Below are 55,800 nucleotides of genomic sequence, written 5' to 3' on the forward strand. Positions count from 1 at the left end.
TAACAATGGACCCCGTCGTCATCAAACACAGATTCATGAACGCAGTCACAAAATAAAAAATAAAAAAAACCAGGGGGGTAGCTTAAGCCAACCTTCACAACTTTGAGCCTATGGTGCCTGAACCGACACTGGTATGGGCAGCCATAGGCAATGATTTGGAGCAGGCAAGCGCGCGGCGTATACAGCACGCGAAACGATTTTAAAGATTTGACTGATCCGCATTTCAATGTGGTTTATGTGGCATGTGTGTCCTTCGTTTTTGGCTCAAATATGCGTTGATGCAGGGTGATCACATCAGCAATCCCCAAAGATCGCCCCTTGCGGGCTGTGATTGTCGACGACTCGCTAACCATGCGGCGTTGGCTGGACAGTGTCCTGAACCGCGATGCCAGGCTTCAAGTTGTCGGCATGGCGGGAACCGCTGAAGAGGCGCGTGCGGTCATAAAGGCGACACAGCCGGATGTCCTGACGCTGGACATTGAAATGCCCGGTATGAATGGTTTGGAGTTTCTGTCGCATATTATGCGGTTGCGTCCCATGCCGGTGGTCATGCTGTCCTCCAGGTTTGACAAAAACCTGTCTTTTGTTGCCAAAGCCAAACAGATAGGTGCGGTTGCGTGCGTCAAGAAACCTGTCTTTCCAACGCCAACCGCGGTTCAGCATTTGTGCGATCAGATTGTCGCCGCAGTGCGAGGTACCACCGGCGCACAAAAAACGTCGTCGCTGGCACCGCGCACCGCAGCCAACAGCAAAGTCATCCTGATCGGCGCGTCAACAGGTGGCGTGGCTGCGATTGAGGCTTTGCTGTCCCAAACACCTCAGGATGCGCCGCCAATCGTCATCGCACAACATATGCCGCATGCCTTTCTGGTCAGCTTTGTTGAGCGATTGAACCGGCTTTCGGGCCGAAACGTGGACTTTGCGCAGGATGGTGATGTTCTGAACCCGGGCGAGGTTCGGATTGCTCCTTCGCAAGCGATGCAAACCTGTATTGCCTGGCACAGCAATGCATGGCGCATCCAACATGTAGAACAACAGCCCGAACATATGTTCTGCCCTTCGGTCGATGTTCTGTTTTCCTCGGCCGCCCCTTGGGCGAGATATGTCGCCGCTGCACTTTTGACCGGGTTGGGAACGGACGGAGCTCGGGGCATGCAAACACTGTTGCAAAACGGCGCCCAGACGGTTGTGCAATCACAAGAAAGCTGCGTCGTCTACGGAATGCCGGGGGCGGCGCAGCGGTTGGGCGCGGCCCAGCACGAGGTTGATATTGGTGAAATTGGACCGCTGTTGATGAAACTGGTGGCAACCCCTGTCCACATGGGGGGCGGGCTTTGACAGAGACCCGTTTGCATATCACCCAGGGCGAATTTGCGGTGGGTACTGATCATGAGCTCGTGATTTCGACGTTGCTTGGATCCTGCGTTTCTTGCTGTCTCTGGGATTGCGAGGCCGGTGTCGGTGGTATGAACCATATGTTGTTGGCCCGGCCAAGTGCAGGCGCATCTGCGCATACCCTGTCCGGCATCAATGCAATGGAATTGTTGATCAACGAGTTGATCAAACTGGGGGCACGGCGTGACAGACTGAGCGCAAAGGTCTTTGGTGGAGCCCGCATGATCTCTGGCTTGTCAGATATCGGCGCGGAAAATGCTGCGTTCACCAAAGCCTATCTTGAGGCCGAAGGAATTCCATTGGTGACTGAATCCCTGGGGGGGTGCCAGGCGCGCAACTTGCGTTTTTGGCCGACCACAGGTCGGGCGCAGCAAAAACTGACGGATGTACGGTTGCGGGACGCGGAAAGTCATGCGCCATTGTCCACAGGCAATGCGATTGAGTTGTTCTGAAGTTGAGGCGTATTTGGCGGTTTGGAATCTGTTTGCGAATTAGAAGAGATCAACCACACCCGAAGCTTGAGTTGCTTGTTTTGGCGCGTCGTTCAAGAGATCGCGCGTCGCAGAAAGCTTCAATGAGTTAAGGTGGTGTACACGATCCTGACCGTCAGCAGTCAATGCTTGGACCAGCCGCGACAGGTCTCGCAGAGACTGGGACAGGTGGTCGAGGCGCTGAAGGTCCTGGACGAAGGTGGATGTGACGGAATCCCGCTGATGCGCGATCAATTGCGCCACGATATGTTCGATATAAAGCGCGTCGTCGGAAAGCGAACCCAAATGTGTGGCAACGCGATCAAGCGTGAGTGGATCAACGTGATGTTCCGTCACAGCGGCCCCACGACGGTTTCAATGCATTTTCGCAGATCTGCGGGTTCGAATGGTTTTTTGAGATAGTTGTTCATACCCAGTTTACGGCCGTAATCGATGATCTGTTGTTCGGCGCGGCCAGTGATCAGAATAAATCCAATCCCTTTTGTTTTGGCAGCACTGCGCAAGTGGTGCAAAAGCTTCAACCCGTCCATGTTCGGCATGTTATAGTCCGAGATGACCAAGTGTACGGGGCTCTTGGCAAGAGTTTGCAGCGCGTCGTTCCCGTCTTCGGCCGTCGACACATGGCGCACACCCAAACCGTCCAGTGCCTGAGTGATCAAGCCGCGGCTTGTGGACATATCGTCCACGACCATGATCCGTATTTGATCGCGCAATGCCATGCGACGTCTCCCGTTAATTATGCCGAATTGCGGAAAGTTGTTTGTCTGCTTTGTAAGCAGTGGGCCCGATTGTCGAAAATCCAAAGCTGTCGGGTGAGCTGATCCGTTCTGAATGCCCGAGGAAAAACATGCCATCTTGTGCCAGTGCTTCTTTGAATCTTGGCCAGAGCTTTTCTTGGGTTTTTGTATCAAAATAGATGACCACATTTCTGCAAAAAATCGCGTCGAATGTCTGTCGCATCGGCCACGCGCCAAGCAGGTTCAATTCTCTGAAGGAAATGATTTTTTTGAGATAATCCTGCACAGTCAAGCATCCCGCGTTGTTTGGCGCCTGTTCAAAAAAGCCGGACTTGTTGGCCTCTGACACTGCCGTCAGTTGCTGTTCTGGATATGTGCCGCGTGTTGCAAACGCGACGACGTTCGGATCGATGTCGGTGGCCAGTATACGAAAGTCTGCGCGTGCCAGAGCAGGCTCGGTACGACACAAGTGCATTGCAATCGAATAGGGTTCTTGACCGTTTGAACAACCTGCCGACCAAATGCGGATGCGTTGGCCGGTGGCAATTTTCTTTCTGAAGATCGGCAAAAGATGCTCGGTCAGCAGATCGAAATGGTGTGGTTCGCGAAAAAAATGTGACACGTTTGTGGTGAGAGCGGAAATCATAAAGCGGAGTTCATCGCGCCCCGGATCAGAACATACCAGCGAGGCATATTGGTCAAAATCGTGTATCTGCAAAGCGCGAAGCCTGTGCCTGAGGCGGGATTGGACCATCAGCAGCTTCTCCGGCACCAACAGCAAACCGCTTTCACGATAGGCCAACGCGGCAATATCCTTGAATGTATCAAGGCCGAGCGTGGCTTGTGTCGCGCCCGCAGACATTAAGCCGCGTCGCTGCGCAAAGTGTTCACGATATGCGAGAGGTCGAGCACACGGATCATGCGATCATCGATCAACGTCAGTGACTTGATCACACTCGGACCTTGGCCCGAGGTGCTGTCCGGTGGTGGCTGCAAGTCTTCTTCGGTCAGCGCAATGATATCGGATACCGCATCGACCAACAGACCTGTCATGATGTCATCATGTTTGACAACGATGATCACGTTCCGCTCCGTTTTGTCTCGCACCGGCAGGCCAAGCCGTTCGGCCAGATCCATCACTGGCAAAACGGTGCCACGCAGGTTTATCACACCCTTCATGTAGCTTGGCGCGTGGGGCAGGGGGGTGGCGCGTGTCCACCCGCGAATTTCGCGAACACACATGATGTCGAGGGAATATTCCTGATCGCTCAACTCAAAAGTGAGCAGTTCAACGGGCGTGGCAGTCTTTTTGTCACTCATCTCAAGCTTCCTGTTTTTGCAAGGCAGGTGCGGGCATAATATCCGTGCTTGCCTGCGCGATGATGTCGGATGGATCCAGGATCAACGCGATCTGTCCGTCGCCAAGAATCGTTGCGGCGGCGATCCCCGGGGCCCGATAAAACCCGTCGTCGAGACCTTTGATGACGACCTGTCTCTGGTCTTGGATCTCGTCCACGATGAGGGCTGCACGCGTGCCGTCCTCTTGCGTAATCAAAAGTGCGGCACTGTCCACGTAACTGTCTCGGCGTTCACGGTAGCCCAGTTGCAGACCCAAATCGAACAGCGGAACAAAGCCCCCACGCACGCGCACCACATTGAAACCGGGCTGGATTTCATCAAGGTTTTCAGCGCTCAAGGTGAGGGTCTCCGCGACAACATTCAGGGGCAATACAAGCGTTTCGTCGGCGACTTTCACAACCATTCCGTCCAACACCGCAAGCGTCAATGGCAGCGAAATCGAAAAGGTGGTGCCCTCGCCCCTGTTCGAGGAAATCGAAATCCGCCCGCCGAGCGATTGAATAGAGGTGCGCACCACATCCATGCCCACACCGCGCCCGGACAGATCGGACACTGTACCAGCGGTCGAGAATCCGGGCAGAAACAGAAGGTTGTCGATTTCGGATTCCGAAAGTGCACTGTCGGCTGGAATCAGCCCTTTATCGATTGCGATTTGCATGACGCTTGGCCGGTCAATCCCCCCGCCATCATCGCTCACTTCGATGATAACACGACCTGAGCGATGTGCTGCCGTGAGGCGCACTTGCCCTTCAGCGGGTTTGCCGGCCGCAGCCCTGTCTTGGGTGTTTTCCAACCCGTGATCGACCGCATTGCGGATCATGTGTGTCAGTGGGTCGGCCAATCGCTCGATCACGGTCTTGTCGACTTCGGTCGTCTCGCCTTCGGTGATCAGGCGCACGTCTTTGCCAACCGCCGCAGACGCTTCGCGCACGATGCGTGACATGCGTTGAAACAGGGATTTCACCGGCTGTGCCCGGATCATCATTACGCTGTCCTGAATGTCACGCGTAAGCCGCTGAAACTCCTCCAGGCCGTTCATGGCATCGGAATGTGGGGATAAACCGGAGCTTTCGAGGCTTTGCGCCAACATGGCCTGATTGATCACGAGTTCGCCAACGAGGTTGACCAAACGCTCGATCCGGTCGAGATCAACGCGTACAACGGATTTCGCAGCAGTTGGCGGTGGGGTGCTGACCTTTCGCTCGACTATGGGAGGGGCAAGGGGTTCTTCGGTGATCGGGAGAAGTTCTGAATCAGGAGCAGGTGTTTCCAGCTCGAGAAGCGAAGGAAGCGTTTCGCCGGTGGTCATACCGTCATTGAGAGAGGAAATAGTAAGGCTGCACAGCCCTTCAACGAACTCAAAGACAGACGTGACCTCGTCTTTGTGCGCTTGGGTGTGAAGGTCGATGGTCCACCACAAATACGGAGTTTCCGGCGCCAGTTCGACGAGGGTCGGGATCTTTTCAGTATGGCAAGTGACCTTGCAATCGCCCATGTCACACAGCGCTCGCAGGATTGGGACGGCGTCATTGCCTGTCTCGAACATCTCAGGCTCAGGGGCGAAGGTGATGCGAAAGCCCGACTGTGGGCTTGAATTGTCTGGCGTCGCATCCAAGTCGGGGAGGTCCGGCAGATCAAAATCCAGCGCCAATCCCAACGGTTGAAAGTCGATTTCTTCGTCTGCCTCTGTTTCGTCCTCGGTGACGTGTTTGTTCAGCTCTGTCAGAATTGCCTGTCCTTCGGCATCAGGCATGTCCAATTCATCGCGACAGGCGCGCACGAGGTCCGACAGATGGTCAGCGGCACGGAAGAATAGTTTCAGCAGGTCAGGTTCGACTGTTAGATGCCCGCTGCGGACCTGATCAAGCACGGTCTCGTAACGGTGCGCGAAGCGCACGAGCGGTTCGAGGCCAAACGCCCCGGCACCCCCCTTGATCGAGTGGACCGCGCGAAAGACGATGTTGATGGTTTCAGTATCGTCCGCGCCATCATCCATCACCTGTAGCTCGTCTTGCATCGCTTCAAGCAGTTCCTCGCATTCAATGAAAAACGACGCGCGGATCTCGGCCATCGGATCGGGGGAGGTCATCAGATGCTCCTATCCTGCAACCATTTGCAAGGCTTTGACGAGCTTGGCCGGATCGAAGGGTTTTACGATCCAACCGGTGGCACCCGCGTTTCGGGCGCGCATTTTCAGTTCGGGCGCCGCCTCGGTGGTCAGGACCAGAATGGGTGTCGCACGGTGGCTGCTTTGATCGCGCACCGCGTCGATGAAGCCGAACCCGTCCATGCGGGGCATATTGATGTCAGTGATGATCACGTCCGGTGTAATACCGGACAGTACCTCGGTGCCGTGCACGCCATCGTCAGCGGTGTGGACGGTGAACCCAGCAGGCTCAAGCGCGAGCCGGATCATGTCGCGCATCGTGCGGCTGTCGTCTACGGCCAGAACTTCAAGGGTCATCGCGCACCCTCCGCCAGCATTTCAGGGGTCAGTCCCATGCAGGACAATTGCTGCACTGCGCGTTCGGTCAGCCCGGTGATCTCAAGGCTGCCGCCCGCATCCAGAACGGTCCGGGCAGCACTTATGATCGATTGGGCGCAAAGGGCCCCCAAATGGGTGATTTCGCTGCCGTCCAAGACAACTTTACCCCCTGGCACCTGAGACGCCATGCTTTGCGTTAGAGTTGCGACCGCTGCCAGATCCAGCCGCGGTGGCAATACAATCGGTTCAACCATTGATCACCTGACCCGTTTCAAAAATCTGACGTCGCATCACGGCCTCCGTATCACAAAAACAACGAGGCAACTTCTAGCGGACGGTCCGTTAAGACCGCGTTACCCTCAGACCGGGCAAATGACTTTTTTGATGAAATTCGGATACGGTTCTGTTCTGAAACAGAAATAGCCCGCAGCGCAACACGCCGCGGGCTATTCAAACGCGATTGGTCTGTTCAGGCGCGCCGACGTCGTCCGCCGCTGCGGCCCGCACGACCGCGCCCTTCTTCACCTGCTTTGGGGGGCTGGCGGTTGAAGGCAATCCACGCGCCGCCACCCTCGTCATTGTTGGTGAGGAAGTTGGCCGCGCGGATCGCTTCCATTTCCTTGCCCGCGCGGGGCTTGGTCGAGCCCATGCCGAACATCTGCACAAAAGCCTCGTCATCCATGCCCTCAGGCAGGATGATACCAGCGGCTTCGATTTCGGCCCGTTTTTCGGCAATCTTGAGCGGCCCGACGGGCAGGGCAACCGGGTTCATGATTGCCGAAGTCATCCCGGCACCCATCGCCATGGGCAGGAAAGCGTTGTTGATGCCGTGCCGGTTGGGCAGGCCGAAGGAGATGTTGGAAGCACCGCAGGTGGTGTTCACGCCCAGTTCTTCGCGCAAACGACGCACCAGGGTAAAGACCTGCAAACCGGCTGTGCCCATGGCCCCGATGGGCATCACAAGCGGGTCGACCACGATATCATGGGCGGGAATGCCGAAATCAGCGGCCCGTTCCACGATCTTTTTGGCAACGGCAAAACGCACATCGGGATCTTCGGAGATACCGGTGTCGTCGTTAGAAATGGCCACGACGGGCACGTTGTATTTCTTAACCAGCGGCAGGACCAGTTCCAGGCGTTCTTCTTCGCCTGTGACGGAGTTCAACAAAGGCCGCCCTTCGGCAGCAGCAAGGCCGTTTTCCAGAGCACCGGGCACCGAGCTGTCGATGCAAAGGGGCGTGTCGGTCACGGCCTGAACCCGCTCGACCAATTCGCGCATCAGTGTGGGTTCGACAAAGTTGTTGTCGGCGTAACGTGGGTCTTCGGCCATCTTGTTGGAGAACACCGCGCCGGAGTTGATGTCGAGAATGGTGGCACCAGCGGCCGCCTGGGCCACGGCATCCGCCTCAACCCGGGAGAAGTCGCCGCGCTCCAATTCTTCGTTCAGGATCTTGCGCCCGGTTGGATTGATCCGCTCTCCGATGACCGCAAAGGGCTGATCAAAGCCGATGATGGCGGTCTTGGTCTTGGATTCGACGATGGTGCGTACCATTCAAATAGTCCTTCAGGCGTTGGCTGGGCGGGCAGAGGCGCCGCCGTTTTCGATGGCCCAGTGGGCGTTGGTCTTGATCCCGCCCAGGGGAAAGAAATGGACGTTGGTGATGTTGAAATCAGGGTTGGCGGCCTTGTGGGCGGCCAGCTCAGAAATCACGTCCGTGGGTTCAAAGGGCATCAGCAGCTTGGTGACGTCCTTGGCGCGACGTTGCAGCACGCGCAGGGAAGGGCCCACGCCGCAGGCAATAGCGAACTTGATCATGGTCTGCAACTTGGCAGGACCCGCGATACCAATATGGATGGGCAAGTCGATACCTGCCGCCTTGATCGCGTCGGCCCATGTGATGATCGGGCCCGCCTCGAACGCAAATTGGGTGGCCAGTGCCATGTCGGCGTCCGTGCGTTCCGAAAACGCCTGTTTCCACGCCAGCGCCGCATCCACATTGGCCATGCCACCGTTTGGATCAATATCCTTGTTGCCCTCGGGGTGGCCCGCCACATGCAAACGCTTGAAGCCCGCCTTGTCGAACGCCCCGCTTTCCATCAGCTGCATGGAGCTGTCAAAGTCGCCATGGGGTTTGTCCACGCCGCCGGCCAAGAGCAAGGCCTGATCCACATTCGCCTCGCCCTGATAGCGGGCTATCCAGTCGGTCAGGGTTGCCGCATCCTTGATAATGCGGGCGGGAAAGTGGGGCATGACGGGAAAGCCATCGGCATTGAGGCGCTTGGCCGTGGCAACCATGTCCTCGATCGGCGTGCCCTCGATATGGGCGATATAGACGCGGGTGCCCTCGGGGAGGATGGCGCGGAAATCCGGAACCTTCTCGGCGGTGCGGGGCATCACCTCGATGGAATAGTTCTGCAACAGGGCCTCAACCTCGGCGCTGAGCGTGCCCGCGACGGGCCCATCGTCTTTCTTGAATTTCAACAACGCCATTGCGGTTACTCCCATGCGGTCCAAGTGGACCCGTAGTTTTGATGTCCAGGGCCGGTCAGGCCCAACCCTCATTGTCGATCAGCGCCTTGATGCGCGCCGTGTCATATTCGGTTTCAAGACGGACGGCCTCCGCCTCGGCCACCACGTCGGGATCGCCCTCGACTGGGTAGGGGTCGGCCTTGCGCCACTCTGCAAGGTAGGCATCAGCATCCTTGGCATTCACCTTCATCGCGGCGCGGTCGATGGCTTGCTCAAACCGCTCTTCGAGCTGGCGTTTGGAGCCACGGCGGCCTTTGCCTACGATGACTTGGGCCGGGATGTCGCGCCAATAAACGATGGTGACGTCGGGCATGTGATTCCTCCAGTGAGAGTTGGCCCTGAATACGGCACGATCAACGCACCACACGGCTCAATTTCGACAAAAGCAGTGACTGTTGCGACGCGGGGCGCGGGCGTGAGTCGGTTATGCAACAGCCTGCCAAAAACGTTTACCGGACTGTTGGCTTTGGACCAACGTTGTTAATCTAATATTAATATTCGTAAATCCTCAGGTTCAGGGCTGAAATCATGGTTGTTCGCGTAGACCCAAGCAAGATTGCCTATATGGCGGTGCCCAAGGCGGCATGCTCTTCTGTAAAGGCGTCGCTTGCCGCACTTGATCCGACCCACTCGGTTGATGACCCCACCCAGATGGGTCAAAAAGAGGTGCACGCCTTTTATGCGACGCAACGCTTTCGTAAACATCGCTGGATGCATCTGGATGACTATTTCCGTTTTACGGTTGTGCGCGACCCTCTGAAACGCCTGTTGGGCGTCTATACCAACCGTGTCGTCGGCCTGCGCGAGCTTTATAATTGCCGCAAGATCAAACGGGGACGGGTTGACCTGCCCGCCGATCCTGATCCTGATTTCTTTTTCCAGCACCTCGAAGAATATGTTGAGGTATCCTCCAGCATCAAACATCACGCGCTGCCGACGGCCTTGTTCACAGGGCGCCGGTTTGATGTTTATACCAAAGTGTACAAGACCAACGAAATCAATGCGTTGTCGGCCGACCTCAGCGCGCATGTGGGCCGCGAAGTGGTTGTCCCGCACTTCAATTCCAGCGATCGACCACTGACCCTGGATGACCTCAAGCCCGAAACGCACCGCGTTCTGAAACAGCGGCTGGCGGCTGAATATGCGCATCTGGCCCGGTTTTTCGAAAATCCGCTGGAGCGTGTGGCAGCCTGACGGCGTCCAAGCCACTTGCGGGATCGTGTCCTAAGACATATCGTCACGACAACTCGATATGAAAGGCGCAGAATATGGCGCCAAAGCGTCCCCATGGTGCGGGCGCGCAAGCAACGCGAGGTGCGAGCCGTGCACCTCAGCCCGTGCCACGTGCCGATGGGTCGCCTGCGTTATACGCAGCGCTTGATCTCGGCACGAACAGTTGTCGTATGTTGATCGCCGAGCCGCGAGGCGCGGGATTTCACGTTGTCGACAGTTTTTCCAAATCGGTTCAGTTGGGCATGGGGCTGGAACGGTCGGGTCGGCTGTCGCGCGGGTCCATGGCGCGCACAGTACAGGCGCTGCGCATCTGCCAGCAGAAACTCAAGCGCCACAAGGTCAAGCGCATGCGCCTCGTCGCGACCGAGGCATGCCGCCGCGCGCTGAATGCCAAGGATTTCATCGACAGGGTGCACCGCGAGACCGGCCTGCGCCTCGATATCATCGAGCCAGAGGAAGAGGCGCGGTTGGCCGTCATTTCTTGCGCCCCGCTGGTCAGCCCCAAAACGGAAAACTTGTTGGTGGTTGACATTGGCGGCGGCTCGACCGAGCTGGTGTGGATTGATCTGGCCCATGTGCCCAAACATGACCGCCCTCAGGCGATCATGCGACTGCATTCGGGGTTCAAACAGGCATTGACCGATGTGCCCGAGGCCCGTGTCGTGGACTGGATCAGCGTGCCGTTGGGTGTCGCCACATTGCGCGAACAGTTTAATGACGTTGAGGACGATTCTGCGCGCTTTGCCCTGATGAGCTGGTTCTTTGAGGAAAACCTGTCGGATTTCTCGCCCTATCATGCGACCGAGCCGACAGAGCGGTTTCAGATCGTGGGCACCTCCGGCACGGTCACAACTGTCGCGGCCTCCCATCTGGGCCTCAAGCGGTATGACCGGACCAAGGTGGATGGGCTGCGCATGACGTCCGAACAGATCGACACGGTGATCCGATCCTATCTGGCGATGGGGCCTGGCGGGCGCCGTGCCGATCCGCGCATCGGCTCGGACCGTCATGCGTTGATCATGTCGGGGGCGGCGATCTTGCAAGCGCTGATGCGCTGCTGGCCCACGAACCGCCTGTCTGTGGCCGACCGTGGCCTGCGCGAGGGGCTGCTTTACGCCCAGATGAGCGCGGATGGCGTGCTGGATACGGACGCGCTTTAGGGCGCAATCCAGGCGGGGTCCTTGATGATCGGCGCGCCACACGCTACCTGAACAGCAACTCAGACAGGTGATCCTCGTGGCCAAAACCCCAACCGGCAAAAGCAAGACCCCAAGTGGCAAGAACACCTCTGGCCGTGGGCAACGTGACCTCAAGGTCAAGGTAAAGTCCGCGCGCGGTCGCAAGCTGTCCTCGACCCGCTGGTTGCAACGGCAACTCAACGATCCCTATGTCAAACGCGCCACCGCCGAAGGATACCGGGGCCGTGCCGCCTACAAGATCATGGAACTGGACGACAAGTTTCGCTTTCTCGTTCCGGGTGCGCGGATTGTCGATCTGGGCGCAGCCCCAGGTGGCTGGTGTCAGGTTGCTGTCAAACGCTGCAACGTCCTGAACGAACGGTCGGGCAAGGCCGTGGGCACGATCCTCGGCATCGACCTGCAAGAGATGGAGCCGATTGCAGGTTGTGAATTGCACCAGCTGGATTTCATGGATGACGGCGCTGATGAGCAAGTCAAGGCTTGGCTGGGCGGCAAGGCCGATGTGGTGATGTCGGATATGGCGGCGGCATCTTCCGGTCACAAACAGACCGACCACCTGCGCATCATCTCGCTTTGCGAGGCGGCGGCCTATTTTGCCTTTGACGTGTTGGATGAGGGCGGCACATTTGTTGCCAAGGTTCTTGCAGGCGGGGCCGAGGGCAGCTTGCAAAAACTGCTCAAACAGCGCTTTGCCAAAGTGGCCAATGTGAAACCACCTGCCTCACGCTCTGACAGTTCAGAAAAGTTTGTGGTTGCGACCGGGTTCAAGGGCGCCATCGACGACGTCTGATCTGGAAAAGGACCTCAAAGCCGCTTGTTTGACATCATCCTGGTGGTTGGTCGGATTGGCTGCGGGTGGCGCGATCATGTCGTCAACGTCGGTCTCAACAGACGGATCACCATGACGCAACAGGTCAAAGATACGCGCGTGACGGGGGTTGTTGGGATCGTGAAGGCTCATGGCAGCAACAAAACACACTTTAGACAAGCAGGTCGGTCCAGCGCTCCGCGTGCAGATTGCGCAGCACAGGTAGTGTGCCAAACCGGGCGCCTTTGGGCAAGAAGGTTAATACGCCTGCGTATGTTGGATGAGCCTACTGCGGATGTCTTGAGCATTTTTTTCGTCGAACATCGGTCCTTAGTCGAGGCTCACCGCGTCAGGGACGTCACCGCCCGCGCCAAAAACGCGTCAGAGGCTGTGCCCGTTGGCGCTGCTGCGTCCTTTTTCTGCCCGCGCCGCAGCTCTTGCTGACGGATCAGTTCAAATAGGCGCATATGCGGCGTCATCTTAGCAAGGAACAGGTTCATTCGCAGGGGTTATCTGCAAAACCGAGCCAAGATTGGGCAAAGCTGTGGTCGCGATAAGGTTTTTTAGAGCAGACGCAAAGGATAAGCGGTTGTAGCGTTGACTTCGCTGCCATCGCGGATATTTCCTGCACTACCTAATCAGGAGTTGTAGATGCCGCGTTTCCTTATTTATGCCTTGATCCTGATCTTGCCGTGAAGCGCTTTTGCGCAACAGACGTCCTTCTTCCCTACATATGACGACTACTAGGCCTACGTGGATGCGCAGATTATGTCACGGGATTACATTCCATTGGTCGTTCAATTGGGGGGCGGGGACGCAATTACCAAGGAACAGTTGGAGAACTTCAAACGACAGTTGGATTTTCTTTATGTGCGCGACTTCGAAAACGTGAAAATCCTGAAGTCAGTCACACTTGAAAATGGGTTCGAACAAGAGGCGCGTGCCTATTGGTCGGGACTGACGGGCTATCTGTTCTACTATGCACTTTTACATCGCCGAGACGATGGAATCGTGGTTCTAGAGTTTGTGTTGAACTCGACGGCCAAATCGATCATGGACCGATTCTAATCCTCTAGATCGACAGCCGTGCGGCATGCGTCCCGCGCTCACGATAGGGCGTCGTGTCATAATGCGCCCTGTAGCATTTTGAGAAATGCGAAGGCGACGCAAAGCCGCAGGCCAACGCCACGTTGATCACGCTCATATCGGTCTGCATCAACAGGTTGCGGGCCTTTTGTAGGCGCAATTCCATGTAATAACGCTTGGGCGACCGGTTCAGATAGCGGCGGAACAAGCGTTCCAATTGCCGGGTCGACATGCCCACGTCTTTGGCCAGGATCGAAGGGCTGATCGGCTCTTCGATGTTTTGCTCCATGATCTGGATGACCTGGCTCAGTTTCGGGTGGCGCACGCCGATACGGGTGGGCACGGACAAACGCTGGGTGTCCTGATCGGTCCGGATCGATGAATAGATCAGCTGATCGGCCACCGCATTGGCCAGTTCTTCACCGTGATCATCGGCAATCAGCTTGAGCATCAGATCAATGGAGGAGGTGCCGCCTGCCGTGGTGAGACGCGTGCCATCCACGACAAAGACCGACTTGGTCAGCTCGACCTCCTGAAACTCCTCGGCAAAGCTGTCCTGATTTTCCCAGTGGATCGTCGCCTTTTTCCCGTCCAGCAATCCGGCCTTGGCCAAGGTGTATGCGGCGGTGCACAGACCTGCGACAGACACGCCCTTGCGGGCCTCGCGGCGCAGCCAGCCCAAAAGACGTTTGGTGGTGGCCGCTTGTACGTCAATCCCACCGCATAGCATCACCACGTCATCGCGGCTCAATTCATCCAGATCACCATCAAGGGCAAAGCCCGCCCCGGCCGAGCAATGGGCGATCTCGCCCCCCTCACCGATGATGCGCCAGCTGTATAATTCGCGTTCGGCCATGCGGTTGGCGATACGCAGGCTTTCAATGGCTGCGGAGAAGCAAAGAAGGGTGAAATTATCAAGGAGTACAAACACGTAACGCGTAGGTTTGTGCGTGTCGTCATGGGTCCGGGTGGCCGGGCGCGAGGTCGACATTGCGGCGGGTTCCTGTTGTTATCGGTGCCCCGGGGACACACGGCTGTTTATTGCCTGCAAAAGACCTTGAGCACGGGCCAAACGCCGCGTCAAGAGGGCGCATTTGGGATATGGTCACCTCGGCCAGCCTTTTGTATAGAGGGACCGCGATCATGGGATCGCTAACATTTTGCGGAGAGAGACGATGAACGATTGGACAAAATCTGACTGGCGCGCCAAGCCCCGGGTACAGATGCCCGATTATACTGACCAAGCGGCACTGAATGCCGTCGAGGGCCAGCTCTCCAAGTATCCGCCCTTGGTGTTTGCGGGTGAGGCCCGTCGGCTCAAGGCACATCTGGGTGCGGCTGGTCGCGGCGACGCTTTTCTGCTTCAGGGTGGAGATTGCGCGGAATCCTTTGAGCAGTTCAGCGCGGACAGCATTCGCGACACGTTCAAGGTAATGCTGCAGATGGCCATGGTGCTGACCTACGGCGCCAAGGTGCCCGTGATCAAGCTAGGCCGCATGGCCGGTCAGTTCGCCAAGCCGCGTTCGGCCAATACCGAAACAGTGAACGGCGTCGAGTTGCCTAGCTACCGCGGTGACATCATCAACGATCTGGCCTTCACGCCAGAGGCGCGGATCCCCGATCCGGCCAAGATGTTGCAAGCCTACACCCAGGCGGCGGCAACACTGAACCTACTGCGCGCCTTTTCGACCGGTGGTTTTGCGGACATGCACATGGTGCATTCCTGGACGCTCGGCTTTGCCGAGGGCAACGGGGCCGAGAAATACCGCGAGATTGCCACGCGCATTCAGGACACGATTGATTTCATGGCAGCCGCAGGCATCGACGCCGACACGACGCATGAATTCTCGACCGTGGAATTCTACACCAGCCACGAATCTCTGCTGTTGGAATATGAAGAGGCGCTGACGCGGCTTGATTCCACTTCTGGCAAGTGGCTTGCCGGCTCGGGTCACATGATCTGGATCGGTGACCGTACGCGTCAGCCTGACGGGGCTCATGTGCAATTTGCCAGCGGGGTTCTGAACCCCATCGGTTTGAAATGTGGTCCCACCATGACCAGCGACGACCTCAAGTTGTTGATGGCCAAATTGAACCCTGAAAACGAGCCGGGCCGCTTGTCCTTGATTGCGCGATTTGGTGCGGGGGCGGTGGGCGAACATCTGCCGCGCCTGATCAATACTGTCCGCGAGGAAGGGGCGAATGTTACCTGGGTATGCGATGCAATGCATGGCAACACGATCAAGTCGTCCACGGGCTACAAAACCCGGCCCTTCGACTCGGTGCTCCGTGAGGTGCGCGAATTCTTTGGCGTGCATGAGGCGGAAGGCACTGTGCCGGGCGGCGTGCACTTCGAGATGACCGGCCAGGACGTCACCGAATGCACCGGTGGCGTGCGTGCAGTCAGCGACGAGGATCTGAGCGACCGGTATCACACGGCCTGCGATCCACGCCTAAACGCGTCGCAATCGCTGGAATTGGCGTTCCTGGTGGCAGAAGAACTGTCGAACCTGCGTTCGGCACGGGCCAAGGCGCGCGCGGCCAGCTAAAAAACCGACGACGAAGAAATTGCGCGTTCGGCTGATCCGGGCGCGCCTTTTTTCGTGCCTGATAGAGATGATCAGTCGTCGTTCTTGACCAGACGCAGATAGGGCACATCAGGCCGGGGCGCGTGCGCCTCAAACCGCACCTTGGGTTCCGCAAAGCCATCGACGCCGGTGCGCATCGGCGCAGGCTCGGGCTTGGGATCAGGCTGCGAGGCGGGCAAGGTCGATGGGGCAGAGATCGAGCGGATTTTGGCCCCCACAACGTCAAATCGGCGCGGCGCGCGGCCAATGTCGCCCTGCGCGACAAAACAGCCCAAAACACGGCTGACGTCGCCAAGATCGCTTTTCAACGGCAAGAGCAGCAAACGCGCATCCATGTGGGGTTTGTTCACACCAACTTCACCGCTCAGTCGCAATTCGCTGACGGCGGGGCGTTGAAACACTTCCTCCAGCGCGTCCGACACCTGACGGCGCCCGGGGGGCGTAATGAAGGAGGTCAGCGGCATGCCGCGCACCTCCATCCCCATCAGATCGCTCAGGTGGCTGCCGGCAATGCGGATGCGAGCCATGCCGGGGGCGATGCGTTCCAGCACGAACGTGTATTCCAGGGCGGATTCGATCCCGCGCGGGTCAATCTCGGACCGCTTGGGCATCATCCGCATACCACGCAGACCTTCCCAATAGGCCTCAACCTGGGAAATTGCGGAGTATCCGATCTCTGCGCGAAATTCTGTCATTGCAACAATATTGTGGGCCTTCGGGTCAGATTTGTCCATTGCCTGCGTCTCTCACTGGTTATTCGGTACATGGACACGTCCAATGTGGTTGTCCTCGACACAATGCATATCAAATTTGCAGGGTAATTGGCGTTAAATCCTTACAAATGGTTAACCTACGGCGCCGCGACACAAGATGATGCGAGCGGGCTTTGGCTTGCCTGAGCCTGCGGTTCGCCCTAAAGCCACAGTCATGACCAAAGCAGACCCCCAAACCGATCTTCGTTCGATGACAGGCTTTGCCGCACAAACCGGTGCTATGGACCCGTTCCGCTGGGCTTGGGAAGTCCGTAGCGTTAATGGCAAGGGCCTTGATTTGCGCCTGCGGGTGCCAGACTGGATTGACGGGCTTGAGGCGGCATTGCGCCCCTTGGTGGCGGCGCGTGTGCAGCGCGGGAATGTGACCGTCGGCCTGCGCGTCAACCGCGAGGATGCTGTGGCCAAGCTGGCCGTCAGTGCGATCCAGATGAAGGCGGTGGTGCACGCCTTGCTGGAGATTGAAGCCGAAGCAATGGATCAGGGTCTGTCCCTTGCGCCCTCACGGGCCAGCGACATTGCGGCCATGCGCGGTATAATGGAGCAATCCGCAGCCCAAGATGACCCGGCCCCTTTGCGGGCGGCTGTTTTGGCCGATGTGCCCGCGCTGCTCGACGCCTTTGATGCGATGCGGTTGGCCGAAGGTGCTGCCTTGCGTGATGTTCTGCGCAATCAGTTGGACCAGATCGAGGCGCTCACGGCAGAGGCCGCGACCGTTGCCGAGGCGCGAAAGGCGGATGTGGCCGAGACACTGAAACGCAATCTGGCCCGCGTTCTGGATAACACCGATGGGGCCGATCCCGACCGGGTGGCCCAGGAACTGGCGCTGCTGGCTGTCAAAGCGGACGTGACCGAAGAGATTGATCGCCTGACCGCGCATGTCACCGCCGCCCGCGATTTGATCGCGCAGGGCCGCGCCATCGGTCGCAAGCTCGATTTCCTGATGCAGGAGTTCAATCGCGAGGCCAACACCCTGTGTTCCAAGGCGCAGAATGCAGAGCTGACGCGGATCGGTCTGGCCCTCAAGGTGCTGATTGACCAGATGCGCGAACAAGTCCAAAACGTGGAGTAGACCCCAATGGCTGACCGGCGTGGATTGCTGATTATTCTGTCGTCGCCCTCGGGTGCCGGAAAAAGCACCTTGGCCAAGCGGTTGATGGAGTGGGATCCGACACTGTCCTTTTCGGTTTCGGCCACGACGCGCAAGCCGCGGCCCGGCGAAGTGGACGGCAAGGATTATCATTTCATAGACGAGGCGCGGTTTCGCACCTGGGTGTCCGATGGACAGATGCTGGAGCATGCGCATGTGTTTGGCCATTCCTATGGCTCGCCCCAACCACCCGTTCAAGCCGCTATCGAGGCGGGGCGCGACGTTCTTTTTGATATCGACTGGCAAGGTGCACAACAAATCCGCAACTCGGCGCTGGGGGCCTATGCGCTGTCGATCTTTATCTTGCCGCCCTCGATCCGCGAATTGCACCGCCGGTTGGTCACCCGTGGTCAGGACAGCGAAGAGGTCATCGCCAAACGCATGCGCAAAAGCTGGGACGAGATCAGCCATTGGGATGGCTATGATTACGTGCTGATCAACGAGGATCTGGACGAGACCGAAGCCAAGCTGAAAACCATTGTCGCCGCCGAGCGTCTGAAATTTGCGCAACAGCCGCGCCTTTCGGATCACGTGCGCACCTTGCAAGCCCAGTTCGAGGAGCTGCCATGACCCTATACGCCTTGGGCGACAAACGCCCCGACATCCACCCCGACACGTGGGTAGCCCCTGATGCAAATCTGATCGGTCAGGTCGTTTTGGAAGAGGCCGCCAGCGTCTGGTTCGGTTGCACGATCCGCGCCGATCACGAGGAAATCCGCATCGGTGCTGGCACCAACGTGCAGGAAAACTGCGTGATGCATATCGATCTGGGCTTTCCGCTGACCATCGGCACGGGCTGCACCATTGGCCACAAGGTCATGCTCCATGGTTGTACCATCGGGGAAAATTCTCTGATCGGAATGGGGGCGACCGTTTTGAATGGCGCACAGATAGGCAAGAATTGTCTGATCGGGGCAGGGGCCTTGATCACGGAAAACAAGGTCATCCCCGACGGCTCTCTCGTGATGGGCGCGCCGGGCAAAATTGTGCGGGAACTGGACGCACAAGCGATTCAGGGCCTGCGCGCCTCGGCCCTGCATTACCAGGAAAACATGCGCCGTTTTCGCGAAGAGATGAAAGAGGTGAGCCAATGAAAAACGACCGTGGGTCCTTGATGCGCCCGACGCCTTTGCCCGACAGCGCGTCGCGCCCCGTTGTAACGCCGCTGAGCCCCTCGGTGGTCTATGCGTCTGACACGCCTGACATGCTGGACGCGCAGTATGAGGGGGACATGCACGGTTATACCTATAGCCGCGAGGGCCATCCCAACGCCGACGTGGTCGCCAAGGCCATCGACCGGATGGAAGGGGCGCCAAATATGGGTGTGCTCTGTTCCAGCGGAATGGGCGCTGTGTCGGCCGTCTTGTTGGGCCTGACCAAGGCGGGTGACCATGTAATCGGCGGCAACCAGCTTTATGGGCGCTCTTTGCGGATGATGTCCGAAGACCTGCCGCGTTTGGGGATCGAAACCTCGATGGTTGATCCCGGCGATGTGGACGCCGTGCGCGCCGCCATCCGCCCTGAGACGCGGATGATTCTGGTCGAGGTTGTGTCCAACCCCACCTTGCGTGTGGCTGATATTCTGGGACTCGCGGCGCTGGCGCGTGAGACGGGTGTGCTGCTGGTGGTCGACAACACGTTTACCACGCCGCGCGCCTTCAAGGCCTTTGAACACGGAGCGGATATTGTCATCCACTCGATCACCAAGCTGCTGGCGGGGCATTCCGATGTGATGCTGGGCTATGTGGCGGCCAGGGATAAGGCTCTGAACGACCGCTTGCGGGTGTTCACGGTGACCACGGGCATGACGCCCAGCCCTTTTGATTGCTGGCTGGCGGAACGGGGCATGCTGAGCTTTGATCTGCGGTTTGACCGGGCGCAGGCGACGGCGGCGGTTCTGGCCGATCACTTAAGCGGGTTGGCGGGGGTCAAACGGGTTATTTACCCGGGCCGCGCGGATCATCCCGACCGGGAACAAGCGGCTACCCTTCTCAAGGGGCAGAACTGCAACATGGTCAGCTTTGAAATTCCGGGTGGACGGGCGCAGGCCAATGCCTTTGCGCGGGCCGCGCAGGGGTTGAACTTTGCACCGACGCTGGGGGATGTGGGTACGACAGTATCGCACCCCGCATCCTCGTCGCACCGGGCACTGACAACAGAGCGGCGCGCCGAGCTGGGCATGTCCGAAGGCTTCTTTCGGGTGTCTGTCGGCCTCGAAGACCCGCAAACGTTGTGCGACGTGTTCACTGCGGCGGTCGAAGCGGCAGCGGAGTAGGGGCGCGAGCCATGACCAGCGACACGCTTGAGGCATTGCTGGGCGCAATCCCGCTGCCCGCCCTGGCCATTGACGGCTCTGAACGGATCATCGCGGCCAATATTGACGCACGCAGTCTCATCGGCGGACGGGCGGTCGGCATGAACTATGTCTCGATGTTGCGCCAACCCGCGTTGCTGGATGCGATCGAGGCGACCTTGCAGGACGGCGTGGCGCGCACCACCCGCTATCTCAGCAATGACGGCGCACAGGACACCACCTTTCGGGTAAGCTGCCGGGCGGTTCAGGGCGTCGGGCGCAATGCGGCGGGCGCGGTTGTGCTGGTGTTCGAAGACATGACCATGGTCGAGACTGCCGGCCAGATGCGCCGCGATTTCGTGGCCAATGTCAGCCACGAATTGCGCACGCCGCTGACCGCCCTCATGGGGTTTATTGAAACCTTGCGCGGTCCGGCCCGCGATGACCGAGCGGCATCCGAGCGGTTTTTGAACATCATGCAGGACGAGGCAGAGCGGATGAACCGACTGGTTGGGGACCTGATGTCGCTCAACCGGGTGGAAGGGGACGAACGGGTGCGTCCGACGGCGACGGTGTCTTTGGTCGATGTTCTCGACTCCACCTTGCGCACTTTGCGGCCGCTGGCCAAGGACGCGAGTGTCGAGATCGAGGCCGATTTCGGCACTGACCCGGTCGAGATGAACGGCGATGCGGATCAGCTCAAACAGGTCTTTACCAATCTGATTGAGAACGCGATCAAATATGGCGGATCGGGTGGGCGTATCACCGTGCAGCTGAGTGTGAACGACCGCGAACCGGCCTTGCGCGCGCCGGGCGCACGCGTGCGGATCACAGACTATGGGCCGGGCATTGATCCTGTGCACCTGCCGCGACTGACCGAGAGGTTTTATCGCGGCGATGATCATCGCAGTCGAGCCTTGGGCGGCACCGGGTTGGGCCTTGCCATCGTCAAACATATTATCAACCGCCATCGGGGCCGGTTGCGGGTGGAAAGTGAGCTGGGCAGGGGCGCGACATTCACCGTGATCCTGCCGCGACATGACGTGATGACCTAAATCTGGCTCACAGCGCGGGGCGCTGCACGGTCAGAATCATCCCATCCTTGCGACTGAACCGTCATAACCGCGCAGCATTTGCAGTACGCGCATCCGTATTGCGTGTTTTCGATGAAAAAGATGCGACAGGAACTGCGAGTGGGGTAATCCCCTAAAATTCAGAAAATAAACGAAAAAGTCTGATTCTGGGGCATCATGTACGGCGTTTCGTGCACAAATCTGGTGCCTTCATAAAACTGTTACACAACTGTCACAAAAGCATTGCTACAGCGCCATAGACGGTCGCCAAGGTTCCCATGGGGGGGATCACTCGAAATTCGATAACAGGAGACATTCATGTCCTTTGTGAAACTCACCACTTCGGCGCTGGCCCTTACGGCCATGGCTGCAACCACCGCAGCAGCGCGTGACCAGGTTCAGGTTGCAGGCTCGTCCACTGTGCTGCCTTACGCATCCATCGTAGCCGAAGCCTTTGGCGAGAACTTTGATTTCCCGACACCGGTTGTGGAATCGGGCGGTTCGTCCGCCGGCCTCAAGCGGTTCTGCCAGGGTGTTGGCACCCAGCATACCGACATCGCGAATGCCTCGCGCGCCATCCGTGAAAAAGAAATCGCAGCCTGCGCCGAGAACGGTGTGACCGACATCATCGAAGTGCGCATCGGCTATGACGGCATCGTCTTTGCCAGCCAGCTCGATGGCCCAGCCTATGACGCCTTTACCCAATCCGACATCTTCAACGCTCTGGCCCCCAAGGTGATGGTGGATGGCGCGCTGGTCGACAACCCGCACACGCAGTGGTCTGACTTCAACGCAGACCTGCCAGCCGCTGACATCCTGGCGTTCATCCCGGGCACCAAGCACGGCACACGCGAAGTTTTTGAGGAAAAGGTTCTGCTGACCGGTTGCGAAGCGACTGGAGCCATGGAAGCGATGATCGCGGGCGGCATGTCCGAGGATGACGCCGAAGACGCGTGCCTGTCGGTCCGCACTGATGGCAAGTCCGTCGACATCGACGGCGACTACACCGAGACACTGGCCTCGATCAACGCGAACTCCAACGCCATTGGCGTGTTTGGTCTGGCCTTTTACGAGAACAATACCGACACGCTGAAAGTCGCAACCATGGGCGGCGTTGTGCCAACCACGGAAACCATCGCGGCGGCTGAATACCCCGTGTCGCGTCCCTTGTACTTCTACATCAAGAAGGCGCATCTGGGCGTGATCCCCGGCCTCAAGGAATTCACCGAATTCTTCGTCGCGGATGAGATTGCAGGCCCAGACGGCCCGCTGGCCGAGTACGGCCTTGTTTCTGACCCGGAGCTGGCAACAACCCAAGCCATCGTGTCTAACGAAGAAATCATGGGCGGCGGTAGCTGATCCGGTCCAAGTGACCAAACCGAAACCACGCAATCGGGCGGCAGTCTGTGCCGCCCGCATTCACGTCTAAGCCCGCGCTTGCCATGCGGGACTGAATTGGGGGGCACATGCCTGTTCTATGGCTATCACTGATCGTCGTTGCGATTTCCATCGTGATGTTTGTAAGCGGTCGGCAAAGGGCGTTGCGCGCATCCGGCGGCGACAGCCGGGCTTTGCATTCCCTCCCGAATTACTATGGCACCAATGCGCTGATGAAGGCGATTGTACCTGCCTTTGGCGTCATGATCCTGTGGCTGCTGGCGCAACCCTTGATCCTGCAAAACAGCGTGTCAGGCATGATCCCCGACAGCATGCTGACCGAGGGCAGCACCATGGGCCTGGTGATGTCCGAGGTACGCCGAACGGCGGACGGTCTGGACAACGCGGTTGCGGCCGGTTTCATCAGTGCCGGTGACGCCGCCAGCGCGGGGGCTGATCCCACGACGATCTCGAACATGCTACGGGATGCGGGTCAGGTCGTGACCAGTGATATCTCTCAACCCATTCTCAACGCGGCCCAGGCCTATCGCGAGATGAGCGCGACATCGTCAAGCCTGATGACCATTGTGGTGCTGCTGTTGGCGCTGGCAGGCGGTGCTTGGGGCACAATGCAAAGCGGCACCGAGTTTCGCGCCCGCAACGTGGTGGAACGCGGCGTTCTGACCATTTTGATCGCCGCCGCCTCGGTTGCGATCCTGACCACCATCGGCATCATCCTGTCGTTGATCTTTAACACGGTCGAATTCTTCCGCCTTTATCCTGCCATCGACTTTTTCACCCTGCTGGAATGGTCGCCCAGCTTTTCGGGGCGCGGCGGCACCTCAAGCCTGGGTATCTTGCCGCTGCTCTGGGGTACGATCTATATCTCGATCGTGGCGCTCTTTGTGGCGGTGCCGGTGGGCCTTTTCTCGGCGATCTACCTGTCCGAATATGCGACGCCGCGGGTGCGCGGCATTGCCAAGCCGCTTTTGGAAATCCTCGCTGGTATCCCGACAATCGTCTATGGCCTCTTTGCCCTGCTGACCATTGGCCCGCTGTTGGTCAGCGTCTTTGGCGAGGATGGCACCGGTTGGATGGGCGGGGGTCGGTCGGTGATGACGGCGGGCATCGCCATGGGCATCATGCTGATCCCTTTTGTCAGCTCGCTCAGCGACGATATCATCAACGCCGTGCCTCAGTCGTTGCGCGACGGCTCTTATGCCATTGGGGCGACGCGGTCTGAAACCATTAAACAAGTTGTCCTGCCCGCCGCCTTGCCGGGCATCGTGGGTGCCGTTTTGCTGGCCGCAAGCCGCGCCATTGGCGAGACGATGATCGTTGTGCTGGGGGCAGGGGCTGCGGCCCGCCTGTCGCTGAACCCGTTCGAGGCCATGACGACCGTCACGGCCAAGATCGTGTCGCAGCTTACCGGAGACAGCGATTTTGCCTCGCCCGAGGCGCTGGTGGCCTTTGCCCTGGGCATTTCACTTTTTGTTCTGACGTTGGGGCTGAACGTCTTCGCCCTCTATATCGTGCGTAAATACCGGGAGCAGTATGAATGACCGACGCAAGCCTTCCCGCCTCGTCCGACGCGCCGCATCGCGCATCCCTCATGCAGGCCGACGCGCGCACGCAAAAGCGCAAGGCTGCCGAAAAGCGGTTTCGCATGTACGGGATCGCGGGCATTGCCACTGGGATCTTTTTCCTGATCGTTCTGCTGGTGTCCATTGTCTCCAGCGGCATGGGCGCGTTCCAGCAGACATTCATCAACGTTCCGGTCTTCCTTGATCCGGCAAAGCTCGACAAGAATGGCAACCGCGACATCGAAGATATCAAGAAGGTATCGACGTTTGGCTATAACCCGTTGATCCAGGACGCGGTGTTGCAGCAAATAGAGCAAGCAGACATCGACACACCGCTGACCAAGCGCAAGGATATGAAGGCACTTATTTCGGCCTCTGCCGCCGCGCAGGTGCGCGATACGGTGATCGCCAATCCCGACCTGATCGGGGAAACGGTCACGTTTCGTATTCTGGCGGCCAGCCGGGTCGACGGCTACCTCAAGGATCGCGTCAAGCGTGAAGACGTTGAGCGTGACAAGAACATCGACGCGGCCCACCTCGATATCGTCGACGCTCTGGTGCCGCTCGGTGTGATCCAAAAGACCTTTAATCTGGCCTTTATTACCGGTGCGGATGCGTCCGAAAGCCGGGCGGAGTCCGCAGGTATCGGTGTGGCCATGATTGGTTCACTGTTCATGATGCTGGTGGTTCTGGTACTGGCGCTGCCCATCGGCGTCGCAGCCTCGATTTACCTTGAGGAATTCGCGCCCAAGAACCGCTGGACTGACCTCATCGAGGTGAACATTGCCAACCTGGCGGCTGTGCCGTCCATTGTGTTTGGTATTCTGGGCCTGGCCGTTTTCATCCAGTTCATGCACTTGCCGCAATCGGCGCCGTTGGTCGGTGGTCTCGTGCTGACGCTGATGACGCTGCCCACGATCATCATCTCGACGCGCGCCTCGCTCAAGGCGGTGCCGCCGTCAATCCGGGATGCGGCCCTTGGGGTAGGGGCGTCGAAAATGCAATCGGTGTTTCACCATGTGTTGCCGCTGGCGGCCCCAGGCATCCTGACGGGTACAATCATCGGTCTGGCGCAGGCTTTGGGCGAAACCGCGCCGCTTTTGTTGATTGGCATGGTGGGCTTTATCGCCTCGAATGCGCCAGACGGGATTGCCAGTGGCTTGCTTGATCCCAACTCGGCCATGCCCGCGCAAATCTATGAATGGGCCAAGCGGGCGGACCCTGCCTACTACGAACGGGCCTGGGGTGGTATCATCATCCTGCTTGGGTTCCTGATTTCGATGAATACGCTGGCCGTGATCCTGCGGCGCCGCTTTGAACGCCGCTGGTAAGGGGATAGACCCATGAACGATATGCGAATTGTGGAGAGAGACGTGGACACCAACAACGTAAAGATCGCGGCCAAGGGCGTGCAGGTCCATTATGGCGACACCCATGCGATCAAGGACGTGGACGTCGAAATCCAGGACAAGACCGTCACGGCGTTTATCGGCCCTTCGGGCTGTGGTAAGTCGACCTTTCTGCGCTGCATCAACCGGATGAACGACACGATTGATATTGCCCGGGTGACGGGCGATATCCGCATTGATGGCGAGGACATTTATGACCCGCGCGTCGACCCGGTACAGCTGCGCGCTAAAGTCGGCATGGTGTTTCAGAAACCCAACCCGTTCCCCAAATCGATCTATGACAACGTCGCTTACGGGCCGCGCATCCACGGGTTGGCCCGCAACAAGGCTGAATTGGACGAGATCGTCGAAAAGTCCCTGCGCCGGGGCGCCATCTGGGACGAGGTCAAGGACCGCTTGGACGCGCCCGGAACAGGGCTTTCCGGCGGCCAACAGCAGCGATTGTGCATTGCCCGCGCTGTGGCGACCGAACCCGAGGTTTTGCTGATGGACGAGCCGTGTTCGGCCCTTGACCCCATTGCCACGGCTCAGGTCGAAGAGCTGATAGACGAACTGCGCCGCAACTATTCCGTGGTGATCGTGACCCACTCGATGCAACAAGCCGCACGGGTGAGCCAAAAGACGGCGTTCTTCCACCTTGGGAACCTCGTGGAATACGGCGAGACCGGTCAGATTTTTACCAATCCCGAAGACCCGCGCACCGAAAGCTATATCACCGGCCGGATCGGCTGAGGAGCAAACACATGAACGACCAACATATCGCATCAGCCTTTGACCGCGACCTGGAAGCCATTCAGGCGCAGATCATGAAAATGGGCGGGCTTGTCGAGAACGCTATTCTTGAGGCCGCGATCAGCCTGGAATCTCGCGATGAAGAGCGTGCAGAAGCCGTGCGCCGGGCTGATAAGGTCATCGACGCGCTTGAAGAATCCATTAACGAAGAGGCAGCGCGCGTCATTGCCTTGCGCGCACCCACAGCAATCGACCTGCGTCTGGTCCTGACCGTGATCAAGGTCAGCGCCAACCTTGAACGTATCGGCGACTATGCCAAGAACATGGCCAAGCGGACTGGCGTTCTTGCTCAGATGGCACCGGTCGACGACAGCGCCGGCGCCTTGCGCCGCATGGCCAGGGAAGTTGAGCGGATGCTCAAGGATGCGCTGGACGCCTATATCGCGCGGGATGCGGAACTGGCCCAGGACGTGATCGACCGCGACCGCGAGATCGACCAGATGTATAACGCATTGTTCCGCGAATTCCTGACCTTCATGATGGAAGATCCGCGCAATATCACCGCCTGCATGCATTTGCATTTCATCGCCAAAAACGTCGAGCGAATGGGCGATCACGTGACTGCCATTGCGGAACAGGTCGTCTATCTCGTTACGGGTGCGCACCCGGACGAGACCCGCACAAAGGCCGACAAAACCTCATTGCCGGTGGAGTGATCCGATGTCAGCCAGTCAACCCCGTGTCTTGGTCGTCGAAGACGAACCCGCACAGCGCGAGGTTTTGGCCTATAACCTTGAGGCCGAAGGCTTTGCCGTGAGCCGCGCGCAAAACGGCGAAGAGGCGTTGTTGCTCGTGGACGAGGATCTGCCAGACATCATCGTGCTGGACTGGATGATGCCGCATCTGAGCGGGATCGAAGTATGCCGTCGCCTGAAGATCAAGCCCGAGACGCGCACCATCCCGGTGATCATGCTGTCAGCGCGGTCCGAAGAGGTCGACAAGGTCCGTGGCCTCGAGACGGGTGCGGACGACTATGTGGTCAAACCATATTCTGTGATCGAGCTGATGGCGCGGGTACGCAGCCAGTTGCGCCGCGTGCGTCCCACGACGGTCGGGCAACGGTTGGAATTCGACGACATAATGCTCGACAGCGAGAGTCATAAGGTGCTCCGCGGAAGTGACGAGGTGAAGCTTGGTCCAACCGAGTTCCGCTTGCTCAGTACGTTCATGGAAAAACCTGGCAGGGTCTGGAGCCGCGAGCAATTGCTGGACCGCGTCTGGGGCCGTGACATCTATGTCGACACACGGACCGTCGATGTCCACATCGGACGGCTGCGCAAAGCGTTGACTCAATTTGGCGGCGACGATCCAGTGCGCACGGTGCGTGGCGCTGGATATGCACTTGGATGAGGTGACATGAAGAGTTTCGTGTAATCATCGGTATTACATAAATAAATCTCCATTCCGTCCATCCACATTAATTACATAATGTGGATTATACATTAATCAGGCCGGTATCCAGAAAAGCTGTGCCATCGACCCACTTGGCACATCTCGTGATTGCCCCTAACTTTCCAAATACACCGCCGCAGATCAAAGTCGCGACGGATCAATGGGAGGAAGTGTATGGGGATCAGGCGATGAGCGGACTGACGCTTGATCAGGCCGTGGCCAAAGTGACCGCCGAAAATCCGACCTTTGCCGTGGGCACGGCAGAAATCCGCGGCACGCAGTACCGTGTGTTCAGCAACGCACCTGATCACATCTACGCTCTTCTTTTGGCCAGTCGTGCGGCGCATGGCGATGGTGCCTCGGACTATCTGGTGTTCGAAGATCAACGATGGACCTTCGATGCGTTTGTCCAGGATGTGCACCGCATGGCCCGTCTCCTTCAGCGTGACTATGGCGTGACCAAAGGCACGCGTGTGGCGCTGGCCATGCGCAACTGTCCGGCCATGTTGATCGGGATGATGGCGATCAGCGCGCTTGGCGGCGTGACCGTGTTTCTCAACGCCTGGTGGACCGGTGCCGAACTGGACTATGCGCTTGGCGACAGCAGTCCAAAAGTTGCTTTGGCCGATGATATGCGTACCGACCGCCTCGCCCGATTGGCCCAAGCCCACGGCCTGCACGTGGTCAACCTTGGCACAGCCCATGAAGATCATGGCGCGGGCCTGTCAGACGTGTTGGCACAGTCTGACTCACGCTTTGACGCTGCGCAGATCGCAGCAGATGATGACTTTGCGATCATGTATTCGTCAGGCACGACGGGCCATCCCAAGGGTGTGGTGCAGACGCATCGTGGGGCGATCAACGCGGTCTTCACGTGGCTGATGCAGGCTGCTTTGACACAGCTGATCGAACCGCCAGAAGACGATAGTTCCCCTGCCCCGCGGCCTGTGATCTTGATTGTGACGCCGCTCTTTCATGTCACCGCAACGCATCCGATGTTCCTGCTGAGCTTACCTGCAGGCGCGAAATTGGTGGTGATGCACAAATGGTGCGCCGATACCGCAGCGCGGCTGATCGACCGCGAAAAAGTCACGCGCTTTTTAGGGGTGCCCACACAATCGGCTGATCTGATGGAGGCGGCGTCGCGATTGGGCCTGACGCTCGACAGTCTCGAATATCTTGGCTCTGGTGGTGCAAAACGCCCCGCAGCACAGGTGGCTGCCTTGTCCAAGCGCTTTCCAAGTGCCCAGATCGCAACAGGCTGGGGCATGACAGAAACTAACGCCAACGGTATCGGATTGGTCGGACGCGATTATGCGCGTCATCCCGGCGCAGCCGGACGGTTGTATCCCCCTGTGCAAGACGTTCGCTTTCTGGACGATGCGGGCTACGAGGTCGCTGTCGGAGAGGTCGGTGAAATAACTGTAAAAAGTCCCTGTAACATGCGGGAATACTTGAACAAACCAGATGCCACGGCAGAGGTTTTGCAAGATGGCTGGCTGCGTACGGGGGATTTGGGTCGGATCGACGCAGACGGCATGATCACCATCCTCGACCGCAAGAAAAACATCATTATTAGGGGTGGCGAAAACATCGCTTGCCTGGATATCGAAGGTGCCCTGCATCGCCACCCTGGCGTTCGTGAGGCTTGTGCCTTTGCCCTGCCCGACGATCGTCTGGGCGAAGTCGTGGGCGCGATCGTGCAGGCGGAGGGCGCTGTGGTCCCGACCGAGGCAGCGTTGCAGGATTTCCTAGCCACGCATATCGCCCACTTCAAGATTCCAAGTCGTATATGGGTTCAGGCCAAACCCCTGCCCCGCGGAGCGACCGACAAGCTGGATCGACGTGGCATTCGTGCCGCCTGTCTGGCGGATGCAGACATCAGGTAAAAGGACGCGACCATGGACCTCAAGGACAAGATCATCGTTGTAACCGGCGCGGCCAACGGCATCGGCAAAGCGCTGTGTTTGGCTTTTGCGGCGGCAGGCGCCAAGGCGATAGCTTGCGTGGATCGAGACATTGAAGGCGCTCGTGCAGTTGCACGGAAAATCAATGGGTTCGCTGTTGAAGTGGATGTGTCACATGAGGCGGATATTGCCGCGATGATCGTGCAGGTCGAAGACACGCTTGGCCCCATTGACCTCTTTTGCTCAAACGCAGGCGTGTTGACCGAAGGCGGAGCAGAAGCGCCCGATGCGGAATGGCAGCGGCTGTGGGATATCAACGTCATGGCGCATGTCTGGGCGGCCCGCCATATCGTGCCGCGTATGACCGAACGGGGTGGTGGGTATTTGTTGAATACGGCGTCCGCCGCTGGGTTGTTGAACCAGATTGGGTCAGCGCCTTACGGGGTAACAAAACACGCTGCCGTGGGCCTGGCCGAGTGGCTTGCGATCACCCATGGCGACGCCGGTATCAAAGTTTCGGTCTTGTGCCCCCAAGCGGTGCGCACTGCGATGACCGAAGGGCTGGAGGATCATGTGGCGGCTATCGACGGCATGCTGGAGCCTGAGGACGCCGCACGTGCGTGTGTCAACGCCATCCGGGACGAAACCTTTCTGGTGCTGCCCCACGCTGGCGTGTTGGACTATATGCGCCTCAAGACTGCGGATTATGACAAGTGGATTGGCGGCATGAGAAAGTTGAACCGACGTTTTGGCGCGCTTTGAGTGTTGGTTCGGCGCACTGCCCCAGCCGCCGGATTTCTTGGAACAGAGAGGCGGGTACGTCAGCCCTTGGTCTTGATCTGGCGAATGAGGCCCTCTTGGGCGACCGAGGCGATCAGTGTGCCATCGCGGTTATAGATCATGCCCCGGTTAAAGCCGCGTCCGCCGCCTGACCAGGGACTGTCCATCGTGTAAAGGTGCCAGTCGCAAAAACTGGCCGGGCCGTGAAACCACATCGAATGGTCTAAGCTCGCGGCCATGACCGCCCCTGTGAACCACGTCTGACCATGCGGGCGCAGTGCCGAGCCCAGCAGGTTCATGTCAGAGGCATAAGCGAGCAGGCAATGCTGCAACTGCGGGCTGATCCCGCGTGCGGCGGCCATGCGAAACCAAAGGTGGTTCTTGTCATCCGCCGGTTCCGGCGTAAAGAAATCACGCGGCGCGACCTCGCGGATGTCAATTGGACGGGGGCGCAGGAATTCGTCGTGATGGCGCTCGGGGATCTTGTCGACAACTGCGGCGCGCAATGTGCTGCGATCGGCCAGCCCCTCAGGTCCTTCGACATCGGGCATCGGGTGCTGATGGGTCCAGCCATCCTCGGCCACATGGAACGAGGCCGACATGTTCAGAATCTGTTTGCCATGCTGGATCGCAACAACCCTGCGCGTGGTAAAACTGCCCCCGTCACGCGCGCGGTCCACTTGATATATCACCGGGATCGAAGGATCGCCCGGGCGAATGAAATAGGCGTGCAGGCTGTGACACAGCCGGTCCTCGACCGTTTGATAGGCTGATGCGAGCGCCTGCCCGATGACCTGCCCCCCAAAGATGCGCGTGGGCGTCTCGCCCCCCTGCCCGGTGCCGCGAAACAGGTCCACCTCAAGCGGTTCTACCGCCAACAGGTTCAACAGGGTCTGGTGTGCGTCGCTCATGTTGTGCGGCCCTTTGCATAGGCGATAAAGAAATCGAGACTGTCCGGGTTGGCCATCGAATCGCGATTGACCAGTGTTGCCGGATCACCGCCCAAGAGCAGTTTTTTCACCGGGACTTCCAGCTTTTTGCCTGACAACGTGCGCGGGATTTCTGCGACCTCGATGATCTCATTGGGCAGAAACCGGGGTGAAACCTGATCTTGGATGGATGCGTTGATCTGATCCTTGATCCCGTCGGTCAACCCGCCTGGTGTCACCACGAAGAGCGGCATGAAGCTCTCGCGTCCCAAGTATTCCAGATCGACCACAAGGCTGTCTGTGACCGCCTCGATCCCCTCGACCGCCTGATAAATCTCGGCCGAGCCAAGGCGCAGCCCCTTGCGGTTGATCGTGGCGTCAGAGCGGCCATAGATGACGGAACCACCCGCAGGCGTGAACTCGATCCAGTCGCCGTGCCGCCAGATGCCGGGATAGGTGTCGAAATATGCGTCATGCAAACGGCTGCCGTCATCGTCTCCCCAGAAGTAAAGCGGCATGGCAGGCAAAGGTTCGGTGCACACCAGTTCGCCCACCTCGTCAAACACCTCGTTGCCGTCCGCATCAAAGGCGCGGGCCGCGTTGCCAAGCGCACGGCATTGGATTTCGCCCAGCCGCACGGGCAAGAGCGGATTGCCCAGCACAAAGCCCCCAGCGATATCGGTGCCCCCCGAGATGGACATCAAGCTGATGTCCGGTTTCACATCGCTGTAAATCCAGGCAAAGGCGTCCGGCGAAAGCGGTGACCCGGTCGAGCCGAGCCCGGTCAGCGCGGAGAGGTCCATGTCTTTGGGCGTAATCCCCGCCTTGCGGCACCCATCGTAAAATGCAGCACCTGCGCCAAATTGGGTCACTTTGTGTTTCTCAAGAAACCGCCATACTGCTGTCAGATCGGGGTGGTTTGGCGCGCCGTCGAAGATCGCGACCGTGGCCCCCTGCCCCAGCCCCATCCATTGCGCGTTCCACATGATCCAACCTGACGAAGTCAACCAGCAGAACTTGTCGCGCGCCGTCAGGTCATGGTGCAGCGATTGCTTGTTCGCCTCCAGCACGATCCCGCCGTGGCCGTGCACGATGGGTTTTGGGTCGCCCGTGGTGCCCGAGGAATAGACGATCCAGAGCGGGTGGTCGAACGCCACATCCAGCGGTGCGTTCTCCGCCTGGGTTTGCACCAGATCCGCCCAATTGCGCCGGTTTTCGGCCAAAGGTTGGCAGACGGGCACCATCACGACATGGGCGAGACTGGGAAGCCCGTCGATGATTTCGTCGACCTGGCTGCTGCGATCAACCGTCTTTCCTGCATGCACATAACCGTCCTGGGCGATCAGCAGTTTCGGCTCGATCTGTTTGAACCGGTCAAGGATCGCAACCTGCCCCATATCGGGGGCGCAAATGGACCAGATCGCGCCCAAAGACGCCGTTGCCAGAAAGGCGATCAGGGCCACTTCGGTATTGGGCAGAACGGCTGCGACCCTGTCCCCTTTGGTCACGCCCATATCGCGCAGATGATGGGCGACACTGGCCACCTGGTCGCACAGTTGGTCCCAGCTGAGCGCGCGCTCGCCAAAGGTTTCGGATTGGACAATCAGGGCCGTGTCGCTACCGCGCGCCCCGGTATGACGCAGGATTTGCGTGGCATAGTTCAACCGTGCGCCCGGCCCCCATTCTGCCCCGGGCATCTGCCGTTTGGCGAGAAACACGTCGGGACGCGTGCCCACAATGCCAAAGAAGTCCCAGATCGCCCCCCAAAAGGTGTCAATTTCGGATACGCTCCACTCCCAAAGCGCCGGATAGTCGTCAAAATGCAAGCCTCTTTCGGCGGCGAGCCAGCGCATGAATTGTGCCATAGTCGAAGCGTCTGCGCGTGCGGCAGGCGGGGTCCAGAGGATCGGACGGCTCATGTCAGGGCCCCATGAACCAGTGCCTTGAGCTCGGCCCGGGCCGGATAGCTGGACGATGGCGAGAGTTGGGTGAACATGACGACGGAGAAATCATGAATCCGGTCAATCCAGAAGAAGGTCGAAGCCATACCGCCCCAACTGAAATCCCCAACCGATCCAGGCACCCGACTGCGTGCAGGATCGAGCACAACTGCACCCGCGAGGCTGAATCCCACCCCGTCCATGGGCTGTTCGGCAAAGCTGGCCGGGCCAAGGCTTGCGATGTCGCCAGGCAGATGGTTGGCCATCATGAAGTCAGCGGTTGATGGCGAAATCAGGCCCTGCCCCCGCGCGCGCAAACAATCGGCAAACAGCATGTAGTCGTCTAGTGTGCCCACCAGCCCACCGCCCCCCGAATGCAACGTTGGGTCAAGAAAGGGCGATCCATCTGCATGATCCACACAGCGCAAGCTGTCGCCACCCGAAGCGGCAGTATTGAGGTCCATCGCGTCGCCCGCCAGTGGCGTGTACAGGCTGGCAAATCGGTCGCGCCGGCTCTGGGGAACGTCAAAGGCCGTTTCTGACAAGCCCAAAGGCTCGAATATCCGGCTGTGAAACACCTCGCCCAGGCTTTGGCCGGTAACGACCTCGATCACCCGGCCGATCACGTCGATGCCGACCGAATACTCCCACTGTGTTCCGGGTTGAAAGGCCAGCGGCAAGGCGGCCACGGCGTTGCATTGAGCGGCCAATGACCCGGCGCCGGGTTTGAACAGCAGGTCTTGCGCGGCCATTTCCTCGGACAGGATCGAGGGATTGAAAGGATAGCTCAGCCCGGATGTGTGCGTCAGCAATTGGTGCAAGGTGGGTGGGGCGCAAGGCATCGTCTGGTCCAACGACGTGGCACCGGGGATCAGGGCGCGGGCATCTGCAAATTCCGGCAAAAAGCTTGAGACCGGTGCATCAAGGGTAAAGGCCCCTTCCTCGATCAGCATCATCAGGGCGAGCGCCGTCACCGGTTTGGTCATCGAATAGATGCGGGCCAATGTGTCTCTGGCAAAGGGCGTGCCGCTATCCAGATCGCGCAGGCCTGTGGCATTGAAATACACCTCTTGATCACCTTGGCGGATCAAAACCGACAGACCGGGGAATTTACGCTCCGCCACATAGCGGTCGGCCCAAGGGGTGATACGATCGAGGCGCCGCGGGTCGAGGGTCAACATTGCCTTATCCTCCCAACATCGCGGTCATGGCATCGCGCGTCTCGGCCGTGAACCAAGCGCCGCGCGCCTTTCCCATCTGCGTCTTGATCCGGGCGATTGTGTCGCCGCGGATCTGCTGCTTGACCGCCGCATAGGCGACGGGTGGGATCGCCGCAAAGGCTTGGGCTTCGCGCACGGCCACGTCCATGAGTACCTCCGGATCGACCACTTCGTCGACAAGCCCACAGGCCAGCGCCGCGTCGGCCGCGATCGGTTGGCCCCGCATCATCAGGCGACGCAGGTCTTTAGGCGCAAGCATGGCGCGCGCAATCTCCATCGGGCCCACTGGAAAATCGACGCCGACACGGACCTCCGCCAGTCCAAAGCTGGCGCGTGGTGTTGCGATACGGTGATCTGCCGTCAAAACAAAAAACAGGCCACCGGCAATGGCGGCCCCGTCGGTGGCGACGATCACGGGCTTGGGGCAGGCAAAGAGACACAGAAAGGCGACGTTCAACCCGTCAACGATGCGGGCCTGATCATCTTCGTTGAAATCCCGCGCCACCTTGAGATCGAGCCCTGCGGACAAGACTTTGCACGCGCTGGATATGATAATGGCGCGCACATTCGTGTCCGTCTCGGCCTCTGCGACAACCTTTGCCAACCCCATCAGCCGCGCCGGGCGCAGCGCGTTCACAGGGGGTGCGTCCAGAACCAGATGGCGCAGCGGGCCGTCATCGCGTGTCTTGATCCAGCTTGTATCGGCCATGGCCCCCCCTTGCATGCGTGCCTCAGGTCACGATACCCGGCCCACCGCCCTTGCCAAGCCAAATCACCCGCCGCTACGGTGTGAGGATGAGGGAGGAGCCGATATGCTCAAGCTGTATTTTGCGCCGCGCAGTCGTGCATTGCGCGTGGCTTGGTTGCTGGAAGAGTTGGAACTGGACTACGATCTCGTGCGCTATGATTTGGGCGATCCGGCGATGCGAACACCAGAATTTCGCGCAATCCATCCGATGGGCCGGGTCCCGGTGCTTGAGGATGGGGATGTGCGGATCATGGAAAGCGGCGCGATCCTCGAATACCTGCTCGCCCGGCATGGCAAGGGACGTTTTCGGCCTGCCCCGGACAGCATCCACTTTCCCACCTATTTGCAGTGGCTGCATTATGCCGAAGGGATGATCATGCCACCGATCAATTCCTACATGGTCGAGACGTTCTTTCTACCGCCCGAGCGGCAATCAGAGGTGCACGCCAAACGGGCCAAGAAGCTCTTGGGGCAGATGTTGGTGGCGGTGGATGCCGCCTTGGACGGGCGCGACTATCTGGCTGGCGATTTTAGCGGCGCAGATATCATGACGGGGTCGGCGGTGATCAGTGCCCAAGGCATTGGGGTTGATATGGAGGCTCTGTCGCGACTTGGAGCCTATGTTGACCGATTGCGGGCGCGAAAAGCCTATCAAAAGGCGGCTGCCATGTGAGCCGCGCGTGTTGATCGCCGGAGGCGGCGGTTTCCGAGACGGAAAACGGCCGGAAACCGACACGGTTTCCATGGCATTCAAACTTCCAACCATTCCTTGCGGATATCGTCACGCGCTTTCAACTCTGCGGGTGTGCCCTCGAACACGACCCTGCCATGGCCCATTACATAGACCCGGTGGGCGATATCCAGCGCGATTGACAGTTTTTGTTCGACCAGTAGCGTCGCAATCCCGCGCTTTGCGATCTCCTGCAACAACTCGGCCACGCGTTGCACCATCTGAGGACTAAGCCCCTCGGTCGGCTCATCGATCATCACCAAGTCCGGGTCGCCCATCAGCGTCCGGCACATGGTAAGCATCTGCTGCTCTCCGCCAGACAGCACCGACGCTTCGACATCAGCGCGCCGTTCGAGGTTTTCGAACAGTGTGAACATATCCTGCATCGACCAGCGCCCCGCACCATCCTTCTGCCCGGGCTTTAGGCCCAAGATCAGGTTCTGGCGCGTTGTCAGTCCGGGAAATATATCCCGGTTCTCGGGCACATATCCGATGCCCAGATTGGCAACTTCGAACGCCTTGCGTCCCGCTATCTCCTGTCCCTTGAACAGGACAGAGCCATGCGGTTCGACCTCGCCCATCACGGCCTTGCAAGTGGTGGACCGTCCCACCCCGTTGCGGCCAAGTAGGGCCACGATCTCGCCCTCGCCTATGCGCAGGTCGACGCCCTGCAGGATGTGGGATTTTCCGTAATAGGCGTGTAGATCAGAGACCTCGAGCATCAGTGATCCTCCAACGCGGTGCCAAGATAGGCCTCTTGGACCCGTGCATTGCCGCGTACCGCCTCTGGCGTGCCCGTGGCAATAATTTCGCCATAGACCAGCACCGAAATCTGATCAGCCAGGCCAAAGACAACACCCATGTCATGTTCCACCATAATCAGGGTCTTTCCTTCGGTCACGGTGCGAATGAGTTCCACGATATAGTCGGTCTCGGAATGGCTCATGCCTGCCGTGGGCTCGTCCAACATGATAACATCCGCGCCGCCCGCGATTGTGATCCCGATTTCAAGGGCGCGCTGTTCGGCATAGCTGAGAACGCCCGCAGGCAAGTCGCGCCGCGCTGTCAGGTTGATCTGTTGCAATATCTCATCGGCCCCTTCGGTCAGTGCGCGACTGCGTCCGACCATGGACCAGAAGTTATAGCGGTAGCCCATCGACCAAAGCAGCGAACAGCGCACATTTTCAAACACCGTCATCTTGGGAAAGATGTTGGTGATCTGGAAACTGCGCGACAGTCCCATGCGGTTGATCTCGAACGGGGCCTTGCCTGCCAGATCCTGACCGTGCAGGCGGATAGCCCCCTCAGTCTGCGGAAACCGGCCAGTGATCAAGTTGAAGAGCGTAGACTTGCCCGCCCCGTTGGGGCCGATGATGGCATGGCGTTCGGTTTTGGCGATGGACAAGTCCACGCCGCGAATGATCTCGGTCTTGCCAAAAGACTTCTTGAGCCCGTCAAGCTCCAGCGCCGGGCTCATCGCGACATCCCCTCAGGCGTGTTTGCCTCGTTCCACGCCTCGACCAATGCCGGGGCAGTGGCGCGGGTGATGGCAAAACCAACGAAGGTCACGACACCTGCGATGATCCAGGGCAAAAAGCTGTGGCTGTCGAAGGTCGTCCAAAAGAGCGTCATCTCATGATCGCCCGTGGCCGCATGGCGGACATGAAAGGTCATTTCGACCAAGGCGGCCGCGCCCAGGGTGCCTATGGCCGCAGGCAAAAGCGTCTTGAGGTAGGGCACGCCCAAATGCCCCAACTTGCCCAGCCTGAGGGCTGGTACATGCATCATGATCAGCCCTGCGAGGCCGCCGGGAAAAAACATCACCGTGGCGACGAAGATGATGCCGAGATAAAACCCCCAAAGCTCGGTCTGCAGGCTGAGAACTGTTTGCACGAGTGTAAAGACGATAGCCCCCAGGATCGGGCCAAAAAAGAAACCGACGCCGCCCAGGAATGTCACCAGAAGAATGATGCCCGATTGGGTGGTGTTCAGGTTTTCTTCGGTCAGAATCTCATAGTTGATGGCGAACAGCGCGCCCGCGATGCCTGCGAAAAAGCCCGACGCCACGAAACTGTAAAAGCGAACCCAGCGCGCGGAATAGCCCAGAAACTCCGCCCGTTCGGGGTTGTCGCGTACCGCGTTGGCCATGCGGCCCATGGGCGTGCGGGAATAGAGATACATCAGGATCGCCGAGAGCATCAGCCAGAACACAATGAGGTAATAGACCTCGATCTGTTGCAGGAACTCGACGCCAAAGAAGGGCAAGCCATAGGTGCGGTCGCCGGAGATGCCTTCTTCGCCCCCGAAAAAGGCCACGATGATCACGGAACAGGCAGCGATCAACTCACCCACGCCAAGGCTGATCATGGCAAACACCGTGCCCGCCTTACGGGTTGAGAAACTGCCCACGATCGTGGCCAGCCCCATGCCCATAAGCCCGCCAAAAACGGGCAAGATCGGCAGTGGCAGCCCGGAAAAGAACCCATCCCAGTTGATGATATGCATGCAGGCAAAACCGCCCACACCGGCATAGACCGCGTGGCCAAAGCTGAGCATACCGCCCTGACCCAACAACATGTTGTAAGCCAGAGCAAAAATGATGGTAATCGCCATCTGGTTCATGATCGTAATTGCGGAGTTGTTGGTGAAAATGAACGGCATTACGCACAGCAGGAAGGCCGCGATGATCCAGGGAGACAGTGGCAGAATCATGGCGCCTGCGCGCATCCGCTGTGCCGGCTTGGTCGGGTCGGTGGTGAACTGGTCGCTCATGCGTCACGCTTTCCGAACAGGCCGTAGGGGCGGAAAATCAGGATCAACACCATGAGAATGTAAGGTAGGATATCGGCAATCTGCGGGCTGGTGATTGTCCAAAGGTCGCGCCAGGCGCTGTCCCACAAAACCTCGGGCTTGGTAAAGCCAATCCAGGTCAGCAGGTCCTCCATCCGCAGATTATAGGCCTTGGCGAAGGTGGTCATCCACCCGATCAACAGCGAGGCGACAAGCGCACCCCAAAGGCTGCCCAACCCGCCGATTACGATGGTGACAAAGACGATGGAGCCAAGGACAAAGGCCATGCCCGGGAACGTGCCCAACACCGGGCCAGCAATGACGCCCGCCACACCGGCCAGCGCTGTTCCGACGCCGAAGACGCCCATAAAGATAAGAGGGACATTGTGGCCTAGTGCCTCCACCGTCTTGGGGTAAGTCAGGGCCGCCTGGATGATCATGCCGACGCGTGTTCGGGTCAGAACCCAAAGCAGCCCAATGAAGATGATGACCGATATGAAGATCATGAAAATCTTGTAAGCCGGGATCGAATTGCCCGCGATGGCAAAGGCGGTGAATTGCAGGATCTCGGGCGCCTCATAGGGCATCTGGTTTTTGCCCCAAACGAATTGCACCAGCTCTTCGATCAGTAGTGCAAGGCCAAAGGTAAAGATCAGTTCGGGCACATGCCCGTATTGGTGTACCCGCCTGAGGCCGTACCGTTCGACCCCGGCCCCCATGACGCCCACGATAAGAGGTGCCAGAAGCAGGCCCATCCAGAACCCCAGCGCGATGCTGATCTGAAAGGCGAAATAGGCGCCCAGCATGTAGAAACTGGCATGGGCAAAGTTCAGAACGCCCATCATCGAAAAGATAAGCGTCAGGCCTGCCGACAGCATGAAGAGCAAGAGGCCCGTGACCAGACCGTCGATTAGGTTGACGAGGATGAGATCCATGTTTTCGCAGTCCTTGCGTGATCCGAATGCGGCTGCGCCACGACATTATTTAGGGGGCTCTGCCCCCGGCCTTCGGCCTCCCCCGGGATATTTTCAGCCAAAAGAATGAAAAAGCGGCCCGCCGGTTCAGGCGGACCGCTTTGGTGTCAGGGGCGACGCATCTGGCAACTGGTCTCGCTGTCCATGGCGGCCATGGTCACCGTTTCCTCCACCCGGATGCCAAAGCCGGAATTGTCATAGTCAAAGGTCACATCGCTGCCGGTATGTGCGTGAATGTGCACGTCCTGGATCAACTGGTGATCAACCTCACGCATTTTCACCGATCCGCCCCAGAGGCTCTCATGCTCCATCCCCTCAAGCGCGTAGGCGACGGGGATCACGTCTGTGGCAGTGCCCGCCTCATTGATCGCCTTGGCCAGCATTTCGATCACATTTGTGATGCGTGCCTGGCTGATGTTGCCGTCGGGATACTTGGCCTTGAACGCTTCATAATAGGCGGCAGCGGCATCACTTGCGGGCGGGTTGATCTGCCCCTCGGCCACAAGGCGGAGCGATCCCTCGCCCGTTTCGCCAAAGGCAGCGGTGATGCCATCCGCGGCCGCGTAATAGGTAAAGATCGGACCTTCATACCCATTCTCAAGCACTGACTTGCCCAGGCCCAGCATGTCTGCACCCCAATTGCCTGTGATGATCGCATCGGCCCCCGAAGCCATGATCTTGCGGCTGTACGGCGTGAAGTCCTTGACCTTGCCAATGGGGTGCAGTTCGTTCCCCACAATCTCGATGTCAGGGCGTTTTTCACCGATAAAGCGAACGGCGGCAGCGGCCACAGCCTTTCCGAAGGAATAGTCTTGGCCGATGATATAGACCTTTTCGATGGCCTCATCCTTGGCGATCACGTCGGTGAGCGCATCCATCTTGATGTCTGCATTGGCGTCAAAGCGGAAGTGCCAGAAGTTGCACTTGTCGTTGGTCAGGGCCGGATCAACAGCAGAATAGTTCAGGAACAGCACCCGGTCATCCGGGTTGCGCCGGTTGTGCTTCTGGATCGCCTCGGTCAGGGCGTTGGCGACGCCGGAGGAGTTGCCTTGGGCGATATAACGTATGCCCTGGTCAATCGCGACCTGTAGCTGGATCAGCGACTCCTTGGGGCTGATCTTGTTATCGAAAGCGACGATTTCGAACATGTCGCCATCCAGAACACCGCCCTTTTTGTTCACCAACTCTTCGGCGGCGAATTCATATTGGTGCAGTCCGTTGACGCCAGTGCCCGCAAAGGGGCCGCTGAGCGGGTCGATAAAGGCGATTTTCACGGTGTCCGCTGTGACGGCAAAGGCGCTGACGGTCAGGGTCAATGCCGTGGCCATGCCAAGCATAATGGGTTTGCGCATGTGTTCCTCCCTAGAACGTGTGCCCGGCGCTGCGCTGTTGATCGCGCGTATTTGGTGCCGGGATAGCGCTAGCGTTACACACCACCGTGATATGTCAAGCGTTCTGATTTCTCGCTTTGCGGGAGCTTGGGGTGGGAAAAATCTTAAAGTAGTACATTCATTATTAACCTTAATTAATTGTTATTGAGTACTTTCCAGTGCTCGCAATCCATTTTCGGCAAAGACCGGAACATAGGCCCCGACCTTCATCGCCCGCTCCGGGTTCGATGCGTTGCCATCCAGCGCCCGCTTGAGCACCCCTTGGATGATCCCCGCCATGCGGAAAAAGCAAAAGCCGAGGTAATAGCCGAAATCATCAATCCCCGGTAAGCCGCGCCTGTCACAATAGGCGGCAATAAAGGCCTCATCGCTCGGCAAGCCCAGAGCATCCCGGTCCACGCCCATCAGCCCGCGCCCATCGCGGCCCGCGGGCAGTTGCCACTGCATGATGACCGATGCCAAGTCGGCATAGGGGTGGCCAATGGTGCTTAGCTCCCAATCCAGCACAGCCAGGCAATTGGTGCCCTCAGCTTCAAAGATCAGGTTGTCGATGCGGTAATCCCCATGAACCAGCGTCCGTTGGCCATCATCGTCTGGCATCTCGTCGGCCAACCGATCCATCAGGCGGTTCATGGACGGAATTTCCTGGGTCTGGGAGGCGCGGTACTGTTTGGACCAGCGCGCTACTTGCCGTTCGAGATAGTGGCCGGGCGGGCCGTAATCGGACAAGCCAACCGCGTCGATATCCACGTCATGCAGCGCCGCCAACACTCGGTTCATGTCGGAGATGACGGCGGTGCGGCCCGCATTGTCCATCTCGGGCATTGTGGGTTCGTTGAAATTTCGCCCCGCGACGTGGTCCATCACATAGAAATCCGATCCGATCACATCCGGGTCCTGACAAAGCACATGCATTTTGGCAACGGGTACGTCCGAGCCTGCCAATGCGCTCTGCACCCGAAACTCGCGGTCCACCGCATGGGCGGATTTCAAAAGTTGACCGGGCGGCTTGCGACGCAGCACATAATTGCCGGCACCAGTTTTCAGCAGGAAAGTCGGGTTTGATTGCCCACCCTCGAATTTTTGAGCCTCGATTGGGCCATCAAACCCGGGCAACCTATCCTTGAGGAATGCGGCAACGGCCCCGGTGTCGAGCGTTTGGGTCTGCGTCATCTCAACCTCCGAACTCTTTGGCAAGGCGCGCACCAGCGTCGGCATATTCGCGTGCCATTCGATCCACTATTCTGGCGGCAGGACCTTGCGAACGGACAGCCCCGATGCCCTGCCCCGAGCCCCAGATTGTTTTCCATGCCTTGGGCTTGGACGAACCCGATCCAAAGTTCATCGCCTTGGCATCCGCCTCTGGCAGGTTGTCGGGGTCCATGCCTGCATTCTCGACAGAACCACGCAGATAGTTGCCCCAGACGCCGGTGAACAGCGAGGAATAAACGATGTCCTCTGCACCACTTTGAACAATCATGTCCTTGTAGTCTTGCACGGCATTGGCCTCGTCCGTCGCGATAAAGGGCGAGCCGACATAGCCGAAATCGGCCCCCAAGGCGCGGGTCGCCAACAACGCTTCGCCGGTTGCAATAGCGCCCGACAGGGCCAAAGGCCCATCAAACCAGTCTCGTATCTCGCGGATCAGGGCAAAGGGCGATTGCTGCCCAGCGTGTCCGCCTGCACCCGCGGCCACGGCGACCAATCCATCCGCCCCTTTTGCGATAGCCTTGCGTGCAAAGGTGTTGTTGATGATGTCATGCAACACAATCCCCCCGCACGAATGGGCCGCCTCGTTTACGTCGACCCGAGCGCCAAGGCTGGTGATCCAGAGAGGGACTTTATGCTTCACGCAAATCTCCAAATCGCGATCAAGGCGCGTGTTGGATCGATGCACGATCTGGTTGACTGCATAGGGGGCAGCAGGAGTATCTGGATTGGCCTGATTGTGGCGGTCCAGTTCCTCGCTGATCTGGGTCAACCAGGCATCAAGCAAGGGGGGCTCGCCCTGTGCCTCGCGCGCATTGAGGGCGGGGAACGAGCCAACGATGCCCGCCTTGCACTGGGCGATGACCAGCTCTGGCACGGAAATGATGAACAAGGGCGCAGCAATCATCGGTATGCGCAACCCTCGCAAAGCTGTTGGTAAATCCGCGTTCGTCCTGATGGTCAAAGCGCCGGTCCTATCTTCTCTGTTGTATAAAATCCCCGCCGGAGGTTCCGACAGATCAGCACGCGCATCGCTCAAAGCACCTCAAAGAGACCCGCAGCGCCCATGCCGCCGCCCACACACATGGTGCAGACAACATGTTTGGCGCCGCGCCGTTTGCCTTCGATCAGGGCGTGCCCCACCATGCGTGCACCGGACATACCGTAGGGATGGCCGATGGAAATTGCGCCGCCGTTCACGTTCAACAAGTCGTCAGGAATACCCAGCGTATCGCGGCAATAGAGCACCTGGACAGCAAAGGCCTCATTCAGCTCCCACAACCCGATGTCGTCCATGTGCAGCCCATGGGCGGCCAGCAGTTTCGGCACAGCAAACACAGGGCCAATACCCATCTCGTCAGGCTCACACCCAGCCGCCATCACGCCCACGCATCGGCCCAGAGGCTCAAGGCCGCGCTTTTCGGCCAGAGACGCCTCCATCACCACCGCCGCCGAGGCCCCGTCGCTCAGTTGCGATGCGTTGCCGGCAGTAATATGCTCGCCCTGTTGCACGTGGATGCCATCGGCAAAGACAGGCTTGAGGCCTGCAACGTTTTCATAACTGGTGCCGGGCCGGTTGCCTTCGTCCTTGGCCAGGGTGACCTCAACGTCAGAGATGTCCTTGGTCTCGCGATCCTGCACTTTCATTACTGTGGACATGGGTACGATCTCGTCGTCAAACTTGCCTGCCTCTTGCGCTGCTGCCGTACGGGCCTGGGATTGCACAGCATAGCGGTCTTGCTCTTCGCGTGTCACACCGTAGCGGGCGGCAACGGTTTCAGCCGTCTCTAGCATCGTCATGTAGATTTCGGGCTTGTGCGTCTTGAGCCAGGAGTCGCTGTGCGCGCGCATCTGCGGTGTCTGCACCATCGAAACGCTTTCGACGCCGCCGCCGATGACCACGTCCATCCCGTCCTGTACGACCTGTTTGGACGCCGCCGCAATCGCCATCATGCCCGACGCACACTGCCGATCCAGCGACATGCCCGCAACGGTGACCGGCAGGCCCGCTCGAATGGCTGCTTGCCGCGCGATATTGGACGCCGTGTGCCCCTGTTGCAGTGCCGCGCCAAAGACAACATCAGCCACTTCCGCGCCCTCGATCCCCGCCCTGCTGACCGCGTTTGAGATGGCGTGCGCGGCCAGCGCCTGTGGCGTGGTGGCGTTGAAGGCACCGCGATAGGCTTTGCCAATGGGTGTGCGGGCGGTGGAAACGATAACGGCGTCGCGCATGATCAGGTGTCCTTTAGGGCGAGATGGTTCGGGACTGGGGGCCGACCCCAGATCGCCGGCGTTTTTCTGGCAGGATGAAGGAGGATCGCACGCTACCAGTCAAGGGTGACCCCCTTGGCTTTGGCGGCCCGCAGGGCGTATTTGCGCGTTTGTGCAAAGGCGTCTTGCAGTTCTTCCTGCCCCGTAGCGTCGGTGATGGCGTGCCAGTTTTTGGCCACCGCTTCGGGTGTGATGTCGCCCTCCAGCATATATCCTTGTGTCTCAAAGATGCGGGTCTGAGCAAACGTGCCTGCCCCCGCGCTCAGGATCGTGCGGCTTGGGCCGTCTTCGCTGACCAGATAGAGTACGCCGGGCGTGATCGTTTCGGGTTGCAGCAGAGCAAGTGCCGCTTCTGGCAAAAGGTTTTCTGTCATTTGCGTGGCCGCCGTCGGGGCAAGTGTGTTGACGCGGATGTTGTCGCGCGCACCCTCCAGATGGAGCACGTTCATGAGGCCGACCATGGCCGCCTTGGCCGCCCCGTAATTGGATTGGCCAAAGTTGCCATAAAGCCCGGAGCCAGACGAGGTTAACACAATCCGCCCGTACCCTTGCGCCCGCATGACTGGCCAGACCGCATGGCAACAATTGGCACTGCCCATCAGATGCACATCGACGACCTTTCGGAAATCGTCCAGTGTCATTTTGGCAAAGGTTTTGTCGCGCAGGATGCCCGCGTTGTTGATCAGAATGTCAATGCGTCCCCAGCGGTCCATCGCTTGGGCAATCATGTCGGCAACCTGATCCGCATCCGACACATCGGCACTGTGGGCCATGGCCGCGCCGCCGGCTGCTTCGATCTCGGCCACCACAGATTGCGCATCGCCCAGGTCATTTACCACCACCTGCGCGCCGCGCGCGGCAAGCCCAAGTGCGTGGCTTCGGCCAAGGCCAGCACCTGCGCCCGTGACGATCGCCACGCGGTCGTCAAAGCGGATCATGCCTTTGGCTCCAGCGCCGCGCGAAAGAGGTTCGGGCCGCTCATCACCTGAATGCCACCCGAAACGGGTAAAACTGCACCGGTGAGGTAGCTGCCGCCCTGCCCGCAAAGAAACTGCATGCAGCCTGCGATATCTTCGTCCCGGCCCACGCGCCCCAAAGGCACATCTGCGCCAACTTTCTCGCGCATTCCCTCATCCGCCGTGGCAAAAGCGGTCATCTTGCTGACAAATGGGCCGGGTGCGAGCGCGTTGACCGTAATGTGATGACCTGCCAATTCCTTGGCCATGATCTTGGTCAGGTGAAGCACTGCGGCCTTGGACGCGGCATAGCTATAGGCCCCGTCGCCCAGTGCTGCCTCGCCCATCACTGATCCTACATTCACTACCCGTGCCGGATCATCGGGCGTGGCCGTGGCGATCAATGTGGGCAACAGTGCTTGGGTCAGGTGAAACAACCCCGCTACATTCACATTCATCACCTTTTCCCAGGCGGCGTGGGGGAATTGGCCCATGGGGGCACCCCATGTCACGCCCGCATTGTTCATCAGGATGTGCAATTTGTCCGTCCGCTCGGTCACCGCCTTGGCCAACGCGTCGATGCCTGCCTCGGTGCTCACATCGCCCGCAAACCCCTCGACAGAGCCGGGGCTGTCCATCGCGTTCAGCTCAGCCGCGACTGCGGCACAGGCATCCGCCTTGCGCGAGGCGATCAGCACATGCGCGCCTGCCATCATCAGACCGGTCGCAGCCATGCGACCGATGCCGGTTGCCCCGCCTGTGACCAGCGCAACCTTACCTTCCAACGAAAACAACGCATTCGGCGTCATAGTTTATCCCCCCTCAGAACCCGCGCAGCCGCGCTATGGTTTCAGCGTGATAGCTGTAATCGCCCAACCATTCGGCGCTGACCCGGGCCCGTTTCATAAAGAAGCCCATATCATGAGCGTCCGACATTCCGATACCGCCATGTATTTGCACGCCTTCCTGCACAGCCAGTTCTGCGGTTTTGGTCGCTCGCGCCTTGCCAAGGCTGACGGCAAGGGTCGCATCCTCACCACTGTCCAGAATCCTGCCCGCATTCAGGACCGCCGAAGCGGTTATTTCCGTTTCCGACCAAAGGTGTGCAGCCCGGTGTTGAAGCGCCTGGAACGCGCCGATGGGCACCCCGAACTGCTTGCGTTCCTGCAAATAGGCAACGGTCATGCCGAAGGCGCCCGCCGTAAGGCCCGTCATTTCCGCGGCAAGCGCCGCCTGGCCCGCATGCAAAGCAGGCCGCAGCACAGCCATGGCGTCATCCACGCGGCCCAGCACGTCGTCGCCTGTCACAATCACATCGCCGAAATCGAGGTCCGCCGCATCTCTGCTGTCAATCATCGCCTTGGGTACGGATGTTATCCCGTCCCGGTCCAGCGGCAGGTCAAAGAGTGTCAAGCCATTGTCCGTGCGCGCCAGGACCAGAGCGCGATCTGCAGTGCCGCCATCCACAACGAAACTCTTGCGTCCATGCAGGCGAAACCCGTTGCCTTCGGCCACGGCCTCAAGCCGCGTGGCATGGGGGTTGTGCTTTGGCCCTTCATCCACCGCCAGCGCATAGGTCAACCGCCCGGCCGCGATTTCGGCCAAGGCTTTGGCGGATCGGTCGTTGGACACCTGCCGCAAGGCTGTCGCCGCAATCACTGCTGTGCTCAGAAACGGTGAGGCCGCCAGCGTTTTACCCATTTCGCGGGCCAATACGCCCGCCGCGGCGTGGCCCATATCGGACCCGCCTTGCGCCTCTGGCACCAGCACGCCCGCCCAGCCCATAGCCGCCATCTCCGACCAGAGTGCTGCGTTATGGGTCGCGCCCGCATCCCGCAACCCGCGCAAGTGCGTGACAGGGGCTGCCCTGTCCAGGAAACCGCGCGCCGCGCCGGCCAGCATCACTTCGTCTTCGGTTGGCAATAGGCTCATCCCGGCAACCCCAGCACGCGCCGCGAAATGATGGATAACATCACCTCAGATGTTCCGCCCTCGATGGAATTTGCCTTGGTGCGCAACCACCCTTCGGCCTCGCCACCTTCCCACGCCAACGCGTCCGAGCCCTTGGCTTTCATCACCAGCTCATGCCGCCGTTTGTTCAGCTCGGTGCCCGCATATTTCAGCATCGCTGAGGCGTCGCCGATCTCGGTCGTCTCCGCCTGATCCTTGTAACGTTCAAGCGTCAGTGCCATGGCCAAAGTATCGATCTCGCAGTCTATTGCCTCGGCCCGCAAGGTGGCATCCAACTCGCCATCCATTTCGGCCAGAACCGCGCCAAGGGACCGATCACCCAGCACGCCACCACCACCTGAAATCATTTCGCGTTCATGGTTAAGCAGGTATTTGGCCACGTCCCAGCCGCGGTTTTCGTCGCCAACCCGCTGGGCACGAGGGGTGCGCACATCATCAAAGAACGTTTCGCAAAACGGCGATTGACCCGAGATCAGGCGGATCGGTCGGGTGGTCACGCCGGGTGTGGTCATGTCGATAAGAATAAACGAGATACCCTTGTGTTTGGGCGCGTTGCGGTCGGTACGGACAAGGGCAAAAATCCAATCAGCCTTATCCGCATAGGACGTCCACACCTTTTGACCGTTCACCACATACATGTCGCCGTCGACCTCGGCACGGGTCTGCACGCTGGCCAGGTCAGAGCCTGCGCCGGGTTCGGAATAGCCCTGACACCAGCGCACCTCGCCGCGCGCAATCGGCGGCAGGTATTCGCGTTTCTGTGCATCTGTGCCGAAATGCAAAAGGGCTGGCCCCAGCATCCAGATGCCAAAACTTTGCAGCGGCAGGCGCGCGCCGATGGCCTGCATTTCCTCGGTCAGCACCTTGTCTTGCGCGCGGTTCAAACCCGCGCCGCCATAGGCCTCTGGCCATGTTGGTACTGTCCAGCCTTTTACGGCCATGCGTTCCAGCCAAAGGCGTTGCGCCTCTGACGCAAAGGTCCAGTTACGTCCGCCCCAGCAAATCGCATCCTCGTCCTGCGCGGCATCGCGCATCTCGGGTGGGCAGTTCGCCGCTAGCCAAGCCCTTGTCGTGGCGCGGAAATCGTCCAATGCCTCGTCCATGCATGCCTCCCGATCAAACATGGTTCCGTCACGTCGCGCGCGTCTGCGCCTTTACGCATGCCGGTCTCTCAAGCAGGATGTGTCAAAGGCGACCGTATTGCACCCTTGCCGTAACGTCACGCCGTCCGAGGGAGGACCCACGATGAAAGCCATGCTGAGCACTGCGCCCGGTGGACCGGACACGCTGGAATGGACAGAACTGCCGGACCAGACCCCAAAAAAGGGGCATGTGCGGATCGCGGTCAAGGCGGCAGGCGTGAACTTTCCCGACACGCTGATCATTCGCGATCTCTATCAGATCAAGCCGCCGCGCCCTTTTGCGCCGGGTGGTGAAGTGGCCGGTGTGATTGAGGAGATCGGAGAGGCGGTTGAGGGCTTGGCCGTCGGTGACCGGGTCATTGCGATGCCCGGCTTTGGCGGTTTCGTGACGCAGATTTGCGTGCCTGCCGATGCGTGCCTGAAGATGCCTGACGACATGCCGTTTGAGGAAGCAGCCTGTTTTGTCTTTACCTATGGCACGTCGCATCACGCGCTCAAGGACCGTGCCGAGATCAAGGCGGGCGAAACCCTGTTGATCCTTGGCGCGGCGGGCGGTGTCGGTGCGGCAGCCATTGAGTTGGGCAAAGCGGCTGGGGCGCGCGTCATTGCGGCGGTAAGTTCCGAGGAGAAGGCAGCGTTCTGCCGTGAACTGGGCGCGGACGAAACCATCATCTATCCGCGCGACATGGACCGTGACGCACAAAAGGCACTATCTAGCGAGATCAAGAAGATCGCGGGCCCCGGCGGTGTCGATGTGGCCTACGACGCGGTGGGTGGCGACTATGCCGAGCCTGTCATCCGCTCCATGGCCTGGGCCGGGCGGTTTCTGGTGGTCGGGTTTCCGGCAGGTATCCCCAGAATTCCGCTGAATCTGACTTTGCTCAAGTCCTGCCAGATTGTCGGGGTGTTCTGGGGGGCTTCGGTCCATCGCGACCCCGCAGGTCATATGAAAAACATGGGCGAACTCTTTGACTTTTATGGCAAAGGGTTGGTCAAGCCGCGTATCTCGGCCAGCTTTTCGATGCAGGATGCGGCACAGGCACTCGACATGATTGCAGACCGTAAGGTGTTGGGTAAAGTGGTCTTGACCACGTGAGCGCCCTAGAGGTGGTCCAGATGCGACACCTCGTTGAAGCCGCGCACGATCATGCGCTCGCCGTGGATCACCATCCGGCTGATCGATCCGTTGGCCGCCCCCAGAAAGGCAAAGGGCTCCGACCCTGTGGCCATCGCCATTGCGGCCCCTATCACGCCACCATGGACAAAGACGGCGACCCGCTCATTCTCGTGGGCGCGGGCAATGCTCATCAACCCACGCCGCACCCGACCAAAGAAAGCGTCGCGCGCCTCTGCTCCGGGAATCGCCGACCAATCCTGGGTCGCGGTGACCTGCTGATAAATCGGATCGCCCTCGGCCGCCTTGATCCGGTAAAGGCCCCCGTCCCAATCGCCCAAATGCACTTCGTGCAGGTCCGGGTTCTCGACCGGTTGCATGCCTATTTGGGCGGCCAGCGGCGCCGCCGTCTGATGCGTGCGGACCAACTTGGTCACGTAAAGCGCTGCAAAACGGTCATTTTTCAACCGTTCACTCACAGCGATGGCCTGCCGCTCCCCTTGTGGATGCAAGGCCGGATCGCCATGACCGTCTTTCATCGGAAAATCGACACCGGCGCGGGCGGGTGCGCTTTCTCCGTGCCGGATCAAAAGCAGATCAGCCGCCCCTGGGGGTGGCGTAAAAACGGGTTGGCGGTATTCTTTGTCCATGCCCCCTCTTACCAAGGAGCCTTGCAATGACCAACCGACAGATTGTCGTGGACGCGCTGCCCAAAGGCACGCTGACGCCTGACCACTTCCGACTTGAGAGCGCCGCCATGCCCGTTCCCCAAGACGGCGAAGTGCTGCTGCGCACAATCCTGATGAGCATTGATGCCGCCAATCGCGGCTGGCTGAATGGCGCGACCTACCGTGCGGCTGTGAACGCGGGCGACGTCATGCCGACCTACAGCATCTGCGAAGTGGTAGAGAGTGCATCGCCCCGCTTTGCCGCCGGTGACATTGTCGCCGCGGAAAGCGTCTGGGCCGATTATGTCGCGATTCCTGCACGCGGTGTTCAGAAAATGCCGCCTGTGCAGCCCCTGACCCATTTGCACAGCGTCTACGGCATCGCCGGCAAGACGGCGTTTCATGGATTGTTGAGCGTGGGCCGGCCGCTCGCTGGTGAAACCATCGTTGTATCCGCCGCTGCCGGGTCTGTGGGCGGTTATGTGGGCCAGATCGGCAAGGCGCTTGGGTGCCGTGTGGTGGGTATTGCGGGTGGACCCGAAAAATGCGCCTTTGTCACTGACCAGTTGGGTTTTGACGCCTGCGTGGATTACCGGGCTGAGGGGCTGTTCAAGGTGCTGCGCGCGGCATGCTCCGATGGCATCGACGTTTATTTCGACAATGTGGGCGGCGAGATATTGGAAACGACCCTCAACCTGATGAATGAACGCGGCCGCGTTGTCTGTTGCGGGGCCATCAGCCAGTACGAGAGCACGAACCCGACCGGCCCCCGCAACCTGCCCGGCATCGTTGTGGTGAAACGCTTGCGGATGGAGGGGTTTATCGTGATGGACTTTGCCCATGACGACGCCAAGGCGGCGCGCGCGTTGCAGGCTTGGGTGCAAAACGGTCAGATCAAGGTGTTTGAGGATGTCGTGGAGGGGCTGGAGAACGCGCCCGATGCCCTGATTGGTCTGTTGAACGGGGACAACACCGGCAAGCGCATGGTGCGTGTAGGGCCTGACCCATGACCGATGCCATCTGCGCGGCCAAGGCAGCGATGAAGGCGCAGATTGGCCAGGAGGTCGGCGTGTCCAACTGGATCACCGTCGATCAGGCAATGATTGATCAATTTGCAACGACGACCCATGATGATCAGTGGATTCACGTGGACCCGGAACGCGCGGCCCGTGACACCCCTTTCGGGGGCACCATTGCCCACGGGTTTCTCACGCTGAGCTTGGCCAGCCGGTTTGCCTATGACTGCTTTGATATGGCACCTGGTCAGGTCATGGGGATCAATTATGGCTTCAACCGTTTACGGTTCCTTTCCCCCGTGAAGGCAGGCAGCCGCTTGCGTGGCCGGTTCACCCTGCAAGGCATCACGCAACGCAATGCCACGGACCTGTTGCGCGAGACCAAGATGACGATCGAGATCGAAGGCCAGGAAACGCCTGCCCTTGTGGCTGATTGGCTTGGGTTGGCCGTGTTTGACGCACCCGAACAATCGGATGCTGGACAGGGATAGGGCAAAGTCGCTAACACCCTTGTAACACATAGGTGAATTGCAATGACCTCCCTTCTCATTCTCAACGGCCCAAACCTGAACCTGCTTGGCACCCGCGAGCCCGAGATTTATGGCGCGGCGACCCTGGCCGATGTAGAGGCGGCATGCGTCGCTCATGGCACTGCCAAAGGGATCACCGTTGCTTGCATCCAATCCAACCACGAGGGTGCGCTGGTCGATGCGATCCACGCCGCCAAAGGTGCGCATGCGGGCATCATCCTGAATGCGGGCGCCTATACCCACACCTCCATCGCATTGCATGACGCCATTGCGGGCACGCAAGTTCCAACGATCGAGCTGCACCTGAGCAACGTGCACGCGCGGGAGGAATTCCGCCATCACAGTTATATCGCACGGGTGGCCGTTGGCGTCATTTGCGGCTTTGGTGCGGCGGGTTATACACTGGCCATCGACGCTATGCTCGCACATCTGGGAGAGGCCTCGTGAAAAGCTATCTGCACCGCCTGTCCAACTGCCAGACCATCGAAGAGTTGTGGGAAGCGCACACGCGCAAAATGGATGAATATGGCTTTGATCGGTTGATCTATGGGTTTACCCGGTACCGGTCGGGCACGTCGCTGGGCGACCCAGAAGACTTCATCATCCTGACCAATCACAGCCGCGAATATACGGATGTGTTTCTGGGCGAGCAGCATTACGTGCACGCCCCCATGGTCAATTGGGCGCTCAACCATGAAGGTGCCGGCAGCTGGGGCATGTTGGCCCAGATGCAATCCACAGAGACCCTGACTGCGGCTGAAAAGCGGGTGTTGGAGTTCAACTATTCCATGGGTGTGACGGCCGGTTACACGGTCAGCTTCAAATCGGTCTCGGCCCGGTCCAAAGGTGCGATAGCCCTGACCGCGCGCAAGGGCATGACCCAGGACGATATCGATGCGGTCTGGGCTGAACATGGGCGTGATATTCATCTGATGAACAACGTGGCCCATCTCAAGATTTTGACCTTGCCTTATAGCGCGCCGAACCGAGGGCTGACCAAGCGTCAGCGCGAGGCGCTGGAATGGGTGGGCGATGGCAAGACCATGCAGGACATCGCAGTTCTGATGGGCCTGACCTCGGCCACGGTGGAAAAGCATTTGCGACTGGCCCGCGAAGCGCTTGCAGTTGAAACGACGGCACAGGCGGTTCTGAAGGCCGCTTTCGCCAATCAGATGTTCATCCTGGAAGCCTAGCGGCTGCGAATCTCTCCACGCGGCAGGAGCGACCCAGGCGGCATTGTGTGAAAAACCCGTCTCAATAACTGTCTGTTATTCCCCTCCACGACAGAAAAATGCTGGTTCCCCAGCGTAAAACGTAATTTTTGACCACTAGGTAAGGAATCCCCCACTTTCTTTACCTCAGGTAAATTTGCATTCTAATCCTGTTCCGTGAGTGGTGGCTTTGGCCAGGGAACACCGGGTCAGACCCTTTGCGATTACAGAGGCTCTTTGATCCGACCGGTTCTTCCGGACCCGGCCCGTCCAGGTATATTGACTGTGACGGGTCGGACTTTGATCGCGTCCGCGTGTCTCATCCCCGTGGCCAAGGACGTCGACAAAAGAGGCGGGATTGCACCCCCAAAACGCAATCCCGCCGACTTTGCTTTTCTACCCGGCAATGGCATCGGTCGCGGCCCGGATCGCGGTCACCATCTCTGCATCCAGTGCGGAATGGGCAGTCCCTCCCAAAACCTGCAACGTGGCGGCGGGCCAGTTCCTGGCAAGCTCCCATGGGCCCCTCAAAGGGCAGGACGGATCAAAGCGGCTGTGGATCATCGTACCGGGGATGTGGGCCATTTTTCGGACGTTCAACAACAGTTGGTCATCTTCCATCCACGCATCGTGGGAAAAGTAATGGGTGACCACCCGGGCAAAGCCCAAGCGAAACGCCGGATCGGCAAAGCGTGACCCGGGCGCATTGATGTCACCGCCGAAAATGCCAGTCTCCCATGCGCACCACGCATCTGCAGCGGCTTGCGCCGTGTTCGGGTCGCGCAATCGGGTAGCGTAGGCGCGGATGCGAGCGGGTGTGTCAGCGGGATCGGTGGAAATTTTCGGCACATGGGTGCAAAAGGCGTCATAGTCTTCGGGAAAGATGTTGCCGATATCGCCATAAAGCCATTTCAGATCGCGCGTGGCGGTCGTGGCAACGCCCGCCAGCACAAGGTGGCGCACGCGGCCCGGATGCGCTTGCGCATAGGCCATGGCCAGCGTTGATCCCCAGGAGCCGCCAAATATCGTCCAGGCGTCAATGTCCAGGTGGGTCCGCAAAGACTCGATATCCGAGATCAGATGAACCGTCGTGTTGTGGTCGAGGGCCGTGAGATCCTGTGCTGCATTTGGTGTGCTGCGCCCACAGCCGCGTTGGTCCAGCAGGGTCACACGAAACCGGGTCAGGTCAAAAAGGTCATAATGCCCGGGCTTGCATCCCGATCCCGGGCCACCGTGCAGCACAAGTGCGTCGATCCCGCGCCCCGCCTGTTCAAACCAAAGGCGATGCCCCTGCCCCACGTTCAGCATATCGCCCCCTCCAATGCAAAACGGCGCACCCTATGGGCACGCCGTTTCACATCAAATGCAAGCGGTTTGCTTAGCCTTGAACCGCTTTCGCCACTTCGGCCGCAAAGTCTTCTTTCTCGACTTCGATGCCTTCGCCCACTTCGAGACGGGCAAAGCCTGTGATGGTCGCGCCTGCCTCTTCGGCAGCTTTGGCCACTGTCAGATCAGGGTTCACAACAAAGCTTTGGTTCAGCAGCGTGATTTCGGCCATGAATTTCTTCATGCGGCCGACGATCATCTTTTCGATGACCTGCTCGGGCTTGCCGCTTTCGCGGGCGATATCCATCTGAACCTGCTTTTCTTTTTCGACGACCGCCGCGTCCAGGTCATCTTCGGACAAGGAGGCAGGGTTCACAGCCGCAATGTGCATCGCAACCTGCTTGCCAAATGCCTCGTCCCCGCCGGTCATCGCGACCAGTACGCCGATCTTGCCCATGCCGGGGGCTGCGGCGTTGTGGACATAGGACACAACGGTGTCGCCCGACAGCTTGGCCATGCGGCGCACCGACATGTTTTCGCCAATGGTGGCGATCTTGTCGGTCACGACGTCGGCGACAGTCTTGCCACCCATGTCAGCAGCGTTCAGGCCCTCAACATCGTCTGCGCCCAAAGCAACAGCAGCGATGCCGGACACCATTTCCTGGAATTCGGCATTCTTGCCGACAAAGTCGGTTTCCGAGTTCACTTCGACGGCGACGCCCGTGCCACCGTCAACGACGACAGCCACGAGCCCCTCGGCGGCGGTACGGCCCGATTTCTTGGCCGCCTTGGCCAGACCTTTTGTGCGCAGCCAGTCAACAGCGGCTTCCATGTCGCCATCGGTTTCTGTCAGTGCCTTTTTGGCGTCCATCATGCCGGCGCCTGTGCTGTCGCGCAGCTCTTTGACCATTGATGCTGTGATTGCCATTTTTCGGCTCTCCTCAAATATCGTGTTGGGGGGCGGCGAACGGAGGGCGCCGCGCGGATGTCTCATGCGGCGGTTATTGCACCGCCGCATGTGTCAAGGTTGTGACAGGCTCAGCTTTCGGCTGGGGCCTCGGCCGCCGGTGCTGCCTCTTCGGCAACTGCCTCTTCGACAGGGGCCTCTTCCATGGCACCCAAGTCAACGCCTGCGGCACCCAGTTGGGCGCTCATGCCGTCCAGCGCCGCACGGGCCGCCAGATCGCAATAGAGCGAGATGGCGCGCGCCGCGTCGTCGTTGCCAGG

Annotated in this window: 59 protein-coding genes (1 of these 59 only partly in view); 26 read left to right on the forward strand and 33 right to left on the reverse strand. The window is 59.3% G+C overall.

Translation table 11 applies throughout. The features are described from left to right. Positions 1-285: 285 nt before the first annotated feature. Positions 286-1,338 carry a chemotaxis-specific protein-glutamate methyltransferase CheB gene (gene cheB, locus Q1A44_RS13880; RefSeq protein ID WP_299626187.1) on the forward strand — a complete coding sequence of 351 codons (1,053 nt, stop codon included), beginning with the start codon at positions 286-288 and terminating at the stop codon, positions 1,336-1,338. 128 nt (positions 1,339-1,466) lie between these two features. Then, the gene (locus tag Q1A44_RS13885) at positions 1,467-1,847 is read left to right on the forward strand and encodes a chemotaxis protein CheD (RefSeq protein WP_299626190.1); all 381 of its coding nucleotides are present in this window, start codon (positions 1,467-1,469) and stop codon (positions 1,845-1,847) included. Positions 1,848-1,886: 39 nt separating this feature from the next. Here the strand turns inward: Q1A44_RS13885 and Q1A44_RS13890 are convergent, their stop codons facing one another. The 10 genes from Q1A44_RS13890 to Q1A44_RS13935 all read right to left on the reverse strand — a co-directional run bounded on the left by Q1A44_RS13890 (position 1,887) and on the right by Q1A44_RS13935 (position 9,310). Next, positions 1,887-2,222: a hypothetical protein gene (locus Q1A44_RS13890; RefSeq protein WP_299626193.1), complete on the reverse strand. Its 336-nt coding sequence runs from the start codon at positions 2,220-2,222 to the stop codon at positions 1,887-1,889. After that, the gene (locus tag Q1A44_RS13895; protein ID WP_299626196.1) at positions 2,219-2,605 is read right to left on the reverse strand and encodes a response regulator; all 387 of its coding nucleotides are present in this window, start codon (positions 2,603-2,605) and stop codon (positions 2,219-2,221) included. Before Q1A44_RS13895 ends, Q1A44_RS13890 begins: the two co-directional genes overlap by 4 nt. A gap of 13 nt (positions 2,606-2,618) precedes the next feature. Beyond that, positions 2,619-3,485, reverse strand: a complete 867-nt coding sequence (locus Q1A44_RS13900; RefSeq protein WP_299626199.1) for a CheR family methyltransferase — start codon at positions 3,483-3,485, stop codon at positions 2,619-2,621. Then, a complete protein-coding gene (locus tag Q1A44_RS13905; protein WP_299626202.1) occupies positions 3,485-3,943 on the reverse strand; it encodes a chemotaxis protein CheW in 459 nt (152 codons plus the stop codon). Before Q1A44_RS13905 ends, Q1A44_RS13900 begins: the two co-directional genes overlap by 1 nt. Position 3,944: 1 nt before the next feature. Then, the gene (locus tag Q1A44_RS13910) at positions 3,945-6,071 is read right to left on the reverse strand and encodes a chemotaxis protein CheA (RefSeq protein WP_299626205.1); all 2,127 of its coding nucleotides are present in this window, start codon (positions 6,069-6,071) and stop codon (positions 3,945-3,947) included. Positions 6,072-6,080: 9 nt separating this feature from the next. After that, entirely contained in the window at positions 6,081-6,446 is a 366-nt protein-coding gene (locus tag Q1A44_RS13915) for a response regulator (protein WP_299626208.1), read from the reverse strand. Then, entirely contained in the window at positions 6,443-6,721 is a 279-nt protein-coding gene (locus Q1A44_RS13920; protein WP_299626211.1) for an STAS domain-containing protein, read from the reverse strand. The genes Q1A44_RS13915 and Q1A44_RS13920 overlap by 4 nt, the downstream gene beginning before the upstream one ends. Positions 6,722-6,936: 215 nt before the next feature. Then, entirely contained in the window at positions 6,937-8,019 is a 1,083-nt protein-coding gene (locus tag Q1A44_RS13925) for a dihydropteroate synthase (RefSeq protein ID WP_299626214.1), read from the reverse strand. Positions 8,020-8,031: 12 nt separating this feature from the next. Continuing rightward, positions 8,032-8,958 (reverse strand): methylenetetrahydrofolate reductase, encoded by a 927-nt coding sequence (locus Q1A44_RS13930; protein WP_299626217.1) that lies wholly within the window; start codon positions 8,956-8,958, stop codon positions 8,032-8,034. Positions 8,959-9,013: 55 nt separating this feature from the next. Next, entirely contained in the window at positions 9,014-9,310 is a 297-nt protein-coding gene (locus tag Q1A44_RS13935) for a virulence factor (RefSeq protein ID WP_299626220.1), read from the reverse strand. A gap of 215 nt (positions 9,311-9,525) precedes the next feature. Here Q1A44_RS13935 and Q1A44_RS13940 point away from each other — a divergent pair, with 215 nt between their 5' ends. The 3 genes from Q1A44_RS13940 to Q1A44_RS13950 all read left to right on the forward strand — a co-directional run bounded on the left by Q1A44_RS13940 (position 9,526) and on the right by Q1A44_RS13950 (position 12,219). After that, positions 9,526-10,191: a sulfotransferase family 2 domain-containing protein gene (locus Q1A44_RS13940; protein ID WP_299626223.1), complete on the forward strand. Its 666-nt coding sequence runs from the start codon at positions 9,526-9,528 to the stop codon at positions 10,189-10,191. Positions 10,192-10,265: 74 nt separating this feature from the next. Continuing rightward, complete coding sequence (locus Q1A44_RS13945; protein WP_299626227.1) at positions 10,266-11,390, forward strand: Ppx/GppA phosphatase family protein; 1,125 nt, start codon at positions 10,266-10,268, stop codon at positions 11,388-11,390. A 76-nt stretch (positions 11,391-11,466) separates the two neighbouring features. Further along, positions 11,467-12,219, forward strand: a complete 753-nt coding sequence (locus Q1A44_RS13950; RefSeq protein WP_299626229.1) for an RlmE family RNA methyltransferase — start codon at positions 11,467-11,469, stop codon at positions 12,217-12,219. A 359-nt stretch (positions 12,220-12,578) separates the two neighbouring features. Here the strand turns inward: Q1A44_RS13950 and Q1A44_RS13955 are convergent, their stop codons facing one another. Next, the gene (locus tag Q1A44_RS13955) at positions 12,579-12,737 is read right to left on the reverse strand and encodes a hypothetical protein (RefSeq protein ID WP_299626231.1); all 159 of its coding nucleotides are present in this window, start codon (positions 12,735-12,737) and stop codon (positions 12,579-12,581) included. A gap of 268 nt (positions 12,738-13,005) precedes the next feature. On the opposite strand from Q1A44_RS13955, the gene Q1A44_RS13960 reads away from it, so the two are divergent. After that, positions 13,006-13,305 (forward strand): hypothetical protein, encoded by a 300-nt coding sequence (locus tag Q1A44_RS13960; RefSeq protein ID WP_299626234.1) that lies wholly within the window; start codon positions 13,006-13,008, stop codon positions 13,303-13,305. 4 nt (positions 13,306-13,309) lie between these two features. Here the strand turns inward: Q1A44_RS13960 and Q1A44_RS13965 are convergent, their stop codons facing one another. Continuing rightward, entirely contained in the window at positions 13,310-14,314 is a 1,005-nt protein-coding gene (locus tag Q1A44_RS13965) for a GlxA family transcriptional regulator (protein ID WP_299626236.1), read from the reverse strand. Positions 14,315-14,498: 184 nt separating this feature from the next. On the opposite strand from Q1A44_RS13965, the gene Q1A44_RS13970 reads away from it, so the two are divergent. Next, positions 14,499-15,872, forward strand: a complete 1,374-nt coding sequence (locus Q1A44_RS13970; protein ID WP_299626239.1) for a class II 3-deoxy-7-phosphoheptulonate synthase — start codon at positions 14,499-14,501, stop codon at positions 15,870-15,872. A 71-nt stretch (positions 15,873-15,943) separates the two neighbouring features. On the opposite strand, the gene Q1A44_RS13975 is transcribed toward Q1A44_RS13970, so the two are convergent. After that, positions 15,944-16,606 (reverse strand): PAS domain-containing protein, encoded by a 663-nt coding sequence (locus Q1A44_RS13975; protein WP_299626242.1) that lies wholly within the window; start codon positions 16,604-16,606, stop codon positions 15,944-15,946. Between the two features lie 232 nt (positions 16,607-16,838). Here Q1A44_RS13975 and Q1A44_RS13980 point away from each other — a divergent pair, with 232 nt between their 5' ends. From Q1A44_RS13980 to Q1A44_RS14040, 13 genes are all read left to right on the forward strand, one after another. Continuing rightward, positions 16,839-17,753 carry a YicC/YloC family endoribonuclease gene (locus tag Q1A44_RS13980; RefSeq protein WP_299626245.1) on the forward strand — a complete coding sequence of 305 codons (915 nt, stop codon included), beginning with the start codon at positions 16,839-16,841 and terminating at the stop codon, positions 17,751-17,753. Between the two features lie 6 nt (positions 17,754-17,759). Beyond that, a complete protein-coding gene (gene gmk / locus Q1A44_RS13985) occupies positions 17,760-18,401 on the forward strand; it encodes a guanylate kinase (RefSeq protein WP_299626249.1) in 642 nt (213 codons plus the stop codon). Then, the gene (locus Q1A44_RS13990) at positions 18,398-18,925 is read left to right on the forward strand and encodes a gamma carbonic anhydrase family protein (protein ID WP_299626252.1); all 528 of its coding nucleotides are present in this window, start codon (positions 18,398-18,400) and stop codon (positions 18,923-18,925) included. Before gmk ends, Q1A44_RS13990 begins: the two co-directional genes overlap by 4 nt. Continuing rightward, positions 18,922-20,106, forward strand: coding sequence for an aminotransferase class I/II-fold pyridoxal phosphate-dependent enzyme (locus tag Q1A44_RS13995; protein WP_299626255.1), 1,185 nt, complete (start codon positions 18,922-18,924; stop codon positions 20,104-20,106). Before Q1A44_RS13990 ends, Q1A44_RS13995 begins: the two co-directional genes overlap by 4 nt. A gap of 11 nt (positions 20,107-20,117) precedes the next feature. Continuing rightward, complete coding sequence (locus Q1A44_RS14000; protein ID WP_299626258.1) at positions 20,118-21,179, forward strand: ATP-binding protein; 1,062 nt, start codon at positions 20,118-20,120, stop codon at positions 21,177-21,179. Between the two features lie 336 nt (positions 21,180-21,515). Continuing rightward, complete coding sequence (locus Q1A44_RS14005; RefSeq protein ID WP_299626261.1) at positions 21,516-22,556, forward strand: substrate-binding domain-containing protein; 1,041 nt, start codon at positions 21,516-21,518, stop codon at positions 22,554-22,556. Positions 22,557-22,663: 107 nt separating this feature from the next. Further along, positions 22,664-24,136, forward strand: a complete 1,473-nt coding sequence (gene pstC, locus Q1A44_RS14010) for a phosphate ABC transporter permease subunit PstC (protein ID WP_299626264.1) — start codon at positions 22,664-22,666, stop codon at positions 24,134-24,136. Next, positions 24,133-25,488 (forward strand): phosphate ABC transporter permease PstA, encoded by a 1,356-nt coding sequence (gene pstA, locus Q1A44_RS14015; RefSeq protein ID WP_299626267.1) that lies wholly within the window; start codon positions 24,133-24,135, stop codon positions 25,486-25,488. Before pstC ends, pstA begins: the two co-directional genes overlap by 4 nt. A gap of 12 nt (positions 25,489-25,500) precedes the next feature. Continuing rightward, positions 25,501-26,298 carry a phosphate ABC transporter ATP-binding protein PstB gene (pstB, locus tag Q1A44_RS14020; protein ID WP_299626270.1) on the forward strand — a complete coding sequence of 266 codons (798 nt, stop codon included), beginning with the start codon at positions 25,501-25,503 and terminating at the stop codon, positions 26,296-26,298. Between the two features lie 11 nt (positions 26,299-26,309). Next, a complete protein-coding gene (phoU, locus tag Q1A44_RS14025; protein ID WP_299626273.1) occupies positions 26,310-27,014 on the forward strand; it encodes a phosphate signaling complex protein PhoU in 705 nt (234 codons plus the stop codon). A 4-nt stretch (positions 27,015-27,018) separates the two neighbouring features. Beyond that, a complete protein-coding gene (gene phoB / locus Q1A44_RS14030) occupies positions 27,019-27,708 on the forward strand; it encodes a phosphate regulon transcriptional regulator PhoB (RefSeq protein WP_299626276.1) in 690 nt (229 codons plus the stop codon). 134 nt (positions 27,709-27,842) lie between these two features. Next, complete coding sequence (locus tag Q1A44_RS14035; RefSeq protein WP_299626279.1) at positions 27,843-29,639, forward strand: class I adenylate-forming enzyme family protein; 1,797 nt, start codon at positions 27,843-27,845, stop codon at positions 29,637-29,639. Positions 29,640-29,651: 12 nt separating this feature from the next. Next, positions 29,652-30,419: an SDR family oxidoreductase gene (locus Q1A44_RS14040; RefSeq protein ID WP_299626282.1), complete on the forward strand. Its 768-nt coding sequence runs from the start codon at positions 29,652-29,654 to the stop codon at positions 30,417-30,419. Between the two features lie 59 nt (positions 30,420-30,478). Here Q1A44_RS14040 and Q1A44_RS14045 read toward each other — a convergent pair whose 3' ends face one another. Genes Q1A44_RS14045 through Q1A44_RS14060 form a run of 4 tightly spaced genes read right to left on the reverse strand, consistent with a single transcriptional unit; the run spans position 30,479 to position 35,235 of the window. Then, positions 30,479-31,348, reverse strand: coding sequence for an acyl-CoA thioesterase II (locus tag Q1A44_RS14045; RefSeq protein WP_299626285.1), 870 nt, complete (start codon positions 31,346-31,348; stop codon positions 30,479-30,481). Further along, on the reverse strand, positions 31,345-33,285 hold the full coding sequence (locus tag Q1A44_RS14050) for an acetoacetate--CoA ligase (protein WP_299626288.1): 1,941 nt from the start codon (positions 33,283-33,285) through the stop codon (positions 31,345-31,347). Before Q1A44_RS14050 ends, Q1A44_RS14045 begins: the two co-directional genes overlap by 4 nt. After that, positions 33,282-34,487: a serine hydrolase gene (locus tag Q1A44_RS14055; protein ID WP_299626291.1), complete on the reverse strand. Its 1,206-nt coding sequence runs from the start codon at positions 34,485-34,487 to the stop codon at positions 33,282-33,284. Before Q1A44_RS14055 ends, Q1A44_RS14050 begins: the two co-directional genes overlap by 4 nt. A 4-nt stretch (positions 34,488-34,491) precedes the next feature. Then, on the reverse strand, positions 34,492-35,235 hold the full coding sequence (locus tag Q1A44_RS14060) for an enoyl-CoA hydratase/isomerase family protein (RefSeq protein WP_299626294.1): 744 nt from the start codon (positions 35,233-35,235) through the stop codon (positions 34,492-34,494). A 103-nt stretch (positions 35,236-35,338) separates the two neighbouring features. Between Q1A44_RS14060 and Q1A44_RS14065 the strand changes: the two genes are divergently transcribed. Further along, a complete protein-coding gene (locus Q1A44_RS14065; RefSeq protein WP_299626297.1) occupies positions 35,339-35,947 on the forward strand; it encodes a glutathione S-transferase family protein in 609 nt (202 codons plus the stop codon). 77 nt (positions 35,948-36,024) lie between these two features. On the opposite strand, the gene Q1A44_RS14070 is transcribed toward Q1A44_RS14065, so the two are convergent. From Q1A44_RS14070 to Q1A44_RS14125, 12 genes are all read right to left on the reverse strand, one after another. Beyond that, positions 36,025-36,729: an ABC transporter ATP-binding protein gene (locus Q1A44_RS14070; RefSeq protein WP_366942607.1), complete on the reverse strand. Its 705-nt coding sequence runs from the start codon at positions 36,727-36,729 to the stop codon at positions 36,025-36,027. Next, the gene (locus Q1A44_RS14075) at positions 36,726-37,481 is read right to left on the reverse strand and encodes an ABC transporter ATP-binding protein (RefSeq protein WP_299626303.1); all 756 of its coding nucleotides are present in this window, start codon (positions 37,479-37,481) and stop codon (positions 36,726-36,728) included. The genes Q1A44_RS14070 and Q1A44_RS14075 overlap by 4 nt, the downstream gene beginning before the upstream one ends. Beyond that, positions 37,478-38,776, reverse strand: a complete 1,299-nt coding sequence (locus Q1A44_RS14080; protein WP_299626306.1) for a branched-chain amino acid ABC transporter permease — start codon at positions 38,774-38,776, stop codon at positions 37,478-37,480. The genes Q1A44_RS14075 and Q1A44_RS14080 overlap by 4 nt, the downstream gene beginning before the upstream one ends. Then, positions 38,773-39,729 (reverse strand): branched-chain amino acid ABC transporter permease, encoded by a 957-nt coding sequence (locus tag Q1A44_RS14085; protein ID WP_299626309.1) that lies wholly within the window; start codon positions 39,727-39,729, stop codon positions 38,773-38,775. The genes Q1A44_RS14080 and Q1A44_RS14085 overlap by 4 nt, the downstream gene beginning before the upstream one ends. A gap of 146 nt (positions 39,730-39,875) precedes the next feature. Beyond that, positions 39,876-41,120, reverse strand: coding sequence for a branched-chain amino acid ABC transporter substrate-binding protein (locus Q1A44_RS14090; protein WP_299626312.1), 1,245 nt, complete (start codon positions 41,118-41,120; stop codon positions 39,876-39,878). 180 nt (positions 41,121-41,300) lie between these two features. After that, positions 41,301-42,332, reverse strand: a complete 1,032-nt coding sequence (locus Q1A44_RS14095; protein WP_299626315.1) for a phosphotransferase family protein — start codon at positions 42,330-42,332, stop codon at positions 41,301-41,303. 1 nt (position 42,333) lies between these two features. Next, complete coding sequence (locus Q1A44_RS14100) at positions 42,334-43,275, reverse strand: nitronate monooxygenase family protein (RefSeq protein ID WP_299626318.1); 942 nt, start codon at positions 43,273-43,275, stop codon at positions 42,334-42,336. Between the two features lie 128 nt (positions 43,276-43,403). Beyond that, a complete protein-coding gene (locus Q1A44_RS14105) occupies positions 43,404-44,600 on the reverse strand; it encodes an acetyl-CoA C-acyltransferase (RefSeq protein WP_299626321.1) in 1,197 nt (398 codons plus the stop codon). Positions 44,601-44,692: 92 nt separating this feature from the next. Next, positions 44,693-45,577, reverse strand: a complete 885-nt coding sequence (locus Q1A44_RS14110) for an SDR family NAD(P)-dependent oxidoreductase (RefSeq protein ID WP_299626324.1) — start codon at positions 45,575-45,577, stop codon at positions 44,693-44,695. Continuing rightward, positions 45,574-46,404, reverse strand: a complete 831-nt coding sequence (locus tag Q1A44_RS14115; protein WP_299626327.1) for an SDR family NAD(P)-dependent oxidoreductase — start codon at positions 46,402-46,404, stop codon at positions 45,574-45,576. The genes Q1A44_RS14110 and Q1A44_RS14115 overlap by 4 nt, the downstream gene beginning before the upstream one ends. Positions 46,405-46,417: 13 nt before the next feature. Continuing rightward, positions 46,418-47,527, reverse strand: coding sequence for an acyl-CoA dehydrogenase family protein (locus Q1A44_RS14120; RefSeq protein WP_299626330.1), 1,110 nt, complete (start codon positions 47,525-47,527; stop codon positions 46,418-46,420). Beyond that, positions 47,524-48,669 carry an acyl-CoA dehydrogenase family protein gene (locus Q1A44_RS14125; RefSeq protein WP_299626333.1) on the reverse strand — a complete coding sequence of 382 codons (1,146 nt, stop codon included), beginning with the start codon at positions 48,667-48,669 and terminating at the stop codon, positions 47,524-47,526. Before Q1A44_RS14125 ends, Q1A44_RS14120 begins: the two co-directional genes overlap by 4 nt. Positions 48,670-48,811: 142 nt before the next feature. On the opposite strand from Q1A44_RS14125, the gene Q1A44_RS14130 reads away from it, so the two are divergent. Then, positions 48,812-49,804 (forward strand): NADPH:quinone oxidoreductase family protein, encoded by a 993-nt coding sequence (locus Q1A44_RS14130; protein ID WP_299626336.1) that lies wholly within the window; start codon positions 48,812-48,814, stop codon positions 49,802-49,804. Positions 49,805-49,809: 5 nt separating this feature from the next. Here the strand turns inward: Q1A44_RS14130 and Q1A44_RS14135 are convergent, their stop codons facing one another. Further along, positions 49,810-50,472 (reverse strand): histidine phosphatase family protein, encoded by a 663-nt coding sequence (locus Q1A44_RS14135; protein WP_299626339.1) that lies wholly within the window; start codon positions 50,470-50,472, stop codon positions 49,810-49,812. A 26-nt stretch (positions 50,473-50,498) separates the two neighbouring features. On the opposite strand from Q1A44_RS14135, the gene Q1A44_RS14140 reads away from it, so the two are divergent. The 4 genes from Q1A44_RS14140 to Q1A44_RS14155 are packed head-to-tail and all read left to right on the forward strand — an operon-like array spanning position 50,499 to position 53,229. Beyond that, positions 50,499-51,500 (forward strand): NADP-dependent oxidoreductase, encoded by a 1,002-nt coding sequence (locus tag Q1A44_RS14140; RefSeq protein ID WP_299626342.1) that lies wholly within the window; start codon positions 50,499-50,501, stop codon positions 51,498-51,500. Beyond that, on the forward strand, positions 51,497-51,997 hold the full coding sequence (locus Q1A44_RS14145) for a MaoC family dehydratase (protein WP_299626346.1): 501 nt from the start codon (positions 51,497-51,499) through the stop codon (positions 51,995-51,997). Before Q1A44_RS14140 ends, Q1A44_RS14145 begins: the two co-directional genes overlap by 4 nt. A gap of 42 nt (positions 51,998-52,039) precedes the next feature. Next, complete coding sequence (gene aroQ, locus Q1A44_RS14150; RefSeq protein WP_299626349.1) at positions 52,040-52,483, forward strand: type II 3-dehydroquinate dehydratase; 444 nt, start codon at positions 52,040-52,042, stop codon at positions 52,481-52,483. Beyond that, a complete protein-coding gene (locus Q1A44_RS14155; RefSeq protein ID WP_299626352.1) occupies positions 52,480-53,229 on the forward strand; it encodes a LuxR family transcriptional regulator in 750 nt (249 codons plus the stop codon). Before aroQ ends, Q1A44_RS14155 begins: the two co-directional genes overlap by 4 nt. A 414-nt stretch (positions 53,230-53,643) precedes the next feature. On the opposite strand, the gene pip is transcribed toward Q1A44_RS14155, so the two are convergent. From pip to rpsB, 3 genes are all read right to left on the reverse strand, one after another. Beyond that, positions 53,644-54,555, reverse strand: a complete 912-nt coding sequence (gene pip / locus Q1A44_RS14160) for a prolyl aminopeptidase (RefSeq protein WP_299626355.1) — start codon at positions 54,553-54,555, stop codon at positions 53,644-53,646. A gap of 70 nt (positions 54,556-54,625) precedes the next feature. Beyond that, positions 54,626-55,501, reverse strand: a complete 876-nt coding sequence (tsf, locus tag Q1A44_RS14165) for a translation elongation factor Ts (RefSeq protein ID WP_299626357.1) — start codon at positions 55,499-55,501, stop codon at positions 54,626-54,628. Positions 55,502-55,611: 110 nt separating this feature from the next. Next, positions 55,612-55,800, reverse strand: the final stretch of a protein-coding gene (gene rpsB, locus Q1A44_RS14170) for a 30S ribosomal protein S2 (RefSeq protein WP_299626360.1). The gene runs 603 nt beyond the window's last position; 189 of the gene's 792 nt are visible here — the last part of the coding sequence; its start codon lies beyond the right edge, outside the window — the gene reads right to left on this strand; the stop codon is at positions 55,612-55,614.

It is taken from the genome of uncultured Tateyamaria sp. (assembly GCF_947503705.1).
GTDB lineage: Bacteria > Pseudomonadota > Alphaproteobacteria > Rhodobacterales > Rhodobacteraceae > Tateyamaria.

Coding starts and splice junctions, on each gene's coding strand:
- Q1A44_RS14095 (WP_299626315.1), bottom strand. CDS start 42,332: ATGACGCAGACCCAAACGCTCGACACCGGGGCCGTTGCCGCATTCCTC.
- Q1A44_RS14115 (WP_299626327.1), bottom strand. CDS start 46,404: ATGACGCCGAATGCGTTGTTTTCGTTGGAAGGTAAGGTTGCGCTGGTC.
- Q1A44_RS14055 (WP_299626291.1), bottom strand. CDS start 34,487: ATGTTGACCCTCGACCCGCGGCGCCTCGATCGTATCACCCCTTGGGCC.
- Q1A44_RS14110 (WP_299626324.1), bottom strand. CDS start 45,577: ATGATCCGCTTTGACGACCGCGTGGCGATCGTCACGGGCGCAGGTGCT.
- Q1A44_RS13900 (WP_299626199.1), bottom strand. CDS start 3,485: ATGTCTGCGGGCGCGACACAAGCCACGCTCGGCCTTGATACATTCAAG.
- phoU (WP_299626273.1), top strand. CDS start 26,310: ATGAACGACCAACATATCGCATCAGCCTTTGACCGCGACCTGGAAGCC.
- Q1A44_RS14075 (WP_299626303.1), bottom strand. CDS start 37,481: ATGAGCCCGGCGCTGGAGCTTGACGGGCTCAAGAAGTCTTTTGGCAAG.
- Q1A44_RS13915 (WP_299626208.1), bottom strand. CDS start 6,446: ATGACCCTTGAAGTTCTGGCCGTAGACGACAGCCGCACGATGCGCGAC.
- Q1A44_RS14000 (WP_299626258.1), top strand. CDS start 20,118: ATGACCAGCGACACGCTTGAGGCATTGCTGGGCGCAATCCCGCTGCCC.
- Q1A44_RS13995 (WP_299626255.1), top strand. CDS start 18,922: ATGAAAAACGACCGTGGGTCCTTGATGCGCCCGACGCCTTTGCCCGAC.
- Q1A44_RS13920 (WP_299626211.1), bottom strand. CDS start 6,721: ATGGTTGAACCGATTGTATTGCCACCGCGGCTGGATCTGGCAGCGGTC.
- Q1A44_RS14045 (WP_299626285.1), bottom strand. CDS start 31,348: ATGAGCGACGCACACCAGACCCTGTTGAACCTGTTGGCGGTAGAACCG.
- Q1A44_RS14085 (WP_299626309.1), bottom strand. CDS start 39,729: ATGGATCTCATCCTCGTCAACCTAATCGACGGTCTGGTCACGGGCCTC.
- Q1A44_RS13910 (WP_299626205.1), bottom strand. CDS start 6,071: ATGACCTCCCCCGATCCGATGGCCGAGATCCGCGCGTCGTTTTTCATT.
- pstC (WP_299626264.1), top strand. CDS start 22,664: ATGCCTGTTCTATGGCTATCACTGATCGTCGTTGCGATTTCCATCGTG.
- Q1A44_RS14050 (WP_299626288.1), bottom strand. CDS start 33,285: ATGAGCCGTCCGATCCTCTGGACCCCGCCTGCCGCACGCGCAGACGCT.
- Q1A44_RS14130 (WP_299626336.1), top strand. CDS start 48,812: ATGAAAGCCATGCTGAGCACTGCGCCCGGTGGACCGGACACGCTGGAA.
- Q1A44_RS14005 (WP_299626261.1), top strand. CDS start 21,516: ATGTCCTTTGTGAAACTCACCACTTCGGCGCTGGCCCTTACGGCCATG.
- Q1A44_RS14145 (WP_299626346.1), top strand. CDS start 51,497: ATGACCGATGCCATCTGCGCGGCCAAGGCAGCGATGAAGGCGCAGATT.
- Q1A44_RS13980 (WP_299626245.1), top strand. CDS start 16,839: ATGACCAAAGCAGACCCCCAAACCGATCTTCGTTCGATGACAGGCTTT.
- Q1A44_RS13935 (WP_299626220.1), bottom strand. CDS start 9,310: ATGCCCGACGTCACCATCGTTTATTGGCGCGACATCCCGGCCCAAGTC.
- Q1A44_RS13970 (WP_299626239.1), top strand. CDS start 14,499: ATGAACGATTGGACAAAATCTGACTGGCGCGCCAAGCCCCGGGTACAG.
- Q1A44_RS13885 (WP_299626190.1), top strand. CDS start 1,467: ATGAACCATATGTTGTTGGCCCGGCCAAGTGCAGGCGCATCTGCGCAT.
- Q1A44_RS14140 (WP_299626342.1), top strand. CDS start 50,499: ATGACCAACCGACAGATTGTCGTGGACGCGCTGCCCAAAGGCACGCTG.
- Q1A44_RS13955 (WP_299626231.1), bottom strand. CDS start 12,737: ATGAACCTGTTCCTTGCTAAGATGACGCCGCATATGCGCCTATTTGAA.
- Q1A44_RS13945 (WP_299626227.1), top strand. CDS start 10,266: ATGGCGCCAAAGCGTCCCCATGGTGCGGGCGCGCAAGCAACGCGAGGT.
- Q1A44_RS13960 (WP_299626234.1), top strand. CDS start 13,006: ATGTCACGGGATTACATTCCATTGGTCGTTCAATTGGGGGGCGGGGAC.
- Q1A44_RS14105 (WP_299626321.1), bottom strand. CDS start 44,600: ATGCGCGACGCCGTTATCGTTTCCACCGCCCGCACACCCATTGGCAAA.
- Q1A44_RS13940 (WP_299626223.1), top strand. CDS start 9,526: ATGGTTGTTCGCGTAGACCCAAGCAAGATTGCCTATATGGCGGTGCCC.
- Q1A44_RS14125 (WP_299626333.1), bottom strand. CDS start 48,669: ATGGACGAGGCATTGGACGATTTCCGCGCCACGACAAGGGCTTGGCTA.
- Q1A44_RS13925 (WP_299626214.1), bottom strand. CDS start 8,019: ATGGTACGCACCATCGTCGAATCCAAGACCAAGACCGCCATCATCGGC.
- phoB (WP_299626276.1), top strand. CDS start 27,019: ATGTCAGCCAGTCAACCCCGTGTCTTGGTCGTCGAAGACGAACCCGCA.
- pstA (WP_299626267.1), top strand. CDS start 24,133: ATGACCGACGCAAGCCTTCCCGCCTCGTCCGACGCGCCGCATCGCGCA.
- Q1A44_RS13990 (WP_299626252.1), top strand. CDS start 18,398: ATGACCCTATACGCCTTGGGCGACAAACGCCCCGACATCCACCCCGAC.
- pstB (WP_299626270.1), top strand. CDS start 25,501: ATGAACGATATGCGAATTGTGGAGAGAGACGTGGACACCAACAACGTA.
- gmk (WP_299626249.1), top strand. CDS start 17,760: ATGGCTGACCGGCGTGGATTGCTGATTATTCTGTCGTCGCCCTCGGGT.
- Q1A44_RS14100 (WP_299626318.1), bottom strand. CDS start 43,275: ATGATTGCTGCGCCCTTGTTCATCATTTCCGTGCCAGAGCTGGTCATC.
- Q1A44_RS13905 (WP_299626202.1), bottom strand. CDS start 3,943: ATGAGTGACAAAAAGACTGCCACGCCCGTTGAACTGCTCACTTTTGAG.
- tsf (WP_299626357.1), bottom strand. CDS start 55,501: ATGGCAATCACAGCATCAATGGTCAAAGAGCTGCGCGACAGCACAGGC.
- Q1A44_RS14065 (WP_299626297.1), top strand. CDS start 35,339: ATGCTCAAGCTGTATTTTGCGCCGCGCAGTCGTGCATTGCGCGTGGCT.
- Q1A44_RS14060 (WP_299626294.1), bottom strand. CDS start 35,235: ATGGCCGATACAAGCTGGATCAAGACACGCGATGACGGCCCGCTGCGC.
- Q1A44_RS13930 (WP_299626217.1), bottom strand. CDS start 8,958: ATGGCGTTGTTGAAATTCAAGAAAGACGATGGGCCCGTCGCGGGCACG.
- Q1A44_RS14080 (WP_299626306.1), bottom strand. CDS start 38,776: ATGAGCGACCAGTTCACCACCGACCCGACCAAGCCGGCACAGCGGATG.
- Q1A44_RS14120 (WP_299626330.1), bottom strand. CDS start 47,527: ATGAGCCTATTGCCAACCGAAGACGAAGTGATGCTGGCCGGCGCGGCG.
- Q1A44_RS14090 (WP_299626312.1), bottom strand. CDS start 41,120: ATGCGCAAACCCATTATGCTTGGCATGGCCACGGCATTGACCCTGACC.
- pip (WP_299626355.1), bottom strand. CDS start 54,555: ATGCTGAACGTGGGGCAGGGGCATCGCCTTTGGTTTGAACAGGCGGGG.
- Q1A44_RS14135 (WP_299626339.1), bottom strand. CDS start 50,472: ATGGACAAAGAATACCGCCAACCCGTTTTTACGCCACCCCCAGGGGCG.
- Q1A44_RS13895 (WP_299626196.1), bottom strand. CDS start 2,605: ATGGCATTGCGCGATCAAATACGGATCATGGTCGTGGACGATATGTCC.
- Q1A44_RS14040 (WP_299626282.1), top strand. CDS start 29,652: ATGGACCTCAAGGACAAGATCATCGTTGTAACCGGCGCGGCCAACGGC.
- aroQ (WP_299626349.1), top strand. CDS start 52,040: ATGACCTCCCTTCTCATTCTCAACGGCCCAAACCTGAACCTGCTTGGC.
- Q1A44_RS13965 (WP_299626236.1), bottom strand. CDS start 14,314: ATGTCGACCTCGCGCCCGGCCACCCGGACCCATGACGACACGCACAAA.
- Q1A44_RS13975 (WP_299626242.1), bottom strand. CDS start 16,606: ATGACAGAATTTCGCGCAGAGATCGGATACTCCGCAATTTCCCAGGTT.